The sequence below is a fragment of the Litoreibacter sp. JB4-2 genome (assembly GCF_055693445.1).
In genome coordinates this window covers 1,576,071-1,631,715 of sequence record NZ_CM146334.1, presented here as the reverse complement: position 1 = coordinate 1,631,715, position 55,645 = coordinate 1,576,071, and the positions used below count along the sequence as shown (strand labels likewise).

59 protein-coding genes, 1 tRNA gene and 1 pseudogene (2 of these 61 only partly in view) are annotated in these 55,645 nt (G+C 57.4%); 27 read left to right on the top strand and 34 right to left on the bottom strand.

Annotated features, from left to right (window positions below; all coding sequences use genetic code 11):
* Positions 1-94, top strand: partial view of a ribosome small subunit-dependent GTPase A gene (gene rsgA / locus ACZ1G7_RS08180; RefSeq protein WP_472663325.1) — the end only. Its footprint begins 995 nt before the window's first position; 94 of the gene's 1,089 nt are visible here — the last part of the coding sequence; its start codon lies off the left edge, out of view; the stop codon is at positions 92-94.
* Between the two features lie 123 nt (positions 95-217).
* Here the strand turns inward: rsgA and ltnD are convergent, their stop codons facing one another.
* Entirely contained in the window at positions 218-1,123 is a 906-nt protein-coding gene (gene ltnD / locus ACZ1G7_RS08175; protein ID WP_472663324.1) for an L-threonate dehydrogenase, read from the bottom strand.
* A 162-nt stretch (positions 1,124-1,285) separates the two neighbouring features.
* On the opposite strand from ltnD, the gene ACZ1G7_RS08170 reads away from it, so the two are divergent.
* Complete coding sequence (locus ACZ1G7_RS08170; RefSeq protein ID WP_472663323.1) at positions 1,286-2,887, top strand: DUF1217 domain-containing protein; 1,602 nt, start codon at positions 1,286-1,288, stop codon at positions 2,885-2,887.
* A gap of 80 nt (positions 2,888-2,967) precedes the next feature.
* Here the strand turns inward: ACZ1G7_RS08170 and ACZ1G7_RS08165 are convergent.
* A tRNA-Ala gene (locus tag ACZ1G7_RS08165) sits at positions 2,968-3,043 on the bottom strand.
* A gap of 97 nt (positions 3,044-3,140) precedes the next feature.
* Positions 3,141-3,488 carry a TIGR02300 family protein gene (locus tag ACZ1G7_RS08160; RefSeq protein WP_472663322.1) on the bottom strand — a complete coding sequence of 116 codons (348 nt, stop codon included), beginning with the start codon at positions 3,486-3,488 and terminating at the stop codon, positions 3,141-3,143.
* Positions 3,489-3,657: 169 nt separating this feature from the next.
* Between ACZ1G7_RS08160 and ACZ1G7_RS08155 the strand changes: the two genes are divergently transcribed.
* From ACZ1G7_RS08155 to ACZ1G7_RS08145, 3 genes are read left to right on the top strand one after another with little or no spacing between them, the layout of a single operon-like run.
* A complete protein-coding gene (locus ACZ1G7_RS08155; RefSeq protein ID WP_472663321.1) occupies positions 3,658-4,344 on the top strand; it encodes a M48 family metallopeptidase in 687 nt (228 codons plus the stop codon).
* A 49-nt stretch (positions 4,345-4,393) separates the two neighbouring features.
* A complete protein-coding gene (locus ACZ1G7_RS08150) occupies positions 4,394-5,059 on the top strand; it encodes a GntR family transcriptional regulator (protein WP_472663694.1) in 666 nt (221 codons plus the stop codon).
* The gene (locus ACZ1G7_RS08145; protein WP_472663320.1) at positions 5,056-5,574 is read left to right on the top strand and encodes an ASCH domain-containing protein; all 519 of its coding nucleotides are present in this window, start codon (positions 5,056-5,058) and stop codon (positions 5,572-5,574) included. Before ACZ1G7_RS08150 ends, ACZ1G7_RS08145 begins: the two co-directional genes overlap by 4 nt.
* Here ACZ1G7_RS08145 and lpdA read toward each other — a convergent pair.
* From lpdA to mdh, 10 genes are all read right to left on the bottom strand, one after another.
* Positions 5,571-6,959, bottom strand: coding sequence for a dihydrolipoyl dehydrogenase (lpdA, locus tag ACZ1G7_RS08140; protein ID WP_472663319.1), 1,389 nt, complete (start codon positions 6,957-6,959; stop codon positions 5,571-5,573). The genes ACZ1G7_RS08145 and lpdA overlap by 4 nt on opposite strands.
* 24 nt (positions 6,960-6,983) lie before the next feature.
* Positions 6,984-7,334, bottom strand: coding sequence for a hypothetical protein (locus tag ACZ1G7_RS08135; protein WP_472663318.1), 351 nt, complete (start codon positions 7,332-7,334; stop codon positions 6,984-6,986).
* 443 nt (positions 7,335-7,777) lie between these two features.
* The gene (gene odhB / locus ACZ1G7_RS08130; RefSeq protein WP_472663317.1) at positions 7,778-9,301 is read right to left on the bottom strand and encodes a 2-oxoglutarate dehydrogenase complex dihydrolipoyllysine-residue succinyltransferase; all 1,524 of its coding nucleotides are present in this window, start codon (positions 9,299-9,301) and stop codon (positions 7,778-7,780) included.
* Between the two features lie 3 nt (positions 9,302-9,304).
* Entirely contained in the window at positions 9,305-12,274 is a 2,970-nt protein-coding gene (locus ACZ1G7_RS08125; protein WP_472663316.1) for a 2-oxoglutarate dehydrogenase E1 component, read from the bottom strand.
* Complete coding sequence (locus tag ACZ1G7_RS08120) at positions 12,271-12,741, bottom strand: DUF805 domain-containing protein (RefSeq protein WP_472663315.1); 471 nt, start codon at positions 12,739-12,741, stop codon at positions 12,271-12,273. Before ACZ1G7_RS08120 ends, ACZ1G7_RS08125 begins: the two co-directional genes overlap by 4 nt.
* Before the next feature lie 242 nt (positions 12,742-12,983).
* Complete coding sequence (gene sucD, locus ACZ1G7_RS08115) at positions 12,984-13,865, bottom strand: succinate--CoA ligase subunit alpha (RefSeq protein ID WP_472663314.1); 882 nt, start codon at positions 13,863-13,865, stop codon at positions 12,984-12,986.
* A 14-nt stretch (positions 13,866-13,879) separates the two neighbouring features.
* Positions 13,880-14,674 (bottom strand): class I SAM-dependent methyltransferase, encoded by a 795-nt coding sequence (locus ACZ1G7_RS08110; RefSeq protein WP_472663313.1) that lies wholly within the window; start codon positions 14,672-14,674, stop codon positions 13,880-13,882.
* A gap of 69 nt (positions 14,675-14,743) precedes the next feature.
* Positions 14,744-15,211, bottom strand: coding sequence for a hypothetical protein (locus ACZ1G7_RS08105; RefSeq protein ID WP_472663312.1), 468 nt, complete (start codon positions 15,209-15,211; stop codon positions 14,744-14,746).
* 212 nt (positions 15,212-15,423) lie between these two features.
* On the bottom strand, positions 15,424-16,617 hold the full coding sequence (gene sucC, locus ACZ1G7_RS08100) for an ADP-forming succinate--CoA ligase subunit beta (protein ID WP_472663311.1): 1,194 nt from the start codon (positions 16,615-16,617) through the stop codon (positions 15,424-15,426).
* A gap of 228 nt (positions 16,618-16,845) precedes the next feature.
* A complete protein-coding gene (mdh, locus tag ACZ1G7_RS08095; RefSeq protein WP_472663310.1) occupies positions 16,846-17,808 on the bottom strand; it encodes a malate dehydrogenase in 963 nt (320 codons plus the stop codon).
* A 164-nt stretch (positions 17,809-17,972) separates the two neighbouring features.
* Here mdh and ACZ1G7_RS08090 point away from each other — a divergent pair, with 164 nt between their 5' ends.
* Complete coding sequence (locus ACZ1G7_RS08090; RefSeq protein WP_472663309.1) at positions 17,973-18,725, top strand: sulfite exporter TauE/SafE family protein; 753 nt, start codon at positions 17,973-17,975, stop codon at positions 18,723-18,725.
* On the opposite strand, the gene ACZ1G7_RS08085 is transcribed toward ACZ1G7_RS08090, so the two are convergent.
* Entirely contained in the window at positions 18,722-19,042 is a 321-nt protein-coding gene (locus ACZ1G7_RS08085) for a hypothetical protein (protein ID WP_472663308.1), read from the bottom strand. The genes ACZ1G7_RS08090 and ACZ1G7_RS08085 overlap by 4 nt on opposite strands.
* Before the next feature lie 322 nt (positions 19,043-19,364).
* Here ACZ1G7_RS08085 and ACZ1G7_RS08080 point away from each other — a divergent pair, with 322 nt between their 5' ends.
* The 12 genes and pseudogenes from ACZ1G7_RS08080 (at position 19,365) to ACZ1G7_RS08025 (ending at position 28,528) form a co-directional block, all read left to right on the top strand.
* On the top strand, positions 19,365-20,213 hold the full coding sequence (locus ACZ1G7_RS08080) for an HpcH/HpaI aldolase/citrate lyase family protein (protein WP_472663307.1): 849 nt from the start codon (positions 19,365-19,367) through the stop codon (positions 20,211-20,213).
* A 3-nt stretch (positions 20,214-20,216) separates the two neighbouring features.
* Entirely contained in the window at positions 20,217-20,786 is a 570-nt protein-coding gene (locus tag ACZ1G7_RS08075; RefSeq protein WP_472663306.1) for an NnrU family protein, read from the top strand.
* Between the two features lie 4 nt (positions 20,787-20,790).
* Positions 20,791-20,994 carry a DUF1737 domain-containing protein gene (locus tag ACZ1G7_RS08070; protein ID WP_472663305.1) on the top strand — a complete coding sequence of 68 codons (204 nt, stop codon included), beginning with the start codon at positions 20,791-20,793 and terminating at the stop codon, positions 20,992-20,994.
* Positions 20,994-22,037: a MaoC family dehydratase gene (locus ACZ1G7_RS08065; RefSeq protein ID WP_472663304.1), complete on the top strand. Its 1,044-nt coding sequence runs from the start codon at positions 20,994-20,996 to the stop codon at positions 22,035-22,037. Before ACZ1G7_RS08070 ends, ACZ1G7_RS08065 begins: the two co-directional genes overlap by 1 nt.
* Before the next feature lie 117 nt (positions 22,038-22,154).
* Positions 22,155-22,946 carry a class I SAM-dependent methyltransferase gene (locus ACZ1G7_RS08060; protein WP_472663303.1) on the top strand — a complete coding sequence of 264 codons (792 nt, stop codon included), beginning with the start codon at positions 22,155-22,157 and terminating at the stop codon, positions 22,944-22,946.
* 74 nt (positions 22,947-23,020) lie between these two features.
* Positions 23,021-23,716, top strand: coding sequence for a DUF1194 domain-containing protein (locus ACZ1G7_RS08055; RefSeq protein WP_472663302.1), 696 nt, complete (start codon positions 23,021-23,023; stop codon positions 23,714-23,716).
* Between the two features lie 152 nt (positions 23,717-23,868).
* On the top strand, positions 23,869-24,252 hold the full coding sequence (gene sdhC, locus ACZ1G7_RS08050) for a succinate dehydrogenase, cytochrome b556 subunit (protein WP_472663301.1): 384 nt from the start codon (positions 23,869-23,871) through the stop codon (positions 24,250-24,252).
* Between the two features lie 12 nt (positions 24,253-24,264).
* Positions 24,265-24,636, top strand: a complete 372-nt coding sequence (gene sdhD, locus ACZ1G7_RS08045; protein ID WP_472663299.1) for a succinate dehydrogenase, hydrophobic membrane anchor protein — start codon at positions 24,265-24,267, stop codon at positions 24,634-24,636.
* Between the two features lie 31 nt (positions 24,637-24,667).
* Positions 24,668-26,476: a succinate dehydrogenase flavoprotein subunit gene (sdhA, locus tag ACZ1G7_RS08040; protein WP_472663298.1), complete on the top strand. Its 1,809-nt coding sequence runs from the start codon at positions 24,668-24,670 to the stop codon at positions 26,474-26,476.
* Entirely contained in the window at positions 26,473-26,799 is a 327-nt protein-coding gene (locus ACZ1G7_RS08035) for a hypothetical protein (protein WP_472663297.1), read from the top strand. Before sdhA ends, ACZ1G7_RS08035 begins: the two co-directional genes overlap by 4 nt.
* A gap of 11 nt (positions 26,800-26,810) precedes the next feature.
* Positions 26,811-27,590, top strand: a complete 780-nt coding sequence (locus ACZ1G7_RS08030; RefSeq protein WP_472663296.1) for a succinate dehydrogenase iron-sulfur subunit — start codon at positions 26,811-26,813, stop codon at positions 27,588-27,590.
* Positions 27,591-27,681: 91 nt separating this feature from the next.
* Positions 27,682-28,528, top strand: a pseudogene (locus ACZ1G7_RS08025) (urea carboxylase-associated family protein).
* A 121-nt stretch (positions 28,529-28,649) separates the two neighbouring features.
* Here the strand turns inward: ACZ1G7_RS08025 and deoD are convergent.
* The 3 genes from deoD to ACZ1G7_RS08010 all read right to left on the bottom strand — a co-directional run bounded on the left by deoD (position 28,650) and on the right by ACZ1G7_RS08010 (position 31,692).
* The gene (gene deoD, locus ACZ1G7_RS08020; RefSeq protein ID WP_472663295.1) at positions 28,650-29,354 is read right to left on the bottom strand and encodes a purine-nucleoside phosphorylase; all 705 of its coding nucleotides are present in this window, start codon (positions 29,352-29,354) and stop codon (positions 28,650-28,652) included.
* Positions 29,355-29,421: 67 nt separating this feature from the next.
* Positions 29,422-30,453: a fatty acid desaturase gene (locus ACZ1G7_RS08015; RefSeq protein WP_472663294.1), complete on the bottom strand. Its 1,032-nt coding sequence runs from the start codon at positions 30,451-30,453 to the stop codon at positions 29,422-29,424.
* Between the two features lie 135 nt (positions 30,454-30,588).
* Entirely contained in the window at positions 30,589-31,692 is a 1,104-nt protein-coding gene (locus tag ACZ1G7_RS08010; protein WP_472663293.1) for a fatty acid desaturase family protein, read from the bottom strand.
* 161 nt (positions 31,693-31,853) lie between these two features.
* Here ACZ1G7_RS08010 and ACZ1G7_RS08005 point away from each other — a divergent pair, with 161 nt between their 5' ends.
* Positions 31,854-32,495 (top strand): CDGSH iron-sulfur domain-containing protein, encoded by a 642-nt coding sequence (locus ACZ1G7_RS08005; protein WP_472663292.1) that lies wholly within the window; start codon positions 31,854-31,856, stop codon positions 32,493-32,495.
* A 6-nt stretch (positions 32,496-32,501) separates the two neighbouring features.
* On the opposite strand, the gene ACZ1G7_RS08000 is transcribed toward ACZ1G7_RS08005, so the two are convergent.
* Complete coding sequence (locus ACZ1G7_RS08000) at positions 32,502-34,481, bottom strand: methylmalonyl-CoA mutase family protein (protein WP_472663291.1); 1,980 nt, start codon at positions 34,479-34,481, stop codon at positions 32,502-32,504.
* Between the two features lie 105 nt (positions 34,482-34,586).
* On the bottom strand, positions 34,587-35,180 hold the full coding sequence (locus tag ACZ1G7_RS07995) for a GNAT family N-acetyltransferase (RefSeq protein ID WP_472663290.1): 594 nt from the start codon (positions 35,178-35,180) through the stop codon (positions 34,587-34,589).
* Here ACZ1G7_RS07995 and ACZ1G7_RS07990 point away from each other — a divergent pair.
* From ACZ1G7_RS07990 to ACZ1G7_RS07965, 6 genes are all read left to right on the top strand, one after another.
* Positions 35,172-36,659, top strand: a complete 1,488-nt coding sequence (locus ACZ1G7_RS07990) for a 1-acyl-sn-glycerol-3-phosphate acyltransferase (RefSeq protein ID WP_472663289.1) — start codon at positions 35,172-35,174, stop codon at positions 36,657-36,659. The genes ACZ1G7_RS07995 and ACZ1G7_RS07990 overlap by 9 nt on opposite strands.
* A 117-nt stretch (positions 36,660-36,776) precedes the next feature.
* Positions 36,777-38,069, top strand: a complete 1,293-nt coding sequence (gene ccrA, locus ACZ1G7_RS07985) for a crotonyl-CoA carboxylase/reductase (protein ID WP_472663288.1) — start codon at positions 36,777-36,779, stop codon at positions 38,067-38,069.
* 213 nt (positions 38,070-38,282) lie between these two features.
* Positions 38,283-38,495 (top strand): hypothetical protein, encoded by a 213-nt coding sequence (locus ACZ1G7_RS07980; RefSeq protein WP_472663287.1) that lies wholly within the window; start codon positions 38,283-38,285, stop codon positions 38,493-38,495.
* Entirely contained in the window at positions 38,437-39,153 is a 717-nt protein-coding gene (locus tag ACZ1G7_RS07975) for a helix-turn-helix transcriptional regulator (RefSeq protein ID WP_472663286.1), read from the top strand. The genes ACZ1G7_RS07980 and ACZ1G7_RS07975 overlap by 59 nt, the downstream gene beginning before the upstream one ends.
* Positions 39,154-39,290: 137 nt before the next feature.
* Positions 39,291-39,944: an acyl-homoserine-lactone synthase gene (locus tag ACZ1G7_RS07970; RefSeq protein WP_472663285.1), complete on the top strand. Its 654-nt coding sequence runs from the start codon at positions 39,291-39,293 to the stop codon at positions 39,942-39,944.
* 52 nt (positions 39,945-39,996) lie between these two features.
* On the top strand, positions 39,997-41,538 hold the full coding sequence (locus ACZ1G7_RS07965) for an ATP-dependent DNA helicase (RefSeq protein WP_472663284.1): 1,542 nt from the start codon (positions 39,997-39,999) through the stop codon (positions 41,536-41,538).
* Here the strand turns inward: ACZ1G7_RS07965 and ACZ1G7_RS07960 are convergent.
* The 12 genes from ACZ1G7_RS07960 to ACZ1G7_RS07905 all read right to left on the bottom strand — a co-directional run bounded on the left by ACZ1G7_RS07960 (position 41,535) and on the right by ACZ1G7_RS07905 (position 51,144).
* Positions 41,535-42,296, bottom strand: coding sequence for a TIGR02186 family protein (locus ACZ1G7_RS07960; RefSeq protein WP_472663283.1), 762 nt, complete (start codon positions 42,294-42,296; stop codon positions 41,535-41,537). The genes ACZ1G7_RS07965 and ACZ1G7_RS07960 overlap by 4 nt on opposite strands.
* On the bottom strand, positions 42,296-43,210 hold the full coding sequence (locus tag ACZ1G7_RS07955; RefSeq protein WP_472663282.1) for a sulfite exporter TauE/SafE family protein: 915 nt from the start codon (positions 43,208-43,210) through the stop codon (positions 42,296-42,298). Before ACZ1G7_RS07955 ends, ACZ1G7_RS07960 begins: the two co-directional genes overlap by 1 nt.
* 105 nt (positions 43,211-43,315) lie before the next feature.
* Positions 43,316-44,284: an ABC transporter permease gene (locus tag ACZ1G7_RS07950; RefSeq protein WP_472663281.1), complete on the bottom strand. Its 969-nt coding sequence runs from the start codon at positions 44,282-44,284 to the stop codon at positions 43,316-43,318.
* 4 nt (positions 44,285-44,288) lie between these two features.
* On the bottom strand, positions 44,289-45,383 hold the full coding sequence (locus ACZ1G7_RS07945; protein WP_472663280.1) for an ABC transporter permease: 1,095 nt from the start codon (positions 45,381-45,383) through the stop codon (positions 44,289-44,291).
* A gap of 1 nt (position 45,384) precedes the next feature.
* Positions 45,385-46,929, bottom strand: a complete 1,545-nt coding sequence (locus tag ACZ1G7_RS07940; RefSeq protein ID WP_472663279.1) for an ABC transporter ATP-binding protein — start codon at positions 46,927-46,929, stop codon at positions 45,385-45,387.
* Positions 46,926-47,270 (bottom strand): nuclear transport factor 2 family protein, encoded by a 345-nt coding sequence (locus ACZ1G7_RS07935; protein WP_472663278.1) that lies wholly within the window; start codon positions 47,268-47,270, stop codon positions 46,926-46,928. Before ACZ1G7_RS07935 ends, ACZ1G7_RS07940 begins: the two co-directional genes overlap by 4 nt.
* 67 nt (positions 47,271-47,337) lie before the next feature.
* Positions 47,338-48,333: a BMP family lipoprotein gene (locus ACZ1G7_RS07930; RefSeq protein ID WP_472663277.1), complete on the bottom strand. Its 996-nt coding sequence runs from the start codon at positions 48,331-48,333 to the stop codon at positions 47,338-47,340.
* Positions 48,334-48,510: 177 nt separating this feature from the next.
* Positions 48,511-48,930, bottom strand: a complete 420-nt coding sequence (locus tag ACZ1G7_RS07925) for a GNAT family N-acetyltransferase (RefSeq protein WP_472663276.1) — start codon at positions 48,928-48,930, stop codon at positions 48,511-48,513.
* The gene (gene tsaB, locus ACZ1G7_RS07920; protein ID WP_472663275.1) at positions 48,927-49,622 is read right to left on the bottom strand and encodes a tRNA (adenosine(37)-N6)-threonylcarbamoyltransferase complex dimerization subunit type 1 TsaB; all 696 of its coding nucleotides are present in this window, start codon (positions 49,620-49,622) and stop codon (positions 48,927-48,929) included. The genes ACZ1G7_RS07925 and tsaB overlap by 4 nt, the downstream gene beginning before the upstream one ends.
* The gene (locus ACZ1G7_RS07915; RefSeq protein WP_472663274.1) at positions 49,603-50,046 is read right to left on the bottom strand and encodes a GFA family protein; all 444 of its coding nucleotides are present in this window, start codon (positions 50,044-50,046) and stop codon (positions 49,603-49,605) included. Before ACZ1G7_RS07915 ends, tsaB begins: the two co-directional genes overlap by 20 nt.
* Position 50,047: 1 nt before the next feature.
* Positions 50,048-50,605 (bottom strand): NifU family protein, encoded by a 558-nt coding sequence (locus ACZ1G7_RS07910; RefSeq protein WP_472663273.1) that lies wholly within the window; start codon positions 50,603-50,605, stop codon positions 50,048-50,050.
* A gap of 86 nt (positions 50,606-50,691) precedes the next feature.
* The gene (locus ACZ1G7_RS07905; protein ID WP_472663272.1) at positions 50,692-51,144 is read right to left on the bottom strand and encodes a universal stress protein; all 453 of its coding nucleotides are present in this window, start codon (positions 51,142-51,144) and stop codon (positions 50,692-50,694) included.
* 184 nt (positions 51,145-51,328) lie between these two features.
* Between ACZ1G7_RS07905 and ACZ1G7_RS07900 the strand changes: the two genes are divergently transcribed.
* Entirely contained in the window at positions 51,329-52,369 is a 1,041-nt protein-coding gene (locus ACZ1G7_RS07900; protein ID WP_472663271.1) for an SGNH/GDSL hydrolase family protein, read from the top strand.
* 35 nt (positions 52,370-52,404) lie between these two features.
* Here ACZ1G7_RS07900 and ACZ1G7_RS07895 read toward each other — a convergent pair whose 3' ends face one another.
* From ACZ1G7_RS07895 to trpS, 3 genes are all read right to left on the bottom strand, one after another.
* On the bottom strand, positions 52,405-52,782 hold the full coding sequence (locus ACZ1G7_RS07895) for a rhodanese-like domain-containing protein (protein ID WP_472663270.1): 378 nt from the start codon (positions 52,780-52,782) through the stop codon (positions 52,405-52,407).
* A 101-nt stretch (positions 52,783-52,883) separates the two neighbouring features.
* Entirely contained in the window at positions 52,884-53,753 is an 870-nt protein-coding gene (locus ACZ1G7_RS07890) for a branched-chain amino acid aminotransferase (RefSeq protein ID WP_472663269.1), read from the bottom strand.
* 268 nt (positions 53,754-54,021) lie between these two features.
* A complete protein-coding gene (trpS, locus tag ACZ1G7_RS07885; protein ID WP_472663268.1) occupies positions 54,022-55,038 on the bottom strand; it encodes a tryptophan--tRNA ligase in 1,017 nt (338 codons plus the stop codon).
* A gap of 78 nt (positions 55,039-55,116) precedes the next feature.
* Between trpS and ACZ1G7_RS07880 the strand changes: the two genes are divergently transcribed.
* Positions 55,117-55,645: the 5' portion of a rhomboid family intramembrane serine protease gene (locus ACZ1G7_RS07880; RefSeq protein ID WP_472663267.1), read on the top strand. 161 nt of this gene lie beyond the right edge of the window; the window shows 529 of its 690 coding nt (coding positions 1-529); it begins with the start codon at positions 55,117-55,119; its stop codon lies off the right edge, out of view.

Genomic DNA, 55,645 nt, shown 5'->3' with positions numbered 1-55,645 from the left:
CCTGTCGGAACGCCGCTCAAAAGACAAAGCCTTCGGCAAAATGGTGCGCCGTACGATCAAGCAAAAGCACTCCGGCAAATGGCAGCAGGACTGAGTTGGGCGCTCGATATTAAGAGCCTGTTAATTTTAAGACGCTGTTAAGAAATCGCCGTCAAAAATTCTGTACAAAATGGGTTATGTCCAATTTTAAAGACCCCCATTTTGTACAAAACAGCGGCTATTCGCTCTCACCCGGCAGCGTCAGCCGTGCGTTGCGTGCATAGACTTTTGCAACCGCCGCGTCGTCTTCCCCGCCATGCCCCATACCCGCCGCCGCCACAAATTGCTGCAGGGCCACAGCCGTGATCGGGGCTGAAAATTGCGCCGATTTCGCTATATCTAGCACAATGCCAAGATCTTTCGGCCATATATTGACGGAGCTATGCGGCGTGTAATCCCCGGCGGCAATATGCGGCGCACGGTTCTCCAACATCCACGATGAGCCCGCGCATTTGCTTATGACCTCCACAAATTTCTCCGGCGTAACACCTTGCGTCATCCCAAAAGTCAGCGCCTCAGCCATCGTCGCAATATGCACCCCGGCCAGCAGCTGATTGACCGCTTTCATGGCTGATCCAGCGCCCGCTGCGTCGCCCAGCTCAAAGACGGTTTCTGACGTAGAATCAAGAACTTGCTTGGCGGCGGCAAAGGCCTCTGGCGTGCCTGACGCCATGATTGAAAGGGCCCCTTGAGCCGCCTTCACCGACCCACCAGAAATCGGCGCATCAAGGTAAAACACACCCCTCTCAGCGCAGCGCGCCTCCATGTCCCGCGCAAAATCTGGCGGCACCGTGGCACATGCCATCACCACCGCGCCCGCGCGCATCTTCGGCACAATTCCGTTCTGCCCAAACAGCACTTCTTCGGTCTGCGCCGCGTTCAACACGACCACCACAACGGCGTCCAGTGTTCCTGCTATTTCTGCTGGGGCTGTACCCGCACCACCTTCAGAATTGAACCGCGCCATTTGGTTTTCGTTAATATCGCTGCCGTGAACATTGTGCCCGGCGCGCAGCAAGGATTGCGCAATTCCGTAACCCATTGAGCCAAGGCCAAAAACGGCCACATTTTGTGTATTGGTCATCGCGATATTCTCCCAAATTTGTGCCATCTTTGGGCAGCAGGCAGTAGGATGCAAGCAGCCGTTTTAGTCAAACTTTCGGAATTCGGCGCGCGGTCGGAAAGCAGGGCTTAATCAATCGCGCTTACGCCTGCGGGGGAGCAAAACCGCCCGTAAGGACGCAAAATGACGTTTTCGCCAATCGTACTCGGCACAGGCGTGACCGCCTATAACCTGCTGCAACGCACCCGCGCGCAGCAACAAGAGCTGTTTGACCAATCCCCTCAAGTCGCACGTGATTCCGAACGATTTACCCAAGATATCAAAGACGTAAAGACAGTTGATCAACTGTTGGACAATCGTCAATTGCTCAGCGTCGCCCTCGGTGCCTTCGGGTTGGAGGAGGACTTGGACAACAAGGCCTTCATCAGACAAATTCTGGAATCTGATCTGACGGACGGCACATCGCTGGCTAACCGCTTGGCAGATAAGCGTTATCTGGGGCTGGCCCGCACTTTCAACTTTGCCGGTGACAGCGGCCCGCAGCTCCTAGACGCAAAATCCGGCAGCGAAGTGTCGGCCGAGCTGCGCGCCCTGAAGTCAGCGGATGAGCTTTTGGCCAACCCAACGCTCTTGCGGTCGGCCTTGTCCGAATTCGGCCTCGAAGGCGACAGGCAGAACACTTATTTCCTCAAAGAAGTGCTAAATTCGGACCTGTCAGACCCACAATCCTTTGCAAATCAACTCAGCGACCCCAACTACATCGCCTTGGCAGAAGGATTTGGATTCGGCGAAACGTTGAAAACCAACTCTGGCGTCTTTGCTCTGGCCGACGCATTTGACGGGCGTTTTGAAGACCTTCAAGAGGCCCAAGACCTGCTCGATCAACCAGAATTGCTGCGCGCCGCATTGGATGTCTTTGGTCTGGGTGCGGATGCTTCGCGAACAACGTTTTTGACCGCAGTATTGAACTCCGACATCAGCGATGAGGCGTCCTTCGCCAACGGGCTCGATGATCCGCGCTACGCTGCGTTTTCAAACGCATTTGGATTTGGCCGCGCCGCACCGGCCGAAGGTGAGGAACAAGATCCGAGCATCTTTGAAGACTTCGTTGAGGTTGTAAAAGACCAGACAAGCCTGCCGGAAACACCTGAAGATTTCTTCAATAATTTCAAGGTGATGATCGAAACCTTCGACTTTTTTGGCCTGCCCCAAGGCGCCGACGCGACGGCTTACGCAGGACGTATTCTGAACTCTGATCGCTCAGACCCAGTGTCTTTGGTCAATTCCACGTCAAACCCTCTATTCCGCGCTTTCAGCGATGCGCTGGACCTGCGTGAACCGCAAACCGAACGCACCTATCCAACGGGATTTGCAGAGAGCATCGTGCGCAATTACCTCGACCGACAATTCGAAGTGCAAATTGGTGAGCTGGACCCAAGCATGCGCATTTCACTTTCGCTAGAACGCGATCTTGGCGACGTTGTCAGCAATGCTAGCTCCAACGATGCGCGCTGGTTTGCGGTCATGGCATCACCGCCGCTACGGTCCGTCTTTGAGACTGTTTTTCAATTGCCGACCAGTTTTGGGACACTCGATCTGGACCGCCAGCTTGGCGAATTCAAAGAACGCTCAGAACAGCTTTTCGGCACCTCCGAGGTAAGTGCTTTTCTTGACCCCGAGCGTGTTGATGATTTGCGCAGGTCCTATCTTCTTAACAACGAACTACGTGAAAGCGCGTCTACTGGCGGGCAAAACTTGGTCCTGTCCTTGCTCCAGACAGGTTAATCGCAGCTACCTCTGCGCAGCACAATAGTTCCGCGAACTTTTGCCGTAACAACCATAGGGATAAAGCTGAATAAGTGGTTTGGTGGACCCTAGCGGGATCGAACCGCTGACCTCCTGCATGCCATGCAGGCGCTCTCCCAGCTGAGCTAAGGGCCCTTACGCAGCTGACGCTGCGTGGGGTGGTTTAGGCGGCGTGGCGCATCAGTTCAAGCAAAAAAACCAATGCAGCCAAACCAATTCAATTCAGGCGATCTTACGAATCTTCTTCGTTTTCCGAAGCCACGTCGGCCAATTCATCTAAGCTGACCGTGTCATCGTCATCTTCTTCCAAAACGTCATCACCCAGATCGACGTCATCATCGGTATCGTCGTCGTCGTCGTCGAGGATCACGTCCTCGTCGTCCACAACCGCCTCTTCATTTTCTTTGTTTTGCGCGTCGGGTTTATCCGCTTTCATGGTGCGAGATTTGTTGCCTGTCAGGCTCTCAAGCGTCATCTCATGTCCGCAGGACGGGCAGGTCATAGGGTCGTTCTGCAAGTCGTAGAAACGAGTCGAGCAGCTCGGGCAAACGCGTTTTACGCCCCATTCTTCCTTGGCCATGATTGTCCTCATATCCGGTGTATTTAATACGGTTTGCGCCAGTTGCCACATGGTGACAGGCGTGTCAAAGCCTTTCCCCGAAATTGTGGGTTCGGCCGCTTTCCATAGGGCAAATAGGGCGGTAGCTTTGAGGTTACAACACGTACCGGGGAAGAGAGGGCAAGAAAAGATGGCAGAGACCATCCAATTGGGCGATCCGGCGATTGAGGTCACCGTAAAACGATCGTCCCGCGCGCGCCGCCTGTCCTTGCGCATTTCGGGTGTGGACGGCCGTGTCTCCCTGACGCTGCCGAGATTTGCCGCTATCCGGGAGGCAAAGAATTTCCTATCCGAAAAGGAAACCTGGATCCGCAAACACCTTGCGGGCCAGCCCGATGTTATCCAGATGGCGCCCGGCGTCACCTTACCGATTGAGGGTCAACCGCGCGAAATCGTCGAAACGGCGACGCGCAGCATCAAACTGCATCCGCATTGGATCGAGCTGCCACGCGGTGCGGATAAAGCGGGTCCACGCCTTCGCGCCTTTGCCAAAACACTGGCCCGGGATCGTTTGGCGGAGGCTTCGACCCGATACGCAGACCAAATCGGTCGCGATTTTGGCAAGATAACCTTGCGCGACACGCGGTCGCGCTGGGGCTCCTGCACCTCAGAGGGCAATCTGATGTATTCGTGGCGCCTCATACTCGCCCCGCCTGAGGTACTTGACTACGTTGCCGCCCATGAGGTTTGCCATTTGGCAGAGATGAACCACTCGCAGGCTTTCTGGGATCATGTGGCGGATATTTTACCGGGCTATGAGGCGCCGCGAAAATGGCTGCGCAAAAATGGCACCGCGCTCCATCGATATCAATTCTGACGGCCCAGCGACCATTGACGCGCCTTTCTTTTGTGATCACATTCGCCTCATGTTGATCCAATCTCGTAGCTCTGACGCCACCGGTTCTGCCCCCACAGGGGCCGCCAACGACCTTGTTTACCGCCGCCTGCGGAGCCAAATCATGCATGGCGAAGTGAAGCCAGGCCTCGCCATGACCCTGCGCGGGATAGGCAAAGACTTCGGCGTCTCGATGACGCCTGCGCGCGAAGCAGTGCGTCGGCTCGTGGCTGAGGGTGCTTTGTCGCTGTCATCGTCGGGTCGCGTGTCGACGCCGGAGCTCTCTAACGACCGGATCGAGGAGCTGGCTGCCATTCGCGCGTTGCTGGAACCTGAATTGGCCGTCCGCGCCCTTCCACGTGCTCACCTGGCATTGATTGAACGTTTGCAGACGATCAACAACACAATCGGTCAGGCCGTCGCGCGCCACGATGCACCGGCCTATATTCGCACCAACCTTGAATTTCACCGAACGCTTTATCTGCGCGCGCAAGCCCCTGCGATGCTGGCTATGGCGGAGACTGTTTGGCTACAACTCGGACCGACGATGAGCGACCTCTACGGTCGTCTCAACCGCACGAACGTGCCGCAGCATCACAAGCTGATCGTCGCGGCCTTGAAGGCCGGGGACGAGCCAGGGCTGCGGGTGGCAGTCCGCGCCGACGTCACCCAAGGGCTGCGCATGCTGACGACGTGAGCCTTCCACCACTGGCCTTATCGGTCCGTCAGCCTTGGGCTTGGGCAATTATTCATGGTGGCAAAACCATCGAAAACCGTACGCCGGGTTCCATTCGCGCGGGGCGTATGACGACCGGACCTATTGCGATCCATGCCGCAACAGGCATGACGCAAGACGAATATCGATGGGCCGCATGGAAACTGCAGCAAATCGGCGTGCGTTGCCCGTTGCCCGCGGTTCTGCCGCGCCGCGCAATTATTGGCGCGGTTGAGGTGACAGGGATCATCTCCCAGAGCGATAGCCCGTGGTTTGGCGGCCCGTCCGGGTTGGTTCTGGAACGTCCATACCCGGTTACGCCAACCCCTGCTGCCGGTGCATTGGGCTACTTTGAATGGACAGAAAGCGGCGTGATGGACGCGCCCAAGCCATGGATGTTGCGCTATAGCGAAATGGGTGAGACCGGGGCGCTGTTCCCCGATCTCGACCTGTCCTTTAAGACGGTTCCGCCAAAGCCATACGGGCCAAAACCTTAGCTGTGAATTGGCCCGTCATTGCAGGCGAGCGCTGCTTCGCGCACGGCTTCTGAATAGGTCGGGTGTGCATGGCAGGTACGCGCCAGATCTTCCGCCGCCGCACCAAACTCCATTGCAACACAGACCTCATGGATCAAATCACCCGCCATTGGTCCGATGATATGGGCGCCCAGAATGCGGTCAGTGTTTTTGTCGGCCAGAATCTTCACAAATCCATCGCCCGCGAAATTCGCCTTGGCGCGTCCGTTGCCCATGAAGGAAAACTTGCCGACTTTGTAATCGTGGCCCGCTTCTTTCAGCTGCTCTTCGGTCGCGCCGACATTGGCGACTTCTGGATGCGTATAGATCACGCCGGGGATGATGTTGTAGTTGATATGCGGCTTTTGTCCGGCGATGAATTCGGCGACAGCCATCCCTTCATCCTCAGCCTTATGGGCCAGCATCGGACCGTCGATGCAGTCGCCAATGGCGTAGATGCCTTTGACAGTTGTCGCATAATGCGCGTCCGTCTCGATCTGGCCGCGTTTGGATAGAGTGACGCCCAACGCCTCCAGTCCCAGCCCGTCCGTGTAAGGTTTGCGCCCGGTGGCGACCAGCACGATATCGGCATCTTCGACATGGTCGCTGTCATCCTTGCGCAGCTTGTAGTTGACCTTGGCCTTACCGTTTTTGACATCGACCGATTGCACGGCGGCGCCCATCTGGAACTCCAAACCTTGCTTTTTCAGCGTCCGTTGGAAGGTCTTTTGAATTTCTGCGTCCATGCCGGGGGTTACGGCGTCGAGGAATTCAATCACCTTCACCTCAGCGCCCAGCCGCTTGTAGACTGACCCCAGCTCTAGCCCGATCACGCCCGCGCCGATGACAACCAGTTTGCCCGGTACTTTGCCCAGCTCCAACGCGCCGGTGGAGGACACGACGACCTTCTCGTCAATCTCGACACCGGGCAGTGTTGCCACCTCGGAACCGGATGCGACAATGATGTTTTTGGTCTCGTGTACCTCGTCACCTACCTTGACCTTGCCCGCTTCCGGGACCTGTCCCCAGCCTTTCAGCCAGTCGATCTTGTTCTTCTTCATCAAGAACTCAACGCCCTTGGTGTTTTGGTTAATGCAGTCCTGCTTATAGTTAAGCATCTGCTTCCAATCGACCGATGGCGTTTTGCCTTTCAGCCCCATTGTCGCGAAATTATGCTCCGCCTCATGCAGCATGTGGGAGGCGTGCAGCAACGCTTTCGACGGGATGCAGCCCACATTCAAGCAGGTGCCGCCCAAGGTGTCGCGCCCCTCAACGATGGCTGTTTTCATTCCCAACTGCGCGCAGCGAATGGCGCAAACATAGCCGCCGGGTCCGGAGCCGATTACGATGACGTCATATGCAGACATGATGTGTCTCCTTGAGTGCGGGGCCTAGTCATCGGCCCCTTTGCGTTGTGCGGAAAAGAATTGCATAGCCCCGGCGAAGCCCCCGAAAGACAGGATCGCCATGATATAGGCCGGGAAAGTCGTGAGCGTCAGGCCCCCCATTTTGGAGCCCACCAGCAGGATGATGTTGAAGCCTAGAAACAACAGCATGACGAATTTGTTGCCGCCTTTCAGCGTCGCCATGAAGAAGAGGCATGCGATCAGGTAGAACCCGTTCAGATACAGAGCCGACCACGCCGCCTCGCTGCCCTGCACGAAAATTGCAAAGAGCATGATCACGCAGGCAAGTGCCGCGACGGTGAGCATCAGTTTTAGGGCTTTGAGGGCGAGGGTCATTTATTTTTCGCTCCGTTCGAAACTATTGGCCCGGCATCGCCGGGCCGCGCCCGACCCTCCCGTTTTACCAAAGGTAAACTTTCAGTTTGACGGGAGGGCGCTTCGCACCCACCCAGGCTCGGGCGCTGCCCTATGATCATACTAGCGGTGTCCATGTGAATCGGATTTAGTCCTATTCGAAATGACAAGTAGCAGTGGCAACCAACCCACGTGGCTCCAAATCAAAAGAACCCAACCCAACAAAAAACCTATTATGTTGGCAACTTCCCTGCGGAAGCTTCCGTCGTTTGGCAGGTTTGAAAGAGCGGTTGGCAAAGCGTAGCCATGCCAAGCGAAAAATAGGCAAGCGAAGACAAAGAAAAACAGCCAATCTACAAACCTTCGAAGTGTTGGCTTGAGGAGCGACTGTTTCAAAAACACTTTGTTTGCTCTTTCTCACTGGATCAAAGGTCCATCAACAACCGACGTGGATCCTCCAGCGCCTCTTTGACCCGCACCAAGAACGTCACAGCTCCTTTGCCGTCGACGATGCGGTGGTCGTAGGACAGCGCCAGATACATCATCGGGCGGATCACTACCTGGCCGCCGATGGCCATTGGACGGTCCTGGATTTTATGCATGCCCAGGATGCCCGATTGCGGGGGGTTGAGGATGGGGGAGGACATGAGGGAGCCGTAGACGCCGCCGTTGGAGATAGTGAAGCTGCCGCCCTGCATCTCCGCCATCGACAGCTTGCCGTCGCGCGCCTTCGCACCTTTCTCGGCAATCGCCTTTTCGATTGCGGCGAAGCTCATAGCGTCCGCGTCGCGGATCACCGGCACCACAAGCCCGGTGGGCGTGCCCGCGGCAATGCCCATATGGACGTAGTTTTTGTAGACGATGGTGTCGCCGTCGATCTCCGCGTTGACCTCTGGCACCTCTTTCAGAGCGTGGACGCAGGCCTTGGTGAAGAAGGACATGAAGCCCAGCTTCACACCGTGTTTCTTCAGGAACAGGTCTTTGTACTCGTTGCGCAGCGCCATCACCTCGGTCATATCGACCTCATTATAGGTGGTGAGCATCGCCGCCGTATTTTGGCTGTCCTTCAGGCGGCGCGCGATGGTCTGGCGCAGGCGGGTCATCTTTACCCGTTCCTCACGTGACGCATCATCTGCAGGCACTGGCGCGCGCGGTGCGGCTGCGGGGGCAGGGGCGCTTGCGGCTGGGGAAGCCAGTGCTTTTTGCACGTCTTCCTTCATGATACGCCTGTCTTTTCCGGTGCCGGTCACTTGATCTGCTGACAGGTTGTTTTCCGCCATCATCTTGTTTGCTGATGGCGCGTTTTCAACGTCCTTGCCGGTGGTTGCAGCTGGTGCACTGGCAGCGGGCGCAGCCGCTGGGGCCGCTGCTGGCGCAGCACCTGCGCCGCTGGTCATCGTGGCAAGCTTACCGCCTGCCGCGACCGTGTCGCCTTCGCCCGCAATGATTTCCTGCAAAACGCCGGAAGCAGGGGCTGGTACCTCGACGGAGACCTTGTCGGTTTCCAGCTCGCATAGCATTTCGTCTGCAGTGACATTCTCGCCGGGCTTTTTGAACCAGGTAGAGACAGTGGCCTCGGTTACGCTTTCGCCCAAGGTTGGCACCATGATGTCGACTGTGCCGCCGGTAACCGGGGTTGCTTCAGGCGTGGTTTCCGAAACGGGTGCCGCCGCAGGGGCGGGCTCTGATTTGGCGGCCGTCGCGGGAGCGCTGTCGCCCTCTGCCACTTGGGCCAGCAAGGCATCGACGCCGACGGTCGCACCTTCCTCGGCAACGATCTCGGACAATGTGCCCGCAACGGGGGAGGGGACTTCGACCGTCACCTTGTCCGTTTCCAGCTCGCACAGCATCTCATCCACCGCCACAGCGTCGCCCGGCTTCTTAAACCAAGTGGCGACAGTGGCCTCTGTCACGGATTCACCCAAAGTTGGGACACGTACTTCAGTCATGGGTTATTTCCCTTCCAGTGTGAGCGCGTCATCGACGAGCGCTGCTTGTTCTGCTTTGTGTTTGCTGGCCAGACCCGTCGCGGGCGAGGCAGAGGCCGCACGGCCCGCATATTTTGGGCGCAAAGAATTGCCGCCAATTCGGCCAAGAACCCATTCGATGTTCGGCTCCATGAAGGTCCAGGCACCCTGGTTCTTGGGCTCTTCCTGGCACCAGACCATGTCGGCATTGGCGAAGCGTTCCAGCTCCTTCAGCGCGGATTGCGCGGGGAACGGGTAGAACTGTTCGAACCGCAGCAAGTAAATATCGTCAATGCCGCGCTTGTCGCGTTCCTCCAGCAGGTCATAGTAGACCTTGCCCGAACACATCACGACGCGTTTGATCTTATCATCGGCCACCAGCTTGGTGTCGGAATTGCCGTGCTGCGCGTCGTCCCACATGATCCGGTGGAAAGAGCTTCCAGTCTGGAATTCTTCGGCCTTCGAGACCGCCATTTTGTGGCGCAGCAACGATTTCGGCGTCATCATCACCAGCGGCTTGCGGTAGTCGCGGTGAATTTGGCGGCGCAGGATGTGGAAGTAATTGGCGGGCGTGGTGCAGTTGGCCACGATCCAGTTGTCGCCGCCGCACATTTGCAGGAAGCGTTCCAATCGTGCGCTTGAGTGCTCGGGGCCTTGCCCTTCAAACCCGTGCGGAAGCAGCATCACGAGGCCGGACATGCGCAGCCATTTGCTTTCGCCTGAGCTGATGAACTGGTCGAACATGATCTGCGCGCCGTTGGCGAAATCGCCAAACTGCGCCTCCCACAGAACCAACGCGTTGGGCTCCGCAAGCGAGTAGCCATATTCAAAGCCCAGCACCGCGTATTCCGACAGCATCGAGTCGATGACCTCGTAGTGAGCCTGACCATCGCGGATATTGTTGAGCGGGTAGTACCGCTCTTCGGTTTCCTGGTTGATGATACCGGAATGGCGCTGTGAGAACGTGCCGCGTGTTGAATCCTGCCCGGCCAGTCGCACCGGGTAGCCTTCGGTCAGCAAAGACCCAAAGGCCAAAGCCTCGCCCGTTGCCCAGTCGAAGCCTTCGCCGGTCTCAAACATTTTGGCTTTGGCATCTAGCAGGCGCCCGACGGTTTTGTGCATCGGATAGCCATCCGGCACCTCGGTCAGCCCTTTGCCGATATCCAGCATGGTCTCCGCTGAAATCGCGGTCGCACCGCGCTGATAATTGGCGTCATCGCGCTTATCGAGATGGGACCACTTCCCATCGAGCCAATCGGCCTTGTTGGGTTTGTATTCCTTGCCTGCCTCAAACTCCTCATTGAGGAAGTTTTGGAAGGAGGATTTCATATCCTCAATCTCACCCTCGGGCATCAGCCCGTCGCGGATTAAGCGTTCCGTGTAGAGCGTCAGTGTCGTTTTGTGGCCCTTGATCTTTTTATACATGACCGGGTTGGTGAACATGGGCTCATCGCCCTCGTTATGACCAAACCGGCGGTAGCAGATGATGTCGAGCACCACATCCTTGTGAAATTTTTGGCGGAACTCGGTGGCAACCTTGGCGGCATGCACCACGGCCTCCGGGTCGTCGCCATTGACGTGGAAGATTGGCGCTTCAACCATCAAAGCAATGTCAGTCGGGTAGGGTGAAGAGCGCGAGAAATGCGGCGCGGTGGTAAAACCGATCTGGTTGTTCACCACGATATGCATTGTGCCACCGGTCTTGTGGCCTTTCAGCCCTGACAGGCCGAACCCTTCGGCCACAACGCCCTGACCAGCGAAGGCCGCGTCGCCATGCAGCAGGATGGGCATACAGCTAATGCGGTCATCGTCATTGTTCTGGTCTTGCTTGGCACGCGCCTTGCCCAGCACGACCGGGTTCACCGCCTCAAGATGCGAGGGGTTCGCGGTCAGCGAAAGGTGGACGTTATTGCCGTCAAATTCGCGGTCCGAAGAGGCGCCGAGATGATATTTCACATCACCCGACCCATCGACATCCTCAGGCTTAAAGCTGCCTCCTTGGAATTCGTTGAAAATCGCTTTGTAGGGCTTGGCCATCACATTGGCCAAGACGCTCAGACGGCCCCGGTGGGGCATGCCGATGACGATGTCTTTAACGCCAAGCGAACCGCCGCGTTTTATGATCTGCTCCATCGCCGGCACCAGTGCCTCGCCGCCATCAAGACCGAACCGTTTGGTGCCCATATATTTGACATGCAGGAATTTTTCGAACCCTTCGGCCTCGACCAGTTTGTTCAGGATCGCTTTGCGGCCTTCTTTGGTGAAGGTAATTTCTTTGTCGAACCCTTCGATCCGCTCTTTCAGCCAACCGGCTTCCTCGGGGTTGGAGATGTGCATGTATTGCAGGGCAAAAGTTCCGCAATAGGTGCGCTTGAGAATGGTTACGATCTCACGCATGGTTGCTGTTTCAAGCCCCAACACGTTGTCGATGAAGATCGGCCGGTCCATGTCCGCGTCGGAAAAGCCGTAATTGGCCGGATCCAGCTCCGGGTGGTTGGAGGTGTCGCGCATCCCAAGTGGGTCCAAATCAGCCGCCAGGTGTCCTCGGATACGATAGGCGCGGATGATCATAATGGCGCGAATGCTGTCCAACACCGCGGCGCGGATCGCAGCTTCGGAGACCTCAACCTTCATCTCGGTCGCTTTGCCTGCGATCTTTTCGGCAATCGCCTTGGTTTCTTTGGCAGGCGCATCCGAAGGCCATTGCCCGTCCAGCGCCGCCGTCAGATCGTCAGCAGGCTGCGGCGGCCAGTCAGGGCGGGCCCAGCTTGGCCCCGCGGCTTCCGCCTGCGCCAAATCCGTATCGCCCAGCTCCTTGAAAAAGCTCTGCCACGCCTCGTCCACCGCATTCGGGTTCTGCGCGTACTTGGCGTAAAGCTGCTCCAAATACTCGGCATTATGGCCTTGCATGAAAGAGGAGGCATGGAACTGGTCGTTATTGGACTGGTCGGTCATGGGGTTACCTCATGGGGGTTGGGGCCATATCTATTTGGGCCGCGTTCGGACGGTCGGCAAAGACGGTAGATGCCGTAAATCAAAAGCAACAGGACGCAGACAACCGCGATTTGCCAAGGCAAAATGAAAGCTGTCAGTGAGACAAGGACCATAGCGAGTACGTAAGCCATGGCTTTTTTGCCAGATGTCCCAGTGTCGTGTAATCGTCGTGTCAAAACCGCGATGAAAGGCACGAAGAAAAGTACCGTGAATAGGTTCTCCAACCAGTGCAATTCAGTTCCGATTTGGAAGTTTAGGCCAAATTTGACCGCTAGTGAGTTTTCTGAGCTGTTCACATAGGACGAAATTACTGAGCTTAATAGGAATAAGGCCAATACGAAGAACCAAAATTCTTTGCGTGCGGCTCGGCCTGAGAAAGTGAAGTATTTTTTCGTCAGACAGGTTTTTGTCGCGTCGATTATGTTCATCTGACTGACCCCACCCGGCATCGCCGGGCAGCGCCCGGCCCGAGGCTCCGCCCGTCTGAGCCTAAAACTGTCCACTGGACAGTTTCTTTCTCGGTCCAAACCCTCCGCTCAGAGGGAGTATTGGTAGTGTCGTGCGCAGCTTTCCCGATATTCTTGCTTGAAGGCGCGCGCTCAGTCCCGCAAGAGCAAACGCCCTCCAGGTCGGTCGCGGCACTCGTCTTATGCCAGGAAAGCAGCGTCACTTATCCAATCGCCTCAAGCACAGCTTCGCCCAGACCGGCGGGGCTTTCGGCCACCACGATCCCGGCAGATTTCATTGCTTCGATCTTGCTCTCAGCATCACCCTTGCCGCCCGCCACAATCGCGCCCGCATGGCCCATGCGGCGGCCGGGAGGGGCGGTGCGGCCGGCGATGAAGCCAGCGGTCGGTTTCCAACGGCCTTTTTTCTTCTCGTCGGCCAGGAATTGCGCGGCTTCTTCTTCGGCAGAACCACCGATTTCGCCGATCATGATGATGGACTCAGTTTCATCATCAGCGAGAAACATCTCCAGCACGTCGATATGCTCGGTCCCTTTGATGGGGTCGCCGCCAATGCCCACAGCAGTGGATTGGCCAAGGCCTGAATCTGTCGTCTGCTTCACAGCCTCATAGGTCAGCGTACCGGAGCGGGAGACCACGCCAACCGAGCCACGTTTGTGGATGTGACCGGGCATAATGCCGATTTTGCAGGCGTCCGGTGTGATGACGCCGGGGCAGTTCGGCCCGATCAGCATTGAGGACGACCCTTCGAGCGCGCGTTTCACCCGCATCATGTCAAGCACCGGAATGCCTTCGGTAATGCAGCAGATAAAGGGAATTTCGGCGTCCAGCGCTTCCAAAATCGAGTCCGCAGCAAAGGGCGGCGGCACGTAGATGACGGAGGCATTTGCACCGGTCTTGGCCACCGCTTCATGGCAGCTGTCAAAAACGGGAAGGTCCAGATGGGTCTGCCCACCTTTGCCCGGTGTTACGCCGCCCACCATCTGCGTGCCGTAGGCAATCGCTTGCTCCGAATGAAAGGTGCCTTGGCTGCCGGTGAAACCCTGGCAGATCACTTTGGTGGTTTCGTCGATGAGAATGGCCATGTTTGATTGGCTCCTTAGGCGGTTGGGCTGAGCAGCGCGTTGATGTTGTCATCAATGGGCAGCGTCAGGGGATTGGTGATTTTTAGGGTAAACCCGGCCTGCTTCGCGACACGTGCGAGGCTGTCGGGCGTGAAATAGTTGACGTGGTCGGGGTAGCGGAAGCCGCACCACGTTTTGCCGATCACACGGCGGTTGAGGGAGGCGTAGTTAGGCACCCGCACATAGAGTTTTCCATTGGGCTTGAGCACCCGCGCGGCACCTTTGAGCACCCGCATCATGTCCGTCTCATGCTCTAGATAGGAATTCATGATGACCCCGTCGAAATCGTTTTCGGGGAACTCCCAGATCGCCTCCGCGCCCGGGCCATGCACGCAATAGCCGCCGCGTTTTTTCATCCGGGCGTCGGCTTCGGCATGCAGTGCGTTTGACAGCTCGATGCCGAAAGGGGTCATCGGTTCAGGGATGCGCGTACCAAGCCCGCAGCCAATGTCGATGACTTTGCCGTCATTGAACCACTGCCGATACTGGTCTTGGCGCTTGCGTCCGCGCAACCCGGTTTTGTCTTTCAACCAGCGGCCAATAGGCGAGAACCAGGTCGACCCTTTGGAGGCCGCCTTTTTCTCCACGTAGGTTTTCTCCCACGCGAAATCCTCCTCCAAGGCCTCATAGGCGGGCGGGTTGCGTAAGAAAACGAATTCGCACGCATCACATGCCGCCACGACCCATTCATCGCGGGAATAGTCCGCAATGGGGCTCGCCTGCGGTTCTTCGCAAGCAGGGCAGGGGCGATATGACGGGGTTTGGAGCATAAAGTTATACGTCTCAACTGGCCGAAAGCTGTGTCGTCAAAACTCCGACCTGCGAGGAGAGTTGAATTCTCAATTTGAGCCTCGCAAAGTGTATGTCAGTCGTTGTGGATAGGGTGTTTCATCGGGTTTTTTCGTCCGATAGTTTATCCAAACCCCGGCACCAGGTGCTTTCAAGAACTTCAGATTCTTAACCACTGCCACTCGCGTGTAGTTACGTTCAGCGACACTCCGCCATTCAAAAGCCGCACCACCTTGTATTGGAAAGTGACCGTTTTTCTGTTTCGTATCGGCACGGAATTTTGTGATCCAAGGCCCAGCAACCCGAACGCCTTGTTCAGCGCTCATTCCTCTTACTCCGACAAGGCAGCTCATACTTTTACCCTCTCCTTTGCTGGAGTTTACACTCACTTTCACGCCAAGCTCTGTACCTTCGAAAACGTTATAGGTTTGATGAGTTGGAACCTTTTCCTTCCTAGCTATCACTTCTGGAGCCGTGCTTTCGATCAGGCCAAAACTTTTCAAGTCCGAAACAATCATAGAAGTGTTCGGAGCGTGCTTCGCGCAAGAGGCTACGGCTGATTGAGCTACAGCGATAGCTTGCGCAGTCGCAACGTCGTTGCGCTCCGTCGTTGACGACGGCCCGCAGGACGCGAGGACAAGCACGGCACAAATCGAAGCGGAGAGCGTTTTCCGGGGCTCCGCCCGTGATTGGGCGAAAAGGTCCCCCGGACCTTTTCTAAGAAGCCCAATCACCCCTTAACAGCCTTCACGATTTTCTGCGCGCCATCTTTCAGGTCATCCGCCGCGATCACGTCGACGTCTGAGTTGTTGATGATGGCTTTGCCCTCTTCGACATTGGTGCCTTCAAGCCGTACAACCAAAGGCACTTTCAGGCCGACCTCTTTTACCGCCGACACCACGCCTTCGGCGATGACGTCGCAGCGCATAATGCCGCCAAAGATGTTGACCAGAATGCCTTTGACCTGCGGGTCGGAGGTGATGATTTTGAACGCCTCGGTCACCTTCTCCTTGGTCGCACCGCCGCCGACATCGAGGAAGTTCGCAGGTTCTGCGCCGTAAAGTTTGATGATGTCCATCGTGGCCATAGCCAGTCCTGCGCCGTTGACCATGCAGCCAATCTCGCCGTCGAGCGCGATATAGTTGAGGTCATATTTGGACGCGGCGAGTTCCTTGGGGTCTTCCTCCGTCTCGTCGCGCAGCTGGGCGATATCGGCGTGGCGGTAGACCGCGTTGCCATCAAAGCCCATTTTGGCGTCGAGGCATTTCAGATCGCCGCCATCAGTGACGATCAGCGGGTTGATCTCCAGCATCTCCATGTCTTTTTCGAGGAACAGCTTGTAGAGAGTGCCCATCAGCGCAACGCATTGCTTGATCTGTGCGCCTTTTAGGCCGAGGGAAAAGGCGATGCGGCGGCCGTGATAGGGTTGGTAGCCTGTCGCCGGATCGACTGAAAAGCTCAAGATCTTCTCAGGCGTGGAGGCTGCGACCTCCTCAATATCCATGCCGCCCTCAGTCGAGCATACAAATGAAACGCGGCTGGTTTGGCGGTCCACCAGAAGCGCCAGATACAGCTCGGTTTCAATGCCAGAGCCGTCTTCGATGTAAATGCGGTTGACCTGTTTGCCGACGGGGCCGGTTTGGTGCGTGACCAAGGTGCGGCCCAGCATTTTTTTCGCTTCGGACGCCGCTTCTTCCACCGATTTGGCCAAGCGGACGCCGCCAGCTTCGCCTGCATCGCTTTCTTTGAACGACCCTTTGCCACGACCACCTGCATGTATTTGCGCTTTCACCACCCAGAGCGGGCCGTCCAACTCGCCAGCCGCCGTTTTCGCCTCTTCGGCTTTCATAACGACACGGCCGTCCGATACTGGGGCGCCATAGCTGCGAAGGAGCGCCTTCGCCTGATACTCGTGGATGTTCAAAGCTCTTCTCCTTGGGATGCGCTGTTGGAGAAGGTGTGGCACGCTGCGATTGCAGTATGGAAGCAAATAATCTGCGTTCCGAAGAAAAACCCGACATTTGTGATCACGCTGTAAAATGCTGTGATCACAAATTAATGGAGATGAATGCGAGATCGTAAAAACAAAGGCATAAAAAGCAAAAAAGCCCCGCATTTACGGGGCTTTTTGGTCATAGTTTCTTAATCGATTTTACGCGAGCGACCCGTCGATATCCTGACAGGCTTTGACCAGCCCTTTGACTGCATCGACTGATTTGTCGAACATCGCCTGCTCTTCTTTGTTCATGTTGATCGCGACAACGCGTTCGACGCCGCCGGCTCCGATCACGGTCGGAACACCAACATAAAACCCGTCCAGCCCGTACGCACCGTCTACATAGGCGGCGCATGGCAAAACGCGTTTGAAGTCTTTCAAGTAGCTTTCGGCCATCTCAATCGCTGAAGTTGCTGGTGCGTAGAATGCTGATCCATTGCCCAGCAGGCCCACGATTTCGGCGCCACCGTCACGCGTGCGTTGCACGATCGCATCAAGCTTCTCCTGGCTGGTCCAACCCATTTGTACCAGATCTGGCAGCGGAATACCCGCGACAGTGGAATAGCGTGTCAACGGCACCATCGTGTCGCCATGCCCGCCCAAAACGAAGGCAGTGACGTCTTTCATGGACACGTCAAATTCATCGGCCAGGAAGTGGCGGAACCGGGCGCTGTCCAAGACGCCAGCCATGCCGCAAACCATGTTATGTGGCAGCCCGGAAAATTCCCGCAACGCCCAGACCATCGCATCGAGCGGGTTGGTGATGCAGATCACGAACGCATCGGGGGCGTTGTCGCGGATGCCTTCGCCGACCGATTTCATCACCTTGAGGTTGATACCCAGAAGGTCGTCGCGGCTCATGCCCGGCTTGCGCGGCACTCCAGCAGTCACGATGCACACATCAGCGCCCGCGATATCGGCGTAATCAGTGGTGCCTTTCATCGCGGCGTCAAACGGACCTGCGGGACCGGCTTCTGCAATGTCGAGCGCTTTGCCTTGAGGCGTGCCGTCAGCGATGTCGAAAAGGACGACGTCGCCGAGCTCTTTCAGCGCTGCGAGGTGGGCAAGGGTTCCGCCGATTTGTCCGGCGCCGATAAGAGCAATCTTGGGTCTGGCCATGTGAAATGGTCTCCAGTCGGTTAAAGTTGGGGGGAGGGGTATCGCTTTGCCCGGCAGCACGCAAGGGCGCTGCGTTGCAGAAATCGTTCGTTTGTTTTTGTGCCATTTGCGTGTCTTCGCAAATCTTGTTGAATATCAGGGTGTTTTGTCCGTAGGTCGCGCACATGCAATTCGACTTCACATTTTTCGCGCTTGGGATCCCGGCGGCCTTTATTGTGGGGGTCGCGAAAGGCGGTTTCGGGGGCGGCCCGGCTTTCGTCGGCACGGCGATTCTCGCGTTGTTTTTGTCGCCTGCGACGGCTTTGGGGGTGATGCTGCCGCTGCTGATGATCGCCGATCTTGCGACGTTAAAGCCGTTTTGGCGCCGATGGGATTGGGGGGCTTCAAAGGCGCTTATCTTGGGCGGGATCCCAGGGGTCGCGCTTGGGGCTTTGCTGTATCAAGCCGCCGACGCAGATTTGCTGCGTGTTCTGATCGGAGGCATTGCTGTCGGCTTCGTCGCGTTTCACATGGCGCGAGCAAGCGGTTGGCTGACCCCATCGGGTCGGAAGTTGTCGCGACGGGTTGGGGTGTTTGCCGGTATCGTATCCGGTTTTACAAGTTTTGTGAGCCATGCTGGTGGTCCGCCCGCGGCGATTTATCTTCTCAGCAAAGGGCTGGACAAAACTTCATTTCAAGCGACGACGGTGCTCGCATTTTGGGCAATCAATGCGATGAAGGTTGTACCTTACGCGGCGTTGGGCGTTTTCAGCGCCGATACGTTCAAAGCTGGTTTGTACCTGCTTGCCCCAATTCTGATTGGATGCGCAGTTGGTGTATATGCCCACCGTGCTTTGCCGGAACGCATTTTCTTTTTGATCATCTACGCCTTGTTGTTGGTAACAGGCAGCAAATTGATCTTTGATGGGCTGACTTAAGCAGGATCGCCAAGCGAGGCCGGCAATTGTTCCTCAACCGCCTCATAGGCGTTGCCCGCTGCGACCATGCAGGTGATACCATTGGGGTGGGTCACCGTGATTGTCCACGTGCCAGTCTCTTCGGAGGCGTACATTTCGACGACGCTATTGTTCGCGGCCATCCCGATAGACTGGCGGCTTTCGCCGAATTTTCCTGCGAGGCGTTCCAAGACCTTGGTGCGCTCAGCGCAGCGGTTATTGCCTTGGGCGAATGTCGCTTGCGAAGCGGCCAAAACCGCAACAAAACCAAGCGAAAGCGCGAGATACTGCTTTTTCATGTTATTACCTTTTGTTTTTTGGGGCGCAAAAGCGCCGTCAGGCCTGCTCCATTATGAAACACGAGGCGTTTGGCGCGGCTCGTGATTTGAAGTGTTTCGTGGTGCCGTATAGGCGCGAAATGACGCGCTTGTCCGACCCCTGCAGCCTGCGCAGAGAGGAGAAAATGTAAGGTTAATTTTGCGGACGCAGAACGGAGAATTTTGCAACCAGTGCAGAAAATTGACGCTATTCTGTCAATATTCTGCGTTGCAGCACATCTGAGCTTGCAGACGCAGCCAGCATGTGCTGGATAACAAAATAACAAAACGACTGGTGAATCTTATGAAACGTTACGCAAGCCTCTGCCGTTCTGTCCTCTACATTCCGGGATCCAGACCGAGTGCTTTGGAAAAAGCGAAGACCCTGCCGGCGGACGCGATCATTTTCGACCTGGAAGATGCCGTCGCCCCGGACGAAAAAGAGGTCGCCCGCGAAACACTGGCGCAAGCGCTGCGAAGCCCAGATTTTGGTGCCCGCCGTCGGATCGTGCGGATCAATGGATTTGACACGGTCTGGGGCGAAGCTGATCTAAAAATGCTGGCGACAACGCCGCATGACGCGGTCTTGTTGCCCAAAGTTGAATCCGCAGAAATGGTCGAAACCGCGCGTGCCGCGCTTGGTCAGGCTGCCAAGATTTGGGCAATGATGGAGACGCCGCGCGGTATACTCAATGCCGCTGAGCTGGCCACCTTGCCCGGCATGCAAGGCTTTGTCATGGGCACGAACGATCTTGCCAAGGAACTCGGCTCGCAAGGTCGTCCGGCCCTTCTGACCAGCTTGCAGCATTGCCTGCTAGCGGCGCGCGCAGCTGGTTTGATTTGCATTGACGGGGTCTACAACGCTTTTAAGGATGAGCCCGGTTTGCGCGCTGAGTGCGAAGAAGGGCGCGATATGGGTTTTGACGGCAAGACCTTGATCCACCCCGCTCAGCTGGACATAGCGAATGAAGTTTTCGGCCCGTCGCCCGAGGCGCTTGAGTTGGCCCAGCGCCACATAGAGGCCTATGAGCAGGCTAAGACCAGCGGTCAGGGCGTCGCAGTGGTGGATGGAAAGATTGTCGAAAACCTGCATGTTGAGACTGCGCAACGCCTGCTAGAACAGGCCGAGGCGATTTCTCAAATGGGAGGTTGAAACATGGCACTGCTAATCATCGGATTGCTGCTTTGGGTGGCGGCGCATTGGCTTAAACGGCTCGCGCCGGGCTTGCGCGGCAAATTGCAGGACGCGCTTGGGGACGCATCACAAGGTGTGGTTGCGTTGCTTTTGGTCCTGTCAATTGTGTTGATGGTGTTCGGGTACCGCGCAGCGGAATTTACGCCAGTATGGCAACCTTCTGCGGCGCTGACCCATGTCAACAACCTCTTGATGTTGCTGGCGTTTTATACATTCGGAGCCTCTGCCCGCAAAACAGACAAGGTCTGGCTTGGAACTAAACTGCGCCACCCGCAATTGGCCGGCTTCATGATCTGGGCCGTAGCTCATTTGCTGGTAAACGGCGATCTGGCATCGGTCATATTGTTTGGCGGACTGCTGGTTTGGGCGCTTGCATCCGTCGCAATCATCAACCGCGCCGATGGCGTCTGGATCAAACCCGCCCGCGCACCGCTCAAATCTGAGATCATTCTGGTCGTGATCACGCTGGTTCTATTTACCGTCGTGACGCTTATTCACACATGGCTCGGCGTGTCACCGTTTGGAGGCTAACCCAATGAAATTATACCGCTTTCTGAGTGAAGAAGACACCTCAGCCTTTTGCCACAAGGTGACAGAGGCGCTCAACAAAGGCTGGGAACTTTACGGATCGCCCACGCAAACTTGGGACCACGCGGCAGGTGTCATGCGCTGCGGCCAATCGGTCGTCAAAGAGGTCGAAGGCGATTACACGTCTGACGTCAAATTGGGGGCGCAGTAATGGGCGCGAAGGCCAAAACAAATGCTGGTTGGTTTTTTGACGATTACCGCATCGGTCAGGTCATAGAACACGGCGTTCCGCGTACAGTCTCAGGCGGAGAGCGGGCGATGTATCACGCGCTCTACCCGGCGCGTCATGCGATCTATTCATCCGATGTATTTGCGCAGAATTGCGGGCTAAGCGCTGCGCCGATGGATGATCTGATCGGGTTCCACATCGTTTTCGGCAAGACAGTACCCGATATTTCGCTCAACGCGGTTGCGAATTTGGGCTACGCGGAGGGACGGTTTCTGAAGCCCGTGAACCAGGGCGACACTCTCACCTCCCGGTCGGAGGTGATCGGGCTCAAGCAGAACTCCAACGGCAAGACCGGCGTCGTCTGGGTTCGCACGACGGGCGAAAATCAACATGGCGAGGCCGTTCTTAGCTATGTGCGCTGGGTCATGGTGCGTAAGCGCGATCTCGATGCGGCTGCGCCCGTGACTGTCATACCTCAGCTTGCGGCCGCGCTGTCTGCGTCAGATTTGGTGATCCCGGATGGGCTGGATTTCAGCGCTTATAACACCGCTCAAGCGGGTGAGCCGCACCGCCTTGGCGATTTTCAGGTAGGCGAAAAGATCGACCATGTCGACGGCGTCACGATCGAAGAGGCCGAACATATGCTGGCCACCCGGCTTTGGCAGAACACGGCCAAGGTGCATTTCGACGCGACGGCGCGCGAGGATGGCAAGCGCCTGATCTATGGCGGGCACGTGATTTCCATGGCCCGTGCGCTTAGCTTTAACGGGCTGGCCAATGCCCAGATGATTGTAGGGCTGAACGCGGGCGCGCATGCCAATCCGTGCTTCAGCGGCGACACCATCCGTGCCTGGTCCGAAGTGCTTGAGGTCGCGGAAACGCCAGTGCCAAGCGTCGGCGCGATCCGGCTGCGTCTGGTCGCGCAAAAGGTGGGGGCGGCGCCGTTTGCGTTGAAAGGCGAAGACGGAAAGTACTTGCCCGACGTCCTTCTGGACCTTGACTATTGGGCGCTGATGCCGCGCTGACACCCGAAAATTCCCTCAAATTGCCGCTTTCCGGTCGCTAATTTGACTGGCCTTTCTGCGATCCCGGTCGCGTGAAAACAGGTTGGGGCGGGGTGCGTATGCAGCCCGGTGTGGCACATGAGAGTATTTGAACTTGCGGAACGGTCCGAATGGACACCGGCAATCCCGGTGGAATTTACGGAAAACTACCGGCTTGGGGAATATTCCGAGGACCGGATCACCGAAACAATGTGGAAATACCTTGTCCGCGAGCAAAATTGCATGCGTGCTTGGACCCGGATAAACCATCACATGCCCGAGACACTGATGTCCGGCAAACCACTTGATATCCTTGAATTTTCGACGGCGCATGGTGCCATGCTGGAGATCTGGAAGCACTTTGGGCATCGCTGCGTCGGCACCGATTATGCTTGGACTGTCGAAGGCAAGGAGGTCGTCAAACACAAGGGCGTCACCAAGCCCTGGCACGAAATTATGCTGCGCGATCTGCGCGCCAAGCCGCATGGCCGCCCAACGGCTGACGTTGTCCCGGGCTGGCCCTATCAGACGATTATTGAATCGCTCGGGCTCGATGTGCGTCTCTTTGACGGCGGTCTGCGCAGTTACCCGTTCGATGATAAAAGCTTTGACGTTGTGTGCTGTTTCCAAGCAATTGAGGCCTATACCGGCCCTGAAGGGTGGCTCGACACAATCCGGGAGTTCTGTCGTATTTCGCGCGGCACAGTCGTGGTCGGCTTCAACCCATTACCGGTCGAAACCGCCAATAATAAAGACATGATCGCCGCCGCGCGTGAGGCATGGATGAAGCTGCAACGTTTCGACGAGATGGGATTTCGCACCACATTTTTCGAAATAGGGCAGACCCGCCGGGGCATTCACCCGACGGTTTGCAAACTCATCGCGACCTAAGCGCCGCGGATCACGCTTGCGTGGTGGCGTAAAAATACTGGTGAAATTCGTGACCAAGCAGCTAGGCTCGCCCAATGAACTGGGTGCGAGGCATAGTATTGGGCGCGGTGATCGGGCTGACGCCACCCGCCGCGCGGGCTTGCGAACTGGCGCTGATCCTCGCGGTCGACGTATCCGGCTCGGTTGATACGTCTGAGTTTGACATTCAAATGCGCGGGCTGGCCGAGGCGATGCGCGACGGCGCAATATCTGAGGCGTTGGTGCTTAAGGAAGCCGCCGTTCAGGTGATCCAATGGACAGGCAGGGGGCGGCACCGCGTCTCCGTTCCATGGACCCATATCCGCAATTTCGATGACACCGACCGGCTGGCCGATGAGATTGAGGTCGATCAGCGCATCTGGCGCAATTTTTCGACCGCTTTGGGTGAGGCGTTGAATTTCGCGCGATCGCAATTTGACGAAGTACCTCATTGCGGGCGTCGCGTCATTGATGTCTCAGGCGACGGTCGCTCCAATGAAGGGGTGCGCCCGCCCGATTTGCATCACGGTCTGCGCGCGGCAGGAATAACCGTGAACGCTTTGGCGATTGAAGCCTACGACAAAGGGCTCACCGCCTATTTTCGTGAGCAGGTGATCATGGGGCCCGGCGCTTTCGCCATCCGGGCTGCCGATTTTCAGGAATATCCGGATGCGATCCGACGCAAGCTTCTGCGCGAGATCACAAAGCAGCTGTCCTATCGGGCAACGGATCGCCAAGACGGCAATTTGTGATCACGAGTTAAAATTCAGTGATCACATTCTATAGGATTTGGTCGAATTGCCGCAGATAAAGTTGGAAAAACAACGACGCGGCGCGTGACTCTGCGCTCAAATCGGATAAACCAGTGTAAGCAAATATCGTAGCCAACACGAAGGACGCGCTCATGGCAGACGTCAACCGGGGGGACCGGCCGCTCTCCCCACATCTCACGATCTACCGGCCTCAGTTGACATCAATGACCTCGATCCTGACGCGGATCACTGGAAACGCGCTCATTGTCGCGGCAATTCTGGTGATATGGTGGTTCTTGGCTGCCAGTTCTGGCCCAGAGTATTTCGCGATTGCGAATGGCGTGCTGACATCGTGGTTCGGCGACTTGGTCTTGTTCCTGTCGCTCTGGGCGTTGTGGTACCATTTCTGTGCCGGCATCCGGCACCTAATCTGGGACAGCGGCCACGGCTTCGAGTTGGAGACAGCCGAAAAGCTGGGATACGCTGTCATCGCGGGCTCGCTGGTTCTGACAATTTTCACCGTCATTGTGATTTAGGGAGCGCGCAGCATGGCTTATCTTACCGACCGTAAACGCGCCGCCGGGCTTGGCTCTGCCAAAACCGGGACCGAACATCACTGGTCCATGATGGTCAGCTCTGTTGGGCTGGCAATTCTGGTACCGCTTTTCATATTTACCTTCGGGTCGATCCTCGGCGCTCCCTACCAAGAGGTCGCAGCATATTTTTCCCGTCCATTCCCGGCCATTGTCGCAGCGCTAACCATCGCGGTGTCGATGATGCATTTCAAAAACGGTGCGCAGGTCTTGATCGAAGACTATGTACACGGCACCGCCCGCAAAGTGGCGATCATCCTGATGATCTGCCTCAGCTACGCGCTCGCCGCGACCGGCCTTTTCGCTATCGCGCGGCTGGCGCTTTAAGGCATGGGCCCTTTAATCTCGGAGCAAAGACATGGCTGCTGAATACGAATATGAGACCCACGAATACGATGTCGTCGTTGTCGGTGCGGGCGGCGCAGGGTTGCGCGCCACGCTTGGCATGGCGGAACAAGGCCTGCGCACGGCCTGCGTCACCAAGGTTTTCCCGACACGTTCGCACACCGTCGCCGCACAAGGCGGGATCGCGGCGTCCTTGTCCAACATGGGCCCCGACAATTGGCAGTGGCATATGTATGACACGGTCAAGGGTTCCGACTGGTTGGGCGATACCGACGCGATGGAATATCTCGCGCGTGAAGCCCCTAAGGCGGTCTATGAGCTCGAGCATTACGGCGTGCCCTTCTCTCGCACGGAAGAGGGCAAGATTTATCAACGCCCATTCGGCGGACACACAACCGAATTTGGCGAAGGCCCTCCGGTGCAACGCACCTGCGCCGCGGCTGACCGGACCGGTCACGCCATTCTGCACACGCTTTACGGCCAATCTTTGAAGGAAAAGGCCGAGTTTTACATTGAATACTTCGCCATCGACCTGATCATGTCGGACGACGGCGTGTGTCAGGGCGTGCTGTGCTGGAAACTTGATGATGGCACGTTGCACCTGTTCTCGGCCAAAATGGTTGTGCTGGCGACCGGCGGCTATGGCCGGGCTTATTTCTCTGCGACATCCGCGCATACCTGCACCGGCGACGGCGGCGGGATGGTCGCGCGCGCGGGCCTGCCATTGCAGGATATGGAGTTCGTTCAATTCCACCCCACCGGCATCTACGGCGCGGGCTGCCTCATCACTGAAGGCGCGCGCGGCGAAGGCGGGTATCTGACAAATTCCGAAGGCGAGCGTTTCATGGAACGTTACGCGCCGACCTATAAGGACTTGGCGTCGCGCGATGTGGTCTCGCGCTGTATGACCATGGAAATACGCGAAGGGCGTGGTGTCGGTGACAATGGCGATCATATCCACTTGCACCTCAACCATCTGCCGCCTGAAACACTGGCACTGCGCTTGCCCGGCATCTCGGAAAGCGCGCGTATCTTTGCGGGCGTCGATCTGACGAAAGAACCGATCCCAGTTCTGCCGACGGTTCACTACAACATGGGCGGCATTCCCACGAATTATTGGGGCGAAGTGCTGAGCCCGACCAAAGATGATCCCGACCGCGTCGCCCCGGGCCTGATGGCTGTCGGTGAGGCGGGTTGCGCATCCGTGCACGGCGCCAACCGCTTGGGCTCCAATTCACTTATCGATCTGGTTGTGTTCGGCCGTGCCGCTGCGATCAAGGCCGCAAAAGTCGTTGATCCAGAAGCGCCGAACCCCGGCATAAACAAGGTCTCGCTGCAACGCGCTTTGGACCGGTTTGACAATCTGCGCTATGCGAAAGGCCAAGTGCCCACGGCAGAGCTGCGCTTGGAAATGCAGACGACCATGCAATCCGACGCCGCTGTGTTCCGCACCGACAAAACCCTCGCCGAAGGCGTTGAGAAGATGGAAGGCGTGGCCGATAAGCTGGACGATTTGGAGGTCTCTGACCGTTCCCTCGTTTGGAATTCCGACCTGATGGAGACGTTGGAGCTGGCAAACCTGATGCCAAACGCTGTGGCGACCGTTGTCTCGGCTGAAGCCCGCAAAGAAAGCCGCGGCGCGCATGCGCATGAGGACTACCCCGACCGCGATGACAAGAACTGGCGCAAGCACTCGCTGACTTGGTTCAAAGGGCAAAAAGCATCTCTAGGCTACCGCGGCGTCCATCTTGAACCGCTGACTTCGCACAATGAGGGCGGTATTGACCTGAAAAAAATCGCACCAAAGGCGCGGGTCTATTGATCCGGTCCTTTTCAATACTCGCGAGCTTGCTGGTGGTGTCCGCTTGCGGCGATAACGGGTTGGCCGACCAAATTGCCCGCGATCAAGCGCGTAAGGTTGTGAACCCCGTTGTGTCGGAACGTTTCCCCGGCGTGCCGTTGGAGCCCGCTACAAATTGCGTGATCGACAACGCATCGGCCGGTGAGATTTTGCAGCTTGCCAAGGCGGGCGCGACGTCGACGGTTAGCCAAACCGACGCGGAGCTGGTCGTGCGCATCGCCACGCGCAAAGAAACAATCCAATGTTTGGTGAAGGACGGCTTGTCGCCGTTCCTGAACGTGTAAGGAGCCTAAAGATGGTTCAACTAACCCTGCCGAAAAATTCCCGTATCACAACGGGTAAAACCTGGCCGAAGCCCGAGGGCGCAAAGAATGTGCGCAAGTTCCAGATTTACCGATGGAACCCTGATGACGGCAAAACACCTCAGGTCGATACGTATTTCGTCGATATGGATAAATGCGGGCCGATGGTGCTGGACGCGCTGATCAAGATCAAAAATGAGATTGATCCAACGCTGACCTTCCGCCGCTCCTGCCGCGAAGGCATCTGTGGATCTTGCGCGATGAATATCGACGGGATCAACACGCTGGCCTGCATCTACGGCATGGATGAGATTAAGGGCGATGTGAAGATTTATCCGCTGCCGCATATGCCCGTGGTCAAGGACCTTATCCCGGACCTGACGCATTTCTACGCGCAGCATGCGTCGATCATGCCGTGGCTGGAGACAGCGACGAACCGTCCCCAGAAGGAATGGCGCCAGTCCATTGAAGACCGCAAGAAGCTTGATGGTCTCTATGAATGCGTGATGTGCGCCTCTTGCTCGACCTCATGCCCCAGCTACTGGTGGAACGGCGACAAATATCTTGGGCCAGCGGCGCTGCTGCATGCCTATCGTTGGATCATTGACTCGCGGGATGAGGCAACCGGCGAGCGGCTTGACCAACTCGAAGACCCGTTCAAATTGTATCGCTGCCATACGATCATGAATTGCACCAAAACCTGCCCCAAAGGGTTGAACCCTGCCAAGGCAATCGGCGCGATCAAAAAGATGATGGTCGAGCGGACCGTCTAGCGAAAACTCATTTTGTGACAACGGCCCGTTGCGCTTTGCGTGGCGGGCCTTTTTAGTGATTGGACCGGCCCCGGAATTTAGGAAGCTTGATATGTCCCACCGCCCCGATGACGCAGATGCCCGGCAAGCGCGCGCGCCTGTGATTTGCTATCCGGTCGATACGTTGCCCACGCCTAACATGGCGCTCTATCAAGCCGCACGCAAAACGCTTCAAAAGACCGGCGAAACGCTGGTGGCCCCGCGCGACGCCGCGAGTTTTAAAGTGCCCGCCGGATATTTCTTTAGAATCACTTCAGTCGAAGGGCCGCAGGTTGGGGATCTCAACCTTTTTAATGCAAATGACCTATCGGAGCGGTTTTATTCGGGCAAGACCCGCGCGTTGCATGGCACTCATATTACGACCGGGGAACAGATGTGGTCATCCTTCCCGACGCTGCGCCCAATGGCGACTGTAACTCATGATACTTTGGGATGGTACGGGATCGACCAATTCGGGGGTTCTGTCCACGATGTCATCGGCACGCGATGCGACCCCTATACCCATAACCTGCTTTCGGGCGGGCAATACCATCACTGTTGCCATTCGAGATCTGACGCGTGCCCTGGCGGACGAAACTGGATTGCCACGTCACGAGGTGGAGCCTTATGTGCACGATGTGCTCAATGTGTTCATGTGCACGGGGTTTACCCGAGATACGGGCCAATATTTTATGAAAGGGAGCCCGGTAAGGCCTGGAGATTTCCTAGAGTTCTTTGCCGAAATTGACCTGCTCGGTGTACTCAGCGCCTGTCCAGGTGGTGATTGTTCTGCCGAGCATTCCAGCGATTCTGCAGCGTGTTACCCATTGCTGGTTGAGGTCTTTGCAGCATCTGATGGTGGTCTGGATGGGTGGGGGCCACCGACCAAAAACGGCTACGATCGCACGCACGGGACTTAGCTATGCCTGCCGGCCGCGCTTGCGCGCGACATGTATTATTTCGCTCTTGGGGCGTTTCACGCCCCGCCGCGAGGGCATCTCCCAAAGAGTATTTTCGACAAAACGAAGCCTATTGAGCCTTTCAGGCAAAGGCTGCTTCGAGCGCGATTTCGACCATGTCTCCGAAGCTTTTTTCGCGATCTTCTGAGGGGAGTGCCTCACCCGTGATCAGATGGTCGGAAACCGTCAGGACGGCCAGGGCGCGCCTTTCATGACGTGCGGCGAGATTATAGAGTTCGGCCGCCTCCATCTCGACACCAAGAATGCCATGCCGCGTCATTTCTTTGTTCAGGTCGGGGCGTTCATCATAAAAGACGTCCGCTGAATAGATTCCACCCACATGTGTTTTCGTGCCTTTTGCAGAGGCAGCGTTAAAAGCGGCCTGCAACAGCTCCCAATCCGCGCAGGGGGCAAAATTGAGTTCTTTGAAAATGCCTGAGGACGGTGTGTTCAGCGTGCTTGACGTCATCGCCAAGATCACGTCACGGATCCCCACTTTGTCTTGCATGCCGCCACACGATCCGATGCGGATGAGGGTTTGTGCGCCGTAGTCGCTGATCAGTTCGTTGACGTAAATCGACAGCGAAGGCATCCCCATGCCGGACCCATGGATGGTGACGCGGTTGCCGCGCCACGTGCCGGTAAATCCCAACATGCCGCGGACTTCATTGACCAGTTTGACATCGTCCAGGAACGTTTCAGCCGCCCATTTTGCGCGGTAAGGATCACCTGGGAGCAGAACGGTTTCGGCAATGTCGCCAGGCTTGGCGCCAATGTGAATAGTCATGGCTTGGTGCTCCTGCAGCTTTGGTCGCTCCAATTATAGCAAGCCTGATCCGGTGCGGAACCGCAATTTAGGTTTTTTGAGGCAACATCCGGGCTTGACGGAAAGACAACAAGCGCCGCTGTCCTTCATCCCATAAATGAAGCCGTGCGGTCGCGAAGCTTTCAAGGATGGTCAGCCGCTGGATTTGTGCCAGCTCTGCATGGTCGCGCAAGACTTCGGGCAGCCGGTAAAATGGGATACGGCTATAGAGATGATGAACGTGATGGACGCCAATATTGGCGGTGAGCCATTGCAACGGGGCCGGCATCACATAGTGCGAGCTGCCGTGAAGTGCTGCATCATGCACCTTCCATTCGCTGGTGCTGTCCCAATGCGTATCTTCAAACTGGTGCTGGACGTAAAACAGCCAGACCCCGAGCGTGGCCGCAACCAATGTGGTCGGAACAAAGATCAGCAGGATTGGTGCAAGACCACCAAAGTAAATCACTGTTCCCAAGATCAAAAAGATCGCGGCGTTGGTGCCCATTGCTGACAGCCAATACTTGAACCCGGCGCGCATAAGCCCCACCGGCAGGCGGTTCTGCAAGAAGAACAAATAGCCCGGTCCTAGCAAGAAAAGCGTGAGCGGGCTACGATAGACGCGGTAGCGTAGCTTGCCGAACCAGCTGCGGGCGGCATATTCATCCACGGTCAGCGTGAAAATCTCACCCATATCGCGCCGGTCGAGATTACCGGAATTCGAGTGATGTACGGAGTGCACCTTCTGCCAGACGTCATAAGGGGTCAGCGTCAAGACGCCCAAAGCGCGCCCGACCCAGTTGCTGACCCGGCTGTCGCGGAAAAATGCGGCATGTCCGCAATCATGCTGAATCGCAAAAATTCGAACGAGGAAAAACCCGTTCAGGATAGCCAAAGGCAGCGTCAGCAGCCAGCTCACCGACAGGCTCCACCAGCTCAGGGCCCAGATAGCAAAGAAAGGAATAAGCGTGACACATAGTTCAAAAATGGACCGCGCATGGTTTGGGTCGCGGTATTTTTTCAGCTCGCGAACCCAGTTGCGCGCGCGTTCAGCCTGCGAGGCCGCTTGGTGTTGTGTCATATGCTCTCGGCCCCAGTGTTTTTCTCTGGTTAGAACAGGCGTGTGCCTGCGCCCAGTCTCTTAGTGCTCAAGTGGTGAGAAACGGTTAAGTTTGCGCAGACTGTGTCGAATTTGTCTGCTTTTTATCCCAATGGACTATTCGGCAAGGGGCATTGCCGCCCGTGCGCGGCGCATCGCCCGCTCGTCGGAAAAGGAGATCATCTGCCGCGTCTCTTCATCCCAGAGCTGCATCCAGATGCATTTGACGGACGTTTTCAGCGTCATTTTATAGGCGCCTTGCAACATCGGCTCATTCTCCAACGCCTCTGGCAATCGGTAGAACGGGATCCGCGCATAGAGGTGGTGGATGTGGTGGATGCCCATATTAGCAGTCACCCACATCAGCGGTTTTGGCAGCACATATTGCGACGAGGAATGCAGCGCTTTCTGATGGATCGTCCAGTCAGGCTGCCAGTCGAATTGCGCCTCCTCGAACTGGTGCTGCACATAGAAGGTCCACACGCCGGCGGATGCACCGACCCAGACCGACGGGAACCAAATCAGCCAGATCGCAGCCCCACCGCCATAGGCGTAAAGCGCAGCTAGAACGCAAAGGATAGCCAAGTTCGTTCCCATCGCGGAGCGCCAGTAAATCCACCCGTCGCGCCACATGCCAAAAGGCAACCGGTGCTGGATGAAGAACAGCCAAACCGGGCCGATGCCGAACAAAAACATAGGGTTTCGGTAAATCTGGTAGGCGAAGCGATGCCAGCGGGGAAGGGCGCGGTATTCGCGCACGGTGAATGTATGCACCTCGCCAATGTCGCGGTCATCGAGATTGCCGAGATTCTTGTGATGGTTCGCGTGCATTTTGCGCCACATGTAATAGGGCGTGAGCGTGATCACGCCCAACACGCGGCCAAACATGTCATTGGCCCGCGCGGTTTTGAACAGGGCGCCGTGGCCCACATCATGCTGCAGTAGGAACATGCGAATGGTGAATACACCCGTCGTCAGCCCGAAGAAAAACGCCAGCGGGTAGCTGATCTGAAGCGCCCAAAGCGCAAGTCCCCAGCTGATCGCAAAGGGTATAACGGTTTGTGCGATTTCCCACCAGGTGCGTGCCGGGATCGGATCTTTATATGCTTTCAACCGTCGCGCCAAAGCCCGCGCATCTTTAGCGCTGATATAGGCGTAGTCCGACTGCTTTTGGGGCAGCGGCTGCGCATTTGCGAGCGTTTCAGGCGGGGTTGGCTTCATAATGTCAAATGTCAGCAGCGGCTTGGGAAAACATCAAAAAATTTGAAACTCTTCAATTGACTCAAACAGTTCTATTGCCAAGCGGGGTTTTACTCAACCCAGGGTCGTGATTGATTCAATGTGTGTTTGTGGCATGGTTGTAGTGACCAGGAGGTGTGCCAATGTCGCGACGCAAGGAATATGAAGGCGCAGAGATTACCGTGAGCTTTGACATGCAGCTCTGCATCCATGCGCGGAACTGCTTCCTTAAATTGCCGGAGGTGTTCGATCCCGGGCAACGCCCTTGGGTGCAGCCAGACAACGCGCCCGCGGAAGAGATCGCATCGATGGTGCGCAGCTGCCCTTCGGGGGCTTTGGCGTTCTGTTACAAAAATGGCCAGGCGGAGGCATCGCCAAAGATCAACCGAATTGCCGTGCTGGAAAACGGGCCGTTGGCATTGGCGGGCGAGGTGACAATTGATGGAGATGAGACCGTGACGCGAGTGACGCTCTGCCGCTGCGGTCTGTCCAAAAACAAACCCTATTGCGACTACAGCCATGTTGAGGGCGGTTTCACTGCAACCGGGGAGCCCGCAGAAGCTGACATCCCGGGCGAGGCCAAGGGAAAGGGCGGTCCTATTGCAGCAATCCGTATCCCGGACGGCCCACTGAAAGTGGACGGCAATGTCGAGATCACCACCGGTACCGGGCGCAAAGTGGCGAGCCAGTCAAAGACCTTTCTGTGCCGATGCGGCGCATCGAAAAACAAGCCGTTCTGTGACGGCAGCCATAAGGAGGCTGGTTTCAGCGACAGCGCTGACTAGTTTGGTTTATTCCGCCGCAATACCTTGCGGATCGACCAGTGTTACAAGGTCTTCCATGATCCGGTTTAGCTCAAAATCCTTGGGTGTGTAGACCTTGCTGACGCCCATGGCGCGCAGACGGTTCGCGTCTTCCTCAGGGATAATGCCGCCGACGACTACCGGGATATGGCCCAGCCCTGCAACATTCATTTTCGCCATCAAGTCGCGGATTAGCGGGATGTGGGAACCTGACAGGATCGATAGCCCAACAACATGCGCCTGGTCTTTCAAAGCGGCTTCTACAATCTCGTCGGGGGTAAGCCGGATGCCCTCATACGTAATGTCCATGCCGCAATCACGGGCGCGCGCCGCGATCTGTTCGGCGCCGTTTGAATGCCCGTCGAGCCCCGGCTTGCCGACAAGAAATTTCAATCGCCGCCCCAACCGGTCCGACGCAGCATCGACCCGCGCGCGTATCTCGTCCAGCCCTTCGGTGCGGTTCGATGGGCTGCGCGAAACGCCGGTCGGTCCGCGATACTGGCCAAACGCGTTGCGCACCATGTCGCCCCATTCACCGGTCGTAGCGCCAGCTTTGGCAGCTTTGATAGAGGCAGGCATGATATTGACGCCGCTTTGCGCGGCCTCGCGCAGCTCAGTCAGAGCCTGTTCAACCGCCCGCCCGTCGCGGGCCTCCCTCCACGCGTCGAGGCGGGCGATTTGGTCAGCTTCCGCATCTGCGTCCGCCACCATAATGGCCTCGTCACCCGCTGTCAGCGGGCTTTCCTCGGCCTGTTGGAATTTGTTGACCCCGACGACGGTGGTTTGCCCGTCCTCGATGCCGGTGATGCGGTTGGCGTTGCTCTCTACCAGCCGCGACTTCATGTATTCGATCGCCTCATTGGCGCCGCCCATGCCGTCGATGGTGGCCAGTTCCGCCCGTGCGCCTTCTTTCAATTGCTCGACCTTGCGGTCCACGGCTGGGTTGCCGTCAAACAGGTCGTCATATTCCAAAAGGTCGGTCTCAAAGGCCATAATCTGCTGCATGCGGAGGGACCATTGCTGATCCCAAGGACGTGGCAGGCCGAGCGCCTCGTTCCACGCAGGCAGTTGCACGGCGCGGGCGCGGGCTTTCTTGGACAGCGTTACGGCCAGCATCTCTATCAGGATGCGGTAGACATTGTTTTCTGGCTGCTGCTCTGTCAGGCCAAGCGAATTCACCTGCACACCGTAGCGAAAGCGGCGGAATTTCGGGTCGTCCACGCCGTACCGGTCGCGACAAATCTCGTCCCACAGGTCCACGAAGGCGCGCATTTTGCACATCTCTGTGACAAACCGGATGCCGGCATTCACGAAAAACGAAATGCGTCCAACCATAGCCGGGAAATGTTCCGCCGGGACTTTTCCCTGCAGGTCATCCAGAACCGCCGTGGCTGTTGCCAGTGCGAACGCCAGTTCCTGCTCCGGCGTCGCGCCTGCCTCTTGCAAATGGTAAGAGCAGACATTCATCGGGTTCCATTTAGGCAAATGCTCGCGCGTGTAGGCCGCGACATCCGTGATCATCCGTAAAGAGGGTTGCGGCGGGCAAATATACGTCCCGCGCGACAGGTATTCTTTTATGATGTCATTCTGCACAGTGCCTTGCAGGGCTGACACGTCCGCGCCTTGTTCGTCCGCGACCGCGATGTAGAGCGCAAGCAACCAAGGCGCCGTCGCGTTAATCGTCATGGAGGTGTTCATCTGGTCCAACGGGATTTCGTCAAACAGCGTTCGCATGTCGCCAAGATGCGCGACCGGCACACCGACTTTGCCCACTTCACCGCGGCTCAGCTCATGATCACTGTCATAGCCTGTCTGTGTCGGCAGATCGAAGGCAACGGAAAGCCCTGTCTGACCTTTCGCCAGATTGCCTTTGTAAAGCGCGTTCGACGCCCGAGCCGTCGAGTGGCCCGCATAGGTGCGAAACAACCAGGGCCGATCCTTTGGACGATCTGTTTGGGTCTCGGACATGGCGCGGCCTCGTGAATCGGTTCGGGTAACTTTATTTCGTATATGAGTTACTAATCGGAATAATGTGGCGTTGTCAATTCGCTGCGTTGCAGAAACGGAGGCAAATCACAGGGGACGGGTGTAGACCATGGTGGTTGCGCTTCGAAACCCGAAGAGATGCCGAAACGGGCCAAGATGCGTGGTCTTTCCGGCCACAAACCCCTCACGTTTATAAAGCGCTCGCGCCCGCGTGTTGGTATCGATCACATCAAGCCGCACCTGCGTTAGCTCTCGACGACGGGCTTCATCCTTCACAGCGCATAGCAATTGCGTCCCCACACCCTTTCCACGGGCATTGGGGGCTACAAAAATACCGTCCATCAGCAAGATGCCCGCTGCAAGGTCGCGCTCCAAAATGGCCAGCAATGGCGCGCGCCAAAGGCTTCCAAATCTCCCGTAGACAGAGACCAGATCCAGCCAATCGCCGCCCACGAAGCTTCCCTCACTGGTTTTGAACCCGGCGACGCCCAGCAGCGCACCGTTTTCAGATAACGCGCTGATCGCGTGGTCGGGGTCAATCACGTCGGTCAGAAATCGTATGGCTTTGTGTTCGGGGCCCATCGCAAGGCCCAGCTTTGCGCGAAAAGCCTGCCAAAACATCGATGCGGCCTCATCTCGGTGATGCGTGGCCAAGCCGGGGCGAATGCTTACATGCTCCATTTTGTTGATGTGGGCATGTGGCCTGAAGAAAACAACGGGATGGCGGTTTGGCGCAATGGATTTACCTCCGACGCGTTCCCTGTCAACGTCGCGCGCATGTTTCAAACCGTTGAACTGCCCATCTGGGCGTTGATCCTGATGGGGCTGCTGGCGGCGGTTACGGCAGCCTCGCATCTGCTTTTCCCCTCTGTGCGCTGGTTCTTCCGCCGCCGGGCGGAGCGCGTTGTGGCGCGGCTCAACGACAACCTCAAACGCCCGATCCAACCCTTCAAGCTGGCGCAGCGGCACGACATGATCCAAAACGTGCTCTATGACCCCGACGTGATCCGGGCCGTCAATGACTATGCAGAAAAGGAAGGCATTCCAGACAATGTCGCCTTCGAGACGGCGGAACGGTATGCGCGTGAAATTGTGCCGTCTTTCAGCGCTACGGTCTATTTTGGGTGGGGCACGCGGCTGGCGAAATGGCTGTCGCGTAGCCTCTACCGAGTGCGGGTTGTGAACCAAACCCATGACGCGATTGAGGCGATCGATCCAAACGCGACCGTTGTCTATATTATGAACCACCGCTCCAACATGGACTATGTGCTGGTCACCTATCTCGCGGCCAAAGACACCTCGCTGTCCTACGCTGTGGGCGAATGGGCGCAAAGCTGGCCGCTGCGCCCACTAATCAAAATGATGGGCGGCTACTTCATTCGGCGCAAATCGCTCAACCCGCTCTACCGCCGGGTGCTGGCGCGCTACGTCCAGCTGTCGACGCGGGAAGGCGTAGCGCAAGCCGTTTTCCCCGAGGGCGGGCTATCGCGGGATGGCAGTTTGGGTGCGCCCAAGCTCGGGTTGATCAGCTATATCGTAGAAGGGTTCGATCCAGCCGGTGTGCGCGACGTGGTATTCGTGCCCGTAGGCCTCAATTATGACCGGGTGTTGGAAGACCGTGTGCTGTCAGCGGCCGCCGGGGACAACCGCAAACGTTTCCGCTTTCGCATCTCCATGGTGTTTCGCTATGTTGGCCGGCATCTGCTGCAACGCGTCACAGGCCGTTTTCACCGTCTCGGCTTCGCGGCTGTTGCCTACGGCACGCCACTCTCGCTGCGTGAATTCCTTAGCACGCCGCATGCGGATGTCGCCCAAGATCTTGGCGCAGCACTTATGGCGCGCGTTGCCAGCTCCGTCCCGGCGTTGCCCGTTCCCATAGTGGCTTGGCACTTGCAACAAGCGGGTGGACAGATCACCAGAGCCGAGCTCACCAAACGCTTTAACGCTGAGATCGCAGCGATGCAGGCAAAGAACTTCAATGTCTGCCTGCCGCAATCGGGGGCCGAAAAGGGCCTCGACGCAGCGCTGCGCATGTTGGAGGCGCGCGGGATGGTTGAGACAAGCGGCGATAATGTCCAGCTAACTGGCAAATACGCCGAATTGGTTCCTTACTATGCGAAATCCATTGAGCATTTGAGCGCTGAAAGCTCTGCGACATAAAATTACAAAAAAAGACCAAATAGGGTTGTAAAGTTACTTTCGCCTCTATATCCATCGCTTATTGGCAGCGCAGCATTTGATTCTGCGCGACAGCATGTGAAAATGAGGAACCCAGTTATGGCCTTAGATACGAGAGACTCTTTCATGGATTATGATGCCCCCGTTAAGGACCTCTATGAGGTCGGTGAAATCCCGCCTCTGGGCCATGTGCCGAAGCAAATGTATGCATGGGCGATCCGCCGCGAACGTCACGGCGAGCCTGAGCAGGCCTTCTTGACAGAGATTGTCGACGTCAAACAGCCCGACAGCCATGAGGTCGTCGTCCTCGTTATGGCCGCTGGCGTGAACTACAATGGAGTCTGGGCAGGTCTGGGTGTGCCGCTCAGCCCGTTCGACGTGCACAAGGCCGACTACCATATCGCAGGCTCCGATGCGTCCGGCATCGTCTGGGCGGTTGGTGAAAAAGTCACTCGTTGGAAGGTCGGCGATGAGGTCGTGATCCACTGCAACCAAGACGATGGCGATGATGAGGAATGCAATGGTGGCGATCCGATGTTCTCCAACTCGCAGCGTATCTGGGGTTATGAAACGCCTGACGGCTCCTTCGCACAATTCACCACGGTGCAAAGCCAGCAGCTTATGCCGCGCCCCCAGCACCTCAGCTGGGAAGAAAGTGCTTGTTACACGCTGACGCTGGCCACGGCCTACCGCATGCTCTTCGGCCACCACCCGCATGAGCTGAAGCCCGGCCAGAACGTGCTGATATGGGGCGCCTCGGGTGGCCTCGGTTCCTACGCAATCCAGCTGGCCAATACGGCGGGTGCGAATGCCATCGGGGTGATCTCCGACGAAAGCAAGCGCGATTTCGTGATGGGGCTTGGCGCCAAGGGTGTGTTGAACCGCAAGGATTTCAACTGCTGGGGCCAGATGCCAACGGTGAATTCACCTGAATACAAGGAGTGGTTCGGCGAGGTTCGCAAGTTCGGCAAGGCCATCTGGGACATCACCGGCAAGGGCAATAATGTCGACATGGTGTTTGAGCATCCGGGCGAAAGCACAATGGCCGCCTCCGTCTTCGTCTGCAAAAAGGGCGGTATGGTCGTCATCTGCGCGGGCACGACAGGTTACAACCTGACAATGGATGCGCGCTACCTCTGGATGCACCAGAAGCGGGTGCAGGGCTCCCACTTCGCGCATCTCAAGCAGGCCAGCTCAGCCAACCAGCTGATGGTTGAGCGTCGTCTTGACCCTTGCATGTCTGAGGTTTTCCCCTGGAACGAAATCCCGCAGGCCCACACCAAAATGCTGCGCAATGAGCATAAGCCAGGCAACATGGCGGTGCTGGTAACGGCGCGCCAAACAGGCCTTTCCACCTTTGAGGACACTTTGGAAGCAAGCCGTCAAGCATAGGTTTCCGCACTTGACGGAACTGATTCTGGACCCTCCGATTCGCTGAATTCGGAGGGTTTTTTTGTGTTTTTACAAGCCGTTGCAATAAAAACAGCGCTTTAGAGATTTAGACCTCACCATTTATGGTGAAGGGAAAAACGCGAATATCGGAACATGTCGCTTCAGAGTATTCTTATTTTAACGTTTGATTAACTGTTCAGAAGGACACTCAACATGACAAACGACTGGATTATTGACGTTTTGACCGATTTGCGGAAGTTTTCCGCCTCCAATTCGATGGGGCAACTCGCAGACCGATTAGACGACACGATCCAGGTGGCAGCGAAAGAGATCGATATTGCTCAATCAATGCCGCAAGCAGGGATGAGTGACATTGAACAAGATCGTAGACATGCAGGCGGCGCTCTCACGGGCAACAACCCTTGAAGAGCTTCAGCGAGCGGCGGAAGCCATTCGCGACGATTACGGGGTCGACCACGTCGTATATCACTGGGTCAATAGCGTAGGCGAACGCTTTGGCTGCGGGACATACACCACCGAATGGATCGACCACTATCTCGAAAAAGACTACCTTTATATCGATCCCGTTATTCTAGGGTGCTTTCACCGGTTTGACCCGGTGAACTGGAAACAACTGGATTGGAGCAGCAAAGGCGCACGTGAAATGCTGCGCGATGCGGCCTCTTTTGGGGTCGGGCCGCAAGGCTTCACCGTCCCAATCCGGGGGCCAAAAGGGCAGTACGCGCTCTTTACCCTCGCCGATAGCCGGTCCGACGCGGAATGGGAGGCCTTGATCAGTGAGAAGAAGAAAGACCTGATCTTGGTGTCTCATGCGTTCAACACCAAAGCGTTAGAGTTGGAGGAGCGGGTTTTCAGCCTCGAAGCGGCACAGCTGTCGCCGCGGGAACGTTCGACATTGACCCTTTTGGCGAAAGGCAAAAATAGGGCGCAAGCGGCGCAAGAGCTAGAGATCTCGGAAAATACACTGCGAGTCTATGTCGAATCCGCACGACACAAGATGGGCGCCCTGAACACTACCCACGCCGTAGCGCGCGCTCTGGCTGCCGGACAAATAGTCGTCTGACCCTTTGTTTCAAAGGGCCAATGACCTGATCGATTCGAATGGTTAACGGAGTCTGATAGCGTCGTTAACCAAGTTCAGATTTTGATTACCGCTTTGGCGCAGCCTTGTTGGCAGCACATCCAGAAGGGTAATCGCCAATGCTTCGCTTCATCTACGCCACTGACCTTGATCAATACCCACTTCTCAAAGACACAATGTTCCGCGACCGGACCACACAGTTTCGCGACCGTTTGAACTGGGCCGTCACCATCGATGAGAAGGGTCACGAACGCGACGAATATGACGCGATGAACCCGCTATATGTTATTTGGGAAGACAGCGACGGTCGCCATGGTGGGTCCATGCGTTTTCTGCCCACGACGGGCGACACTATGATCAACGACCACTTCTCCCATCTGATCGACGGGACCGACATCCGCTCGCCCCTAATCTGGGAATGCACCCGGTTCTGTCTTGCTCCTGATGCTGACCGCCGCGTCACCGCGGCATTGGTTCTCGGTGCGTCCGAGCTGATGGAAAATTTCGCGCTCATGCAGTTCGTTGGCGTTTTCGACCCGCGCATGGAACGCATTTACGGCCTGTTGGGTGTGAAGCCCGAGGTCATCGGACGTGCCGGTGAAGGCCATGAAGAAATAGGCGTTGGGCTATGGGGGTTTGATCAATCCGCCCGTCCCCGGGTCGAGGCGCGCGCCAAGTTCGACAAAACCCAAGCCGAGGCCTGGTTCCGCCATTCCTTCAACCATCCCTACCTTGCGGTAGCCGCTGAGCAATATTTGCAAATTCCGGCCTAGTTCTCCGCGATCCCGCTGGCAGAGACATGGGCGCACCTATAGGGTCGCGTCCATGTCCGAGCTTTCCAAAATCACCTATTCTGACGATCAGGCTGAGGCGTTTGACGCCGTCGCTGACCTGCTGGGCCGCGCCGGTGTCGACATCACCACCGGTGACACGATGCCTCTGCAAGAGGCGCGCGAACAGGTGATGGCCATCGTAGGAAAGGCTGGCTCTGGCAAAACGCTGCTCCTGTCTGAGCTGGTGAAAGCAGTGACGGGGGCAGGGGTCGATCTTGTGTCGGGCGATTATGAAGGCCGGGCGCGCAAGGACCGCCGCACTCTGGCGGTGTTGGCCCCCACCAACAAGGCCGCATCTGTACTCAGAAACCGGGGCGTACCCGCAACGACAATTCACCGCATTCTTTACACGCCTCTCTATGATCCTGACTATGAGCTGATCGCCGATTGGCTCGCAGGCCAAGGGGATCGTCCCGAAATTGAAGGCTTGGCGGACGGCGCACTTGATCGTGCCAAACTGTTCTATGACGCGCATAAATCCGTACCGGGCGCGCTTGCCGCCGCTGGGCTTCGCGGCTCCGACTTCATTCAAGGTTGGAAACGGCGTGAGGACCCGCTCGATATTGGGTTTGTGGACGAAAGCTCAATGCTCGACGAAAAACAATTCGAAGACCTGCGCGAAATCTTCCCGACGCTCGTGCTGTTCGGCGACCCGGCACAATTGGCCCCTGTCGGTTCAAACGGGGACATGGTCTTCGACACGCTGAAAGACGGACGCAAACTGGAACTCAGCCGCGTGCATCGCCAAGACGCAGGCAACCCAATCCTTGATCTGGCCCACGCCTTGGCGGATCCGGACGTCGATTTCTACAAGTTCGAAAACCTCGTCCGAGAGGCTGCACAAAAGGACGACCGTGTTGTCTTTGCCGAACGGGTCGAGGCTGATCTCATGGCCCGCTCCCCTGTTCTGGTCTGGCGCAACGCCACGCGTATCCGTCTGATCCAAGCGTGGCGCGGGGCCTACGGCGCCACTGTCGACACGCTTCTGCCGGGTGAGCCGTTGATCTGCGACGGGATCGAATTGCCAGTAAAGCATCGCAAGAAACGCATTGATCTGGAGGCGCGCGGCCTCGTGAAAGGCGCGCAGGTTGTCTATATGGGGCCCGGCAAAAAGCCCGGATTTTCGCGCCTGCATGTCGTCGGCGCCGAGGATCCGCAGGTCTCAGCGGCCTCAATCATCAAAATCGAAGCCCCTGATGAGGAAGAACCCTTCATCCCATTTGCTGCCCGGATGGGCGCGTCTTTTCTGCACGGGGCGGCCGTGACGATCCACAAGGCACAAGGCTCGCAATGGGACACGGTTCAGGTCTTTGCGCCGGATCTCTATGCCGCTGCGCGTTCGGGACGGTCGGAGGCGGGTCAACCCGTCTGGAAACGCCTCGCCTACGTCGCGATCACCCGGGCAGAAAACCGGCTTTTGTGGATCACACGTAATCGCCTCAGCCGTCCAAGCACGATGCTCGATACCAGCGATTTGGCCGCAATTGCGCCAGCACCCCTAGCGCTAGAGCCGCAACAAGAGCTGCCCGATTAGAAGCGCAAATACCTGAAGAAAGCGGAAGCGAGCCACCCCGCGGAAATCGCAATCACCAGCGACAAGATACCGTAAATCAGGGGCCGCTCATGTGCCAGATCGTAAACCCAACGTTCCAAGCCGACCTTGCGCACGTCGATGAACGTGGTCAGTTTTCCGACAACCTCACCCTCACGGGTGATAAAAATGCGGGTGGGGTAGGTGCCCTCGACCAGATTGGCGGGCAGGTCAATCGTTGTCGAAAACAGCGATTGCTGTTGAACAGCGACGGTATTGTCGAGTTGTTGGTACAGGTTTTGACTTTTGCGAATGCGGATCAGCGCTTCTGTGAAGCTTTCCGGGTCCTCAATATCCGCCGCGGCGCCGACCGAATAAATCGCGCGCGGGATCGAAACCTGATAGCGCAGATCGTCAAGTTTCGACAGCGTTTCGGACAAAACGCCGGAGGAGGCAACAGCATAAAAACTTGGCGCTCGGGCGACCTCAACCGCGTCCACATTGACCCAAATGCCGTAGCGCTTTTCCTTGCGGCGCACGGTCACCGGCCCTGCTGGCCCTGATATCGCAATCACGACATCCAATGGCGCAAGACCACCTTCTTCCCGCGCGCCTTTGATCGCGCCGTAAATTAATATGTCAGAACCATCGAAGTTCGCGGTGATCTCAACATCTCTCAATGACATGTCGGCCACGACTTGTTCTGCGCGCGCGCCAAAGCTGCCAATAAGCACCGCTAAAAGGATCAAAGCAAAGCGCATCAATGCCCGCCCTCGCCAATCGAATACAGCTCCGATGGCATGATCAACAGATCAAGCGCCAGTTTAAAACAGACCGCCAGCACCATGATCGACAGCAAAATCCGCAGTTGTTCCGCCTGCAATTTCGCACCAATCCGCGTGCCAACCTGGGCTCCAATCACCCCGCCCACCAGCAGCAGAACAGCCAAAGCCATGTCGACGGTGTAGTTCGTTGTGGCATGCATCAGGGTTGTAAAACCGGTGACAAAAATGATCTGGAAAAGCGACGTGCCAACGACAACTTTGGTCGGCATGCCAAGCAGGTAAATCATCGCAGGGACCATGATGAACCCACCACCAACGCCCATGATGGCCGCCAGAATGCCCACAAAAACGCCGACCAAAACCGGCGGAATGACGGAGATGTATAAACCGCTCGTGCGGAATTTCATCTTCAACGGCAGCGCGTGCACCAGCCCATGTTTTTTGCGCGCGGGCACCTTATGCGTGCCCTTGGCGCGCCGGATCGCCTTCAGGCTTTCGAAAAACATCAGACCGCCAATAATGCCCAGAAAGACTACGTAGCAAAGCTTTACCAGCAGATCGACCTGGCCCTGTTCGCGCAGGATTGCAAACAGCTGGACGCCCAACGCCGCGCCAACGAGGCCGCCGATCAGCAGCACCGTGCCCATTTTTAGATCAACGGTTTTTCGTCTGAGATGCGCCAAAACCCCAGAGAAGGACGAGGCTACAATTTGGTTCGCTTCTGTCGCCACGGCGACGGCGGGCGGAATGCCGATAAAGAACAAAAGCGGCGTCATCAGAAAGCCGCCACCGACCCCAAACATGCCCGACAGAATGCCCACCAGCCCGCCAAGGCCCAACAATAGAAAGGCGTTCACCGAAACTTCAGCAATGGGGAGGTAGATCTGCATAGCCCCCCTTAGACCCGTCCAGATGGTCGGGGCAATGCCAATCTATAGGTCCAGAGTTCACTTCTTTCTGCAACGCAGAAACAAATGTAAAATTGGGACCGGTTCTTACCGTTCTTTGACGTAAGCCTCGCCACCAGCCCGCGGTGGAATCGCTTTGCCAACGAAGCCGGCCAGGATCACCACGGTCAAAATATAGGGAAGCGCCTTCAACAATTGGATCTGCACCTTGAAGCCCAACAATGCTTCAATCACGTCCGGACGCAGCGCGATCGCTTGCAAGAACCCGAACAAAAGGGTGGCGTAAAGCGCGTGCCATGGCCGCCATTTGGCAAAGATCAACGCCGCAAGCGCGATAAATCCACGCCCCGCCGTCATCTCACGGCCAAAACCTGCATCCAGCCCGGTCGATAGATAAGCCCCTGCCAAGCCGCACAGTAAGCCGCAGATTGCAACGGCTGCAAAGCGCAACCCGATGACGGACACACCTGCCGTATCAACCGCCGCGGGGTTCTCGCCCACGGCGCGCAGACGCAGTCCAAAGCGTGTGCGAAACAGCACGTACCAGCTAAAGGGCACGGCCAGAAGCGCTACGTAAACCAGTATCGAATGTCCCGATATCACTTCGGAATAGAACGGCCCGATGATGGGCATAGTGCTCAAAGCATCGGCGAAGGGCAGGGTGATCTCATTAAACCGCCCGCCCGACGACAGGGGCGGTGTGCGCCCGCCTTGGCTAAACCAGCTTTGCGCGACCAAAACCGTCAGCCCGGAAGCCAAAAAGTTGATCGCAACGCCCGAAATCAGCTGGTTGCCGCGGAAAGTAATGGATGCCACGCCGTGCAGCCCCGACAGCGCAAGCGATGCCATGATGCCCGCAAAAAGCCCCAACCAGACAGAACCGTAAACGGCTGCAATCGCGGCCGATAGGAACGCGGCGGCAAGCATCTTGCCCTCAAGCCCAATGTCGAAAATCCCAGCGCGCTCAGAGAACAACCCGGCGAGGCAGGCAAACAGCAACGGCGTCGCCAAACGAAGTGACGAGTCGAGAATTTGCATAAGCGTCAGATAGTCCATTCGCTCACCCCTCCCTCTTGCGCATCATCAGGAACAGCCGCTCGACAGGCGTACGCACCATGCCGTCCAACGCGCCCGTGAACAGGATCACCAATGCTTGGATAACGATGATCAGGTCACGCGGGATCGAGGTCCAAAGCGCCAGCTCCGCGCCACCTTGGTAGAGAAACCCAAACAACAGCGCTGCCATCAAAACCCCAAACGGGTGGCTGCGCCCCATGAGGGCCACGGCGATCCCGATGAACCCGGCCCCCTCTACGGAGTTCAAGACCAGTCGCTCAGCCTCCCCCATCACGTTGTTGATGGCCATCATGCCCGCCAATCCGCCGGAAATTGCCATGGCGATAACCGTGATCTTCACAGCCGAAATGCCCGCATATTTTGCGGCTGGCTGCGATTTTCCGAAGGCGCGGATTTGGTAGCCCAGCTTGGTGCGCCAGATCAGGTAGTACACGGCCACGCAGGCGATCAGCGCAATGATCAGCGAGACATTCGCGGGCGTCCGCGCCGCAAACGGGATCCCAACCGAGTTCAACATATCACTGATCGTCGGCAAATGCGTGGCTTCCGGGAATTTGCCAGAGGCAGGATCCATTGCACCCGCAGGCCGCAAAATCTCTACCAAGACATAGTTCAAAAGCGAAAACGCGATGTAGTTGAACATGATCGTTGTGATCACGATATGGCTGCCCCGCTTGGCCTGCAAATAGGCTGGGATCAGCGCCCAAAGCGCCCCAAAGGCCGCAGCGCCCAGCGATGCCGCAAACAGCGCCACCGTCCAATGCGGCCAGGGGATCAACAGGCAAATCAACGCAACGCCCAAGCCGCCCAACGTGGCTTGACCCTCACCGCCAATATTGAACAAGGCGGCGTGGTAGGCCACGGCCACGGCAAGCCCTGTAAAGATGAAATTCGTGGTGTAATATAGCGTGAAACCCCAGCCATAGCTGGTTCCGAGCGCGCCCTCGATCATCAGGCTCAGCGCTGCAATCGGGTCTTCCCCAATCGCCAGGATCACCAGCCCCGAAATGAAAAACGCCAGCATCAAGTTGATCAGCGGGATCAGGATAATGTCGGCCCATTTTGGCATGGTTTGCATCTCAGGAGGCCTCCCTTTCCTGTCCGGTCATCCCCGCCATCAGCAGTCCCAGCTCTTTTTCATCGGTCTGTGCAGGTAGCCGCTCGCCCATCATCTGCCCGTCGAAAATCACGGCAATCCGGTCGGCGAGTGACAGGATTTCCTCCAGCTCAACTGAGACCAACAAAATCGCTTTGCCCGCATCGCGCAGCTCGACGATGCGCTGATGGATGAACTCAATCGCGCCAATATCGACGCCGCGGGTCGGTTGTCCGATCAGCAAAAGATCCGGGTTGCGCTCAATCTCGCGCGCCAGCACGATCTTTTGCTGGTTGCCGCCTGAGAAGCTTTTCGCCTCCAGCATCGGATTGTCCGGGCGCACGTCAAACCGTTTGAATTTGCCTGCTGCGTCTTCCTTTATGGCGCTCTGATCCATCAGCAGGCCGGAGTTATATTCCTCCTCGTCATGATATCCGAAGGCCACGTTTTCCCAGGCCTTGAAATCCATGATCAGCCCTTCGCGCTGCCGATCCTCGGGCACATGGGCAATGCCACGTGCGCGGCGCGATTTGGCGTCCGACCGCGCGCCGGTCAGGTCAATTTCCTGACCATTTACACGGATGGTGCCGGTCGCGGATTGGGTTCCGCCCAGCACTTCCAAAAGCTCCGATTGCCCGTTGCCCGCGACCCCTGCGATGCCCAAAATCTCCCCTGCACGCACGTCAAGCGAGATGCCTTTGAGGCGTTTTACACCTTTGCTGTCAGTGACTTGCAGATTTTCGATTTCGAGAACTTTGTCCTTTGGCTGAGCGGGCGTCTTGTCGACCCGCAGCAGGACTTTGCGGCCCACCATCAGCTCTGCCAGTTCCTGCGGGGATGTGTCCGATGTCTTCACCGTCGCTGTCATCTGTCCGCGCCGCATCACCGATACGGTGTCTGTCACCTCCATGATTTCACGCAGTTTGTGCGTGATCAGGATGATGGTCTTGCCCTGCGCCTTCAGCCCCTCAAGGATGCGGAACAAATGGTCGGCCTCGGCGGGCGTCAACACGCCAGTGGGTTCGTCCAAAATCAAAATGTCCGCCCGGCGGTAGAGCGCTTTCAGGATTTCGACCCGCTGCTGCATCCCCACGCCAATATTCTCGATCAACGCATCCGGGTCGACGTTCAACTCATATTCATCCGCCAGCCGGGTCAGTTCCTTGCGGGCCTTGCCCAGGGAGGTGGCAAGCCGCGCACCGTCCTCCGCCCCCAGGATCACGTTTTCCAATACAGAGAAGTTTTCGACCAGCTTGAAATGCTGAAACACCATCCCAATGCCCGCTGCAATCGCCGACTGGCTGTCTGGGATCGGGGTCTTTTGACCGGAGATATAAATCTCCCCGCTATCGGCTTTGTAAAATCCATAGAGGATCGACATCAGCGTTGATTTGCCCGCGCCATTTTCGCCGATAATGCCGTGGATTGTGCCCGGCATCACACGGATCGAAATATCTTTATTGGCTTGCACCGGCCCAAAGGCTTTTGAGATGCCTTTCAGCTCAATCGCGGGGGCTTGATCGTTCATTCCGGCGCTCCGGTGCCAACAAACCCGACCATCCGCGGGATGCGGCCATCAGATGCCATGTCGGCGAAATACTGGCCGTGGTGGACCATGCCATCGGCCATTTTGAAAGCAATCGTTGTGCGCGCATGCGGGCCGGTTTCGGACATGGACACCACTTCTGCAACCGCGCCGGGCGCGTGCTGCGCAAACATGGCAACGTATTCTGTCATCGCTGAGGGCCCTGTCAGCGGCTCCGGCGTGCGCGGGTCCAGATAAATCGCGTCCTCTGTCACGGAAGCCGCGATCTTGTCCGCGCTGCCATCCGACCAAGCGTCGAAAAATGTCTCAAGTGAATGTGCCATAGGCCCCCGCAAAGCCAAAAAAGGGCCACGCCCGTAAAAGCGTGGCCCCAATATTAAAACCCGAACCTTAGAAGGTCAGCGACGGGCAGCTTTCGTCGGACATGTAGTCATGCACGGCGATCTCGCCTGCGATGATCTTGCCGGCAATCGCATCAACGGTTGCTTGCATTTCGGCGGACACCAGGTCTGCGTTGTTTTCGTCCATCGCGTAGCCGACACCGTCTGCGGCGAGGTTCAGAACCTTCACGCCGCCCGGCTGTTCGGTGCCCGCTGTGAACGCGTCATAGACGGCCACATCCACGCGCTTGAGCATGGAGGTCAAGATTTTGCCAGGGTGCATGCCGTTCTGGTTGCTATCAACACCAATGCCCAAGATGCCAGCATCCGCGGCTGCCTGCAAAACGCCAACACCGGTGCCGCCAGCAGCATGGTAGACAACATCAGCGCCTTGGCTGATCTGCGCTTTTGTCAGCTCGGCGCCGGTGACGCGGTCATTCCAAGCGGCGGGAGTTGTGCCGGTCATGTTGGCGATGACGGTGGTGTCAGGGTTGGCCGCTTTCGCGCCTTGCGCGTAACCGCAGGCAAAGCGGCGGATCAGCGGAATGTCCATGCCGCCGACGAAGCCCACAGTGTTGTTTTTGGACGCTTGCGCCGCCATATAGCCCACAAGGTAGGAGCCTTCATGCTCGGTGAAAACCACCGACGTCACGTTCGGCTGGCCCACGACCATATCGATGATGACAAAATCTGTGTCCGGGTAGTCAGGGGCCACTTCGCCCAGCACGTTGCCAAAGGCGAAGCCTGTCATGACGACCGGGTTGGAGCCGGTTTCAGCCAAACGACGCAATGCTTGCTCGCGCTGCGCCTCGGATTGCATTTCGATTTCGCGGTACTTGCCGCCGGTCTCTTCGGCCCATTTCTGCGCACCATTGTAAGCCGCTTCGTTGAACGACTTGTCGAACTTGCCGCCAAGGTCAAATACGATGGCCGGCTCAGCCAGCACAGCGCCTGCGCTCAGTGCGAGTGTCGCGGCTGCGCCCATAAGTGATTTCATGAGGGTCATTAAGGTCTCCCAGATGTTTTGTTATCCGCGCCGATTCAGCTGCGGACCGGGGACCGTCCCCCCGGGTTATTTGCAAAGCTGAGATGTCTCTCAGTAATACCTCATTAAGGGGTATCGCCGGGGGAGGGCAACCGATTCTTAACCCAGACGGGAGCCACTCGGCGCCGTGACCTAAAGTCAGTCTGTTTTTTCATCGCCCAGCGTACGGGCCATCACAATAGCGTCCAGGCCGCCGTAATAGCCCTTTCGCAGGCCCGCCTGCGAAAAACCCAGTGACTGGTAGAGGGCTTGCGCAGCCGCATTTTCGGCAGCAACTTCCAGAAACGCCTGCGCGGCGCCAGCGTCGCTTGCAGCTCTCAGAAAAGCCTGCGTCAGGCGCCTGCCGACACCTTGGCGGCGCGCATTCGGGTCAACAGCTAAAGTGAGCAATTCTGCCTCATCGGCCACCACGCGGCCCAGCAAAAACCCATTGGGCGCGCGTAAGTCCACACTGCCTGGCGCTGCCACCATGCTTTCGATTTCCGTCAAAGACCAAGGGCGCGGGACGGTAAAGCATGCTGCATGCAGCGCGGCCATCTGTGTCGTGTTCAGGCTCATGCGTCCAGAATAATCGGCGCGGGGTCACGCGGCGGGGCGGCATCCGGGGCGCGCACATAAAGCGGGGCAGGTCGGTCAGGCGCGGTTTCTCCGCCCAGATAGCGATAGCTTGCGCAAAGCCCGATCCGCGCAGCCACGTTCTGTAACTCGGCATGGTCCCACGCGCATCCAAAAGGCTTGGCTATTGCCTCCGCCGCAAAACCGCGCACCTGCATGCGTATCGGCAGCTCAAGGTCTGGTGGTGGGTCCGCAGGGTCGATCACGCGCGGCGCGGAATGCGGGACGCCATAGCGAAAATGTTGCACGTAGGCGCTGCCGCGTGGCCCCTCAAGGCTGACAATCTCAGCCGCATGCGCGCCAAGGCCCGTGGGATCACGCATCACTTCAAACAGCGACACGCCCATGACCGGAATGCCAAGGCTCAGCCCCAAACCCCGCGCTGCCGAGACGGCAATGCGAATGCCCGTGAAATTCCCCGGCCCAATGCCGACCGCAATCATGTCCAGATCGGCCCAGGTAATGGATTGATGCGCAAGCGTCCCTTCAAGGATCGGCATCAACCGCTCCACCTGTCCCTTGGTCATCGGCTCGGTCTGCTCATAGCGCGTGAAGTTTTGAACCACCGCCGCCGCGCAATGGGGTAGGGAGGTGTCAAACGCCAAAATCAGCGGCTCAATCGCCATGAGCGTCATTCAAGGCGTCCCGCCCCGTCCCGGTTGAGCCCGGCAGGTCAGCACCCGCCACCCAGTCATGCCGACGCTCGGAAAAACAGTGAAACTCTGGCGCCAAACCGGCGGCTTCTTCGATCACGCCCAGAGGTACCCAGGATTGGTCTGGAACATAGTCAAACCGCCCAAGCATCGGCGAACCGCACGCCTCACAATTCCATCGCCGCACACCCTGAACGAAGGATCGCCCGGGCCCAAGCGCTTCTAGCCCTTCAACACAACTATCTGAAAACGCTGCCAATACGGGGGCCGCAGCGCCTGTCCAGCGTCGGCAATCGTCGCAATGGCAATAGACAACCTGCAGCGGTTCTTTGGAAAAAGTCAGGGTGGACGCCCCGCAATAGCATCGTGCGCTCCGGCCAATACTCACGGCAGTCTGACTGGCCATATCAGGCCGCGACGGGACGGACTTCCACAACTTCAGGGATGTAGTGGCGTAGCAGGTTCTCGATCCCCATTTTCAAGGTAAGGGTCGACGATGGGCATCCGGCGCAAGCGCCTTGCATGTGCAAATAGACAACGCCGCGATCAAATCCGTGGAACGTGATGTCGCCGCCGTCTTGCGCCACTGCTGGGCGCACGCGGGTATCCAAAAGCTCTTTGATCTGGCCGACAATCTCGCCGTCTTCGCCGGTATGTTCCGCGTGGCCGGAGGACGCTTCGCCCTCAACCGCCTTCGCGCCCGACTGGTAATGTTCCATGATCGCGCCAAGGATTGCCGGTTTGATATGGTCCCATTCGGTCGCGTCCGCTTTGGTCACGGTAACAAAATCAAGCCCCATGAATACGCCGGTGACGCCCTCAACCGCGAAAATGCGCGTGGCAAGTGGTGAGCTTGCCGCTGTGTCGGGCGACGGAAAATCTGCGGTGCCGACCTCCAGCACGGATTGGCCGGGCAGGAATTTCAGCGTTGCGGGGTTTGGCGTGGATTCTGTTTGGATGAACATGAGAGGCCGACCTTTTCTATCAGGCTTTTAATATGTGCGCGAAGCTCACAAAGGTCAAGAGTTTAGAATTGTTCTAATAGTGGCATTTAGCTGATCGCTTCCAGTCGTTCTTTGCTCATGTCGCCGGGGACCACAGTGATCGGCATCGGCAGGTTGCCTGAATTGCGGGTCAGCTCCGTCACCAAGGGGCCGGGGCCGCCATCAGTGCCCGCGCCAAGAACCAAAACGCCCACTTCCGTATCTTCCTGCACCTGCGCCAAAATCTCGCGCACTGGTTCCCCTTCGCGGATCATCAGCTCCGGGTCGACGCCCTGCTTGTCGCGCATCCATTTGGCGAAGACCTCGAAATGCGCGTGAATACGCTCTCGGGCCTCTTCGCGCATGATGTCGCCGACGCCAATCCAATGGTTGAACTCTTCGGGAGGGATAACGGCCAACACTTCGACCCCGCCGCCGGTCCGCGCGGCGCGCATAGCGGCAAAACGCATCGCATTGAGGCATTCCTTACTGTCATCGAGCACGACCAGAAACTTGCGCATGATATGCCTCCTTCAGTCACGGCATTGGCCATAATGGGGGAAGGGTGCATGTGGCGCAACCGCGAACGCGGACGTCACAAAAGCTAAAACGAAAAGTGGTTACATAGTTTTGGCAAGTCCGCGGGAATAAACGCGCTAAGTTAAGCGTATTGCCAAACAAGCCCATTTTAAAAAAGGAAATCAGATGCCTCATTTCATTCGTGCATTCTTCATGTCAACGGCGGTAACGGTTGCTGCCGCGCAAGCCGCGCCAGTTGATAATTTCACCGGGTTCGTCGGGTTTGGCGACAGCCTCAGCGACAAGGGGCGGCTTTTGCAGCTGCAACCGCCAAGCCTTGGCGGGCGGTTCTCTGACGGGCCAACCTGGATGGAAATCGTCGGCGCGGAATTCGAAAAACGCGGCCAGGCGAATTTCAACCTCGCCCTAGGCGGCGCGACCGCCGGGCCTGATAATGACAATGACGCGGCCTTCCAGCAATTTGATGCCGCGCGCACGCCTGACCCCAACAATCCCGACGATATCCCGGTATTTGAACTGCGCAATTTCTCCGCGCAAGTTGATGCCTTTGAAAACGCCGGGTTTGATGATCAGACCGGGGAAAACCCGCTTGTCGGCATTTTGATCGGTGGCAATGATTTCCTGCAAGGCAACGCTGATCCATTCGCCGTGATCAACAATATTGTGGCGGGTATTTTGAAGATCGCAGCGCTGGGGCCGCAATACGATTCATTCCTGGTGTCCAATAGTACCTCCGCCGCTTTTCTACCGCAGAACGCAAATCTCAGCGCCTTGGACAAGGCGCGGCTTGATGCGGAAGCCTTCGCCTTCAACGCGGCATTCGAAGGCACGTTGGCCGCTTTGGCCGCTCGCGAAGGGTTGGAGATCGAAATTTTTGACCGGTTCACCGAGACACAGAAGATACAGTCCTTGGCTGCGGAGGTAGGCCTGATCGCAGACCGGGCATGCACCACGAGCGTCGGCTCCCCGATATTTGATCCCAACAACGCCTGTTTGGTGCCGGGGTCGTCTGAGGCCTTTTTGTTTGTCGACAACGTGCATCCCGGGGCGTTTGTTCACGCCGGATGGGGCTCTGCGGTGGTCGATCAAATCTCAGACCGCCTCGCGCCCGAGCTGGCCCCAGTTCCCTTGCCTGCGGGCCTGCCAATGTTACTTGCGGGGCTCGGGCTATTCGCCGTCATGCGCCACCGACAGCGCGCCGCATGAAAAAAGCGCCCCGGCACGTACCGGGGCGTTCTCTGTTAACCGTTTTCCATCGGCCCGCCGGCGTCCTTCCACTCGGAGATCCCACCAATATTGGTGACATTGGTATACCCCATATCAACGAGGGTCTTGCCGCTTAATGCGGCCTGACCACCCGCGCCGCACACCAGATAAAGTTCCGCATCTTTGGTGAAAGCAGGGTTGTGGAAGCTCTCCATCGCCGGGTCCGCAATGAATTCGATCATACCACGTGGCGCACGAACAGCGCCCGCAATGGTCCCGCTTTCCGCGATTGAACCCGCATCCCGCACGTCAACAAAAACCGCATCTGTGCCGTGTTTTGCAATCGCATCGCCGCCCGGGATGCGCGGTACGACCGCATTGGCGTCATCAAGAAAGTCTTTCGCAGATTTCATGGGGCTGTCCTTTCAAATCAGTTATTTGGAACGCCCGAACAGGGCGAGATAGGCAACAACAAACAACGCCAGTGACGCAGCTATCCAAAAGATCAGGCCTGTCATCCCGGCTGGTCCGACAAAGCCCAATCCCAATACATCTCCCGCACCTGTTTGGTGACGGGGCCTTGCTGGTAATGGGTGCCGTCAAATTCGCTGACGGGCGTGACTTTCATCATATTGCCGGAGGTAAAGACCTCATCCGCGCCGCGAAAATCGTCAAAACTCAGCACGGTTTCATGTACGGTCACGCCGTTTTCGCGCAGGTTTTTCATATGCCGGGCGCGGGTGATCCCGGCCAGAAACGTGCCGTTGGGGGCAGGGGTAAATACCTCCCCATCCTTGACCATAAAGATATTCGCCGTTGCGGTTTCAGCGACATTTCCCAACGCATCTGCCACCAGCGCGTTGCCAAACCCTTTGCTGCGCGCCTCTATCAGCATGCGCGCGTTGTTGGGGTAAAGGCAGCCTGCCTTGGCATTCACGACTGCATCCTCCATCACGGGACGGCGGAATTGCGTTGTCGTCAGCGTCGTAGCTTTGCCGGCAGGCGCCATCGGAATTTCCTCAAGGCAGATCGTAAAGCCGGTAGAGCCGGGCTTGGGGTCCACGCCCAAATCGCCGCCATCCAGCGCCCAATACATGGGGCGGATGTAAACTGTGGCGCCGGGCTGGTACATCGCCAGCCCTTCATGTACCGCTTCGACTATTTGCGCGGTCTCCATCGTCGGCGTGATCATCAACGCTTCTGCCGAACGGTTCACCCGCGCGCAATGCGCCTCCAGATCGGGGCACACGCCTTCGAAAAACCGCGCGCCGTCAAACACGGAGGTGCCCAGCCAAGCTCCATGATCACCTGCGCGAATGATTGGCAGGTCGCCGTCATGCCAGCTTCCTTCGAAATATGTCTTGATATTGGTGCCGGTCGCCATGGTGCTTCTCCTCGCGCATCGGTCCAAGGCTAGGATGCGCGGCGGTCAAGGTCCAGAGCATGCGTTTTGCGGCGTCCGACAAAAAATGCCCCCGGCAGGGACAGGCCGGGGGCAAAGAAGATGTGCAGCCTCATTTGGGTGCTTCCAATCGGCCTGCTATGGGGGACCAAGGCCGCTGCACGACTTTCGATGCCAATGAAATAGGCGGATTCGGAATCGGCGCGGTGTCAGTTTTGTTGCAAGATTATGACAAAACGCGAGGCCGTGCTCAGGCCCCGACCATTCCCACAATTTCATATGTTTGTTTCAGGATCGGCGCGGCCACGGCGCGGGCGCGCTCGGCCCCACGGGCCAGTATTTTGTCGATTTCGTCGGGGTGCTCCATCAACCGTGCCATTTCGCCCGAGAGGGGCGATAGCTTGGCGACCGCCAGATCTGACAGCATCGGCTTGAACTCAGAGAATTGCTTCCCGCCCACATCAGCCAACACTTGATCGACTGTCTTGCCTTCAAGCGCTGCGAAAATATTGACCAGATTGCGCGCCTCGGCCCGGTCTCTCAAACCCTCCGCCTCAGACGGCAACGCGTCCGGGTCGGTGCGCGCCTTGCGGATTTTCTGCGCAATCGCATCGGCGTCATCGGTCATGTTGATCCGGCTCATGTCGCTTGGGTCGGATTTGGACATCTTTTTGGAGCCGTCGCGCAACGACATCACCCGCGTGGCCGCGCCCTCGATCACCGGCTCAGTCACAGGAAAAAAGTCGACGCCGTAGTCATGGTTGAACTTCTCGGCAATGTCGCGCGTCAGCTCGACATGCTGCTTCTGATCCTCCCCCACGGGCACATGGGTGGCGTGGTAAATCAAAATGTCAGCCGCCATCAGCGCCGGATAGGCAAACAGACCCACGGAGGAGGCCTCCCGGTTCTTGCCCGCCTTGTCTTTGAATTGCGTCATCCGGTTCAACCAGCCCATCCGGGCCACGGTGTTGAAAATCCAGCCCAGCTGGGTGTGCTCGGGCACTTGGCTTTGGTTGAACAATATGGACTGCTCCGGGTCGATGCCGGACGCAATGAAGCCTGCGCACAGCTCACGCGTGTTGCGGCGCAGCTCAGCCGGGTCCTGCCAGACGGTGATCGCATGCAAATCGACCATGCAGTAGATCGTCTCGAAATCCGCCGCCTGCATATCCACGAAACGCTTGATCGCGCCCAGATAATTGCCCAGCGTCAACCCGCCAGATGGCTGGATGCCGGAAAAGACGCGCGGTGTGAATGTTGTGGCCATGAAACGGCCCCCCGTCTGGATAAACTCAACGTCATCGCTTAGCTATTGCCCAAACCCAGGTCAACCGGAGCAGGCAAGATGTACAACCCAAATGCGGATGAAAGCCCGTTCAACCCGTTGCCAACGGTGGTCATTGCGCTCGCCATGGTCATGGCCGCGGTAGAGATCGTCTTGCAAGCAGGCGAAAGTGGGTTGGTAGGCGGGCCCGGCGCCATCGGCTGGCGCATCGCCGCGATGCAGGATTACGCCTTCATCCCCTCGCTCTGGAGCTACATGTTGGAAACCGGCCAGTTCCCGCCTGAGCACCTGCTGCGTTTCGTGACTTACCCCTTTATCCACGGCTCCTTCACGCATGCGGCCTTCGCGGTGGTGATCGTGCTGGCCATCGGCAAAGTGGTGGGGGAGGTGTTCTCGCCCATAGCCTTTCTGGCAATGTTCTTTTTGTCTGCCATTTTCGGCGCGCTGGTCTTCGGGCTGATCACCGATGCGACTGTGCCCTTGGTTGGCGCCTATCCCGGAGCCTATGGGCTGATCGGCGGATTTACTTTCCTGCTTTGGGTGCAACTGACACAGCTTGGCCAAGACGGCAAAAGCGCCTTCACGCTGG

Coding starts and splice junctions, on each gene's coding strand:
- ltnD (WP_472663324.1), bottom strand. CDS start 1,123: ATGACCAATACACAAAATGTGGCCGTTTTTGGCCTTGGCTCAATGGGT.
- ACZ1G7_RS08170 (WP_472663323.1), top strand. CDS start 1,286: ATGACGTTTTCGCCAATCGTACTCGGCACAGGCGTGACCGCCTATAAC.
- ACZ1G7_RS08160 (WP_472663322.1), bottom strand. CDS start 3,488: ATGGCCAAGGAAGAATGGGGCGTAAAACGCGTTTGCCCGAGCTGCTCG.
- ACZ1G7_RS08155 (WP_472663321.1), top strand. CDS start 3,658: ATGGCAGAGACCATCCAATTGGGCGATCCGGCGATTGAGGTCACCGTA.
- ACZ1G7_RS08150 (WP_472663694.1), top strand. CDS start 4,394: ATGTTGATCCAATCTCGTAGCTCTGACGCCACCGGTTCTGCCCCCACA.
- lpdA (WP_472663319.1), bottom strand. CDS start 6,959: ATGTCTGCATATGACGTCATCGTAATCGGCTCCGGACCCGGCGGCTAT.
- ACZ1G7_RS08135 (WP_472663318.1), bottom strand. CDS start 7,334: ATGACCCTCGCCCTCAAAGCCCTAAAACTGATGCTCACCGTCGCGGCA.
- odhB (WP_472663317.1), bottom strand. CDS start 9,301: ATGACTGAAGTACGTGTCCCAACTTTGGGTGAATCCGTGACAGAGGCC.
- ACZ1G7_RS08125 (WP_472663316.1), bottom strand. CDS start 12,274: ATGACCGACCAGTCCAATAACGACCAGTTCCATGCCTCCTCTTTCATG.
- ACZ1G7_RS08120 (WP_472663315.1), bottom strand. CDS start 12,741: ATGAACATAATCGACGCGACAAAAACCTGTCTGACGAAAAAATACTTC.
- sucD (WP_472663314.1), bottom strand. CDS start 13,865: ATGGCCATTCTCATCGACGAAACCACCAAAGTGATCTGCCAGGGTTTC.
- ACZ1G7_RS08110 (WP_472663313.1), bottom strand. CDS start 14,674: ATGCTCCAAACCCCGTCATATCGCCCCTGCCCTGCTTGCGAAGAACCG.
- ACZ1G7_RS08105 (WP_472663312.1), bottom strand. CDS start 15,211: ATGATTGTTTCGGACTTGAAAAGTTTTGGCCTGATCGAAAGCACGGCT.
- mdh (WP_472663310.1), bottom strand. CDS start 17,808: ATGGCCAGACCCAAGATTGCTCTTATCGGCGCCGGACAAATCGGCGGA.
- ACZ1G7_RS08090 (WP_472663309.1), top strand. CDS start 17,973: ATGCAATTCGACTTCACATTTTTCGCGCTTGGGATCCCGGCGGCCTTT.
- ACZ1G7_RS08085 (WP_472663308.1), bottom strand. CDS start 19,042: ATGAAAAAGCAGTATCTCGCGCTTTCGCTTGGTTTTGTTGCGGTTTTG.
- ACZ1G7_RS08080 (WP_472663307.1), top strand. CDS start 19,365: ATGAAACGTTACGCAAGCCTCTGCCGTTCTGTCCTCTACATTCCGGGA.
- ACZ1G7_RS08075 (WP_472663306.1), top strand. CDS start 20,217: ATGGCACTGCTAATCATCGGATTGCTGCTTTGGGTGGCGGCGCATTGG.
- ACZ1G7_RS08070 (WP_472663305.1), top strand. CDS start 20,791: ATGAAATTATACCGCTTTCTGAGTGAAGAAGACACCTCAGCCTTTTGC.
- ACZ1G7_RS08065 (WP_472663304.1), top strand. CDS start 20,994: ATGGGCGCGAAGGCCAAAACAAATGCTGGTTGGTTTTTTGACGATTAC.
- ACZ1G7_RS08060 (WP_472663303.1), top strand. CDS start 22,155: ATGAGAGTATTTGAACTTGCGGAACGGTCCGAATGGACACCGGCAATC.
- ACZ1G7_RS08055 (WP_472663302.1), top strand. CDS start 23,021: ATGAACTGGGTGCGAGGCATAGTATTGGGCGCGGTGATCGGGCTGACG.
- sdhC (WP_472663301.1), top strand. CDS start 23,869: ATGGCAGACGTCAACCGGGGGGACCGGCCGCTCTCCCCACATCTCACG.
- sdhD (WP_472663299.1), top strand. CDS start 24,265: ATGGCTTATCTTACCGACCGTAAACGCGCCGCCGGGCTTGGCTCTGCC.
- sdhA (WP_472663298.1), top strand. CDS start 24,668: ATGGCTGCTGAATACGAATATGAGACCCACGAATACGATGTCGTCGTT.
- ACZ1G7_RS08030 (WP_472663296.1), top strand. CDS start 26,811: ATGGTTCAACTAACCCTGCCGAAAAATTCCCGTATCACAACGGGTAAA.
- deoD (WP_472663295.1), bottom strand. CDS start 29,354: ATGACTATTCACATTGGCGCCAAGCCTGGCGACATTGCCGAAACCGTT.
- ACZ1G7_RS08015 (WP_472663294.1), bottom strand. CDS start 30,453: ATGACACAACACCAAGCGGCCTCGCAGGCTGAACGCGCGCGCAACTGG.
- ACZ1G7_RS08010 (WP_472663293.1), bottom strand. CDS start 31,692: ATGAAGCCAACCCCGCCTGAAACGCTCGCAAATGCGCAGCCGCTGCCC.
- ACZ1G7_RS08005 (WP_472663292.1), top strand. CDS start 31,854: ATGTCGCGACGCAAGGAATATGAAGGCGCAGAGATTACCGTGAGCTTT.
- ACZ1G7_RS08000 (WP_472663291.1), bottom strand. CDS start 34,481: ATGTCCGAGACCCAAACAGATCGTCCAAAGGATCGGCCCTGGTTGTTT.
- ACZ1G7_RS07990 (WP_472663289.1), top strand. CDS start 35,172: ATGCTCCATTTTGTTGATGTGGGCATGTGGCCTGAAGAAAACAACGGG.
- ACZ1G7_RS07995 (WP_472663290.1), bottom strand. CDS start 35,180: ATGGAGCATGTAAGCATTCGCCCCGGCTTGGCCACGCATCACCGAGAT.
- ccrA (WP_472663288.1), top strand. CDS start 36,777: ATGGCCTTAGATACGAGAGACTCTTTCATGGATTATGATGCCCCCGTT.
- ACZ1G7_RS07980 (WP_472663287.1), top strand. CDS start 38,283: ATGACAAACGACTGGATTATTGACGTTTTGACCGATTTGCGGAAGTTT.
- ACZ1G7_RS07970 (WP_472663285.1), top strand. CDS start 39,291: ATGCTTCGCTTCATCTACGCCACTGACCTTGATCAATACCCACTTCTC.
- ACZ1G7_RS07965 (WP_472663284.1), top strand. CDS start 39,997: ATGTCCGAGCTTTCCAAAATCACCTATTCTGACGATCAGGCTGAGGCG.
- ACZ1G7_RS07960 (WP_472663283.1), bottom strand. CDS start 42,296: ATGCGCTTTGCTTTGATCCTTTTAGCGGTGCTTATTGGCAGCTTTGGC.
- ACZ1G7_RS07955 (WP_472663282.1), bottom strand. CDS start 43,210: ATGCAGATCTACCTCCCCATTGCTGAAGTTTCGGTGAACGCCTTTCTA.
- ACZ1G7_RS07950 (WP_472663281.1), bottom strand. CDS start 44,284: ATGGACTATCTGACGCTTATGCAAATTCTCGACTCGTCACTTCGTTTG.
- ACZ1G7_RS07945 (WP_472663280.1), bottom strand. CDS start 45,383: ATGCAAACCATGCCAAAATGGGCCGACATTATCCTGATCCCGCTGATC.
- ACZ1G7_RS07940 (WP_472663279.1), bottom strand. CDS start 46,929: ATGAACGATCAAGCCCCCGCGATTGAGCTGAAAGGCATCTCAAAAGCC.
- ACZ1G7_RS07935 (WP_472663278.1), bottom strand. CDS start 47,270: ATGGCACATTCACTTGAGACATTTTTCGACGCTTGGTCGGATGGCAGC.
- ACZ1G7_RS07930 (WP_472663277.1), bottom strand. CDS start 48,333: ATGACCCTCATGAAATCACTTATGGGCGCAGCCGCGACACTCGCACTG.
- ACZ1G7_RS07925 (WP_472663276.1), bottom strand. CDS start 48,930: ATGAGCCTGAACACGACACAGATGGCCGCGCTGCATGCAGCATGCTTT.
- tsaB (WP_472663275.1), bottom strand. CDS start 49,622: ATGACGCTCATGGCGATTGAGCCGCTGATTTTGGCGTTTGACACCTCC.
- ACZ1G7_RS07915 (WP_472663274.1), bottom strand. CDS start 50,046: ATGGCCAGTCAGACTGCCGTGAGTATTGGCCGGAGCGCACGATGCTAT.
- ACZ1G7_RS07910 (WP_472663273.1), bottom strand. CDS start 50,605: ATGTTCATCCAAACAGAATCCACGCCAAACCCCGCAACGCTGAAATTC.
- ACZ1G7_RS07905 (WP_472663272.1), bottom strand. CDS start 51,144: ATGCGCAAGTTTCTGGTCGTGCTCGATGACAGTAAGGAATGCCTCAAT.
- ACZ1G7_RS07900 (WP_472663271.1), top strand. CDS start 51,329: ATGCCTCATTTCATTCGTGCATTCTTCATGTCAACGGCGGTAACGGTT.
- ACZ1G7_RS07895 (WP_472663270.1), bottom strand. CDS start 52,782: ATGAAATCTGCGAAAGACTTTCTTGATGACGCCAATGCGGTCGTACCG.
- ACZ1G7_RS07890 (WP_472663269.1), bottom strand. CDS start 53,753: ATGGCGACCGGCACCAATATCAAGACATATTTCGAAGGAAGCTGGCAT.
- trpS (WP_472663268.1), bottom strand. CDS start 55,038: ATGGCCACAACATTCACACCGCGCGTCTTTTCCGGCATCCAGCCATCT.